Below are 48,830 nucleotides of genomic sequence, written 5' to 3'. Positions count from 1 at the left end.
TTCAGCGGCAATCACCGGTTGGCCTTCGAACAGGAATCCCGGTCCCAGGGGGAAGGCGCGAATCTTGCCGTGCCGGTCCTCCAGGCTGACCACCCGCATGCCACCAATGGTTTCCAGCCGCACCACAGCGCCCACCCAGCCCGATGAGACCTCCTCCAGAACCATGCCGCGGGCCACCGGCAGCGGCTTGGCCTCCGGGGGACGACGACGCTGGTTGAGCTCATCCAGGCTGGCGGGTCCCCAAGACGAATCAGACATGGTGCTCCTGGGTTCGTGTGGTGGAAGAAGGCGTGCCATCTGCTGGCGGCGGGCCGCGGGCACGCGAATCAGCCGCGAGCGTATCAAGCACGGGGCGCCGGTGCTGAGATCTGGCCGGGCCGTTAGAATCGTTGGCACTGTGCCGGTGACAGTGCCAATGGCAACACCAATTGTTCGCAGCTGAGCTCAGGCACCGCCACATCGTGAATCGGTCAGGAGACGGCCGTTGCCAACCGGGGAGGAGGAGACCGTGGACCATCCACGCCGCCAGCAAGTGCTGCAAGCGATTGTGGAGGACTACGTCCACTCCCGTGAACCGGTCGGTTCTCAGGCACTGGTGGAACGCCACCACTTGGGCGTTTCCTCTGCCACCGTGCGCAATGACATGGGTGTGTTGGAGGAGGAGGGGCTGATCATGGCCCCGCACACCAGTGCTGGACGCATTCCCACGGAGAAGGGCTACCGCACCTTCGTGGACCAGATCACCTCCCTGAAGCCCCTGAATTCACCGCAGCGCCGGGCCATCCGCACGTTGCTGGAGGGCGCTGAGGACATCGACGACGTCATGGAGCGTTCCGTTCGACTGCTGGCCCAACTGACGCATCAGGTGGCTGTGGTGCAGTACCCGGTCGCGGCCGTGGTCACCATCCGTCACGTGGAATTGGTGCGTATGGATGAACATCACGTTCTGGTGGTGCTGATCCCTGCGGATGGTCGCGTGTCCCAACGGACGATCACCCTGTCGGCACCCGTGGACGAGCACGTGGTGCTGGATGCCAGGGCCCGCGTTCTGGGGGCCGTGACTGCTCGGGCGGTGGTGGAGGCGGCGTCGTTGTTGGGCACCAGCGCGTTGCAGGCACCCGTGGAGCAGCGGCCGCTGTTGATGGCCGTGGCTGAAGCGCTGCAGGCACTTGCCGCTTCCAGCTCTGGACAGCGCATGGTGATGGCCGGAACAGCCAACCTTGCCCACTCCACCGGTGACTTTGCTCGTACAATCGGGCCGGTGTTGGAAGCCCTGGAGGAACAGGTTGCCCTGCTGAGACTGCTCTCGGAAATGCAGCAGGACGACCGTGGAATCGCTGTGCGGATCGGCGCGGATGACGCCTCCGACCCTCTGGTGGAGACCTCAGTGGTGGCCACCGGGTACGGCCCACAGGAATCAGCCAAGGTGGGTGTCCTGGGCCCCACACGGATGGATTATCCGCACACCATGGCGGCAGTGCGCGCAGTGGCGCGTTACCTGTCCCGGGTGCTGGATGCATGAATTGATCAAGAACACGGAACGGACTAATCGTTGAGCGATCACTACCAGACACTGGGTGTGGCCCGGGATGCCAGCGCTGAGGAAATCAAGCGCGCCTACCGCAAGAAGGCACGCACCCTTCACCCCGACGTCAACCCGTCACCGGAGGCTGCCGAAGAGTTCAAGCGTGTGGCCCATGCCAATGACGTTCTCTCCGATCCTGAGAAGCGCCGGATCTACGACGCCACCGGGGATGAGAACGGTCAAGCCGGTTTCGGCGGAGGATTTGGTGGTGGCTTCGGCGGCGCCGGAGGATTCGGTGGCTTTGGTGACATCTTCGACGCATTCTTCCAGGGTGCCGGCGGCCAGCAGGGCCCCAAGTCCCGGACCAGGCAGGGCCAGGATGCCCTGATCACGGAGCGGATCTCCCTGCAGGAGGCCGTGTTCGGCACGGACAAACGCATCACCGTTGACACGGCGGTCACCTGCCCCACGTGTGAGGGGACCTGCTGCCAGCCGGGCACCCATCCGGAACAGTGCAATGCCTGCGGTGGTGCCGGCCAGGTCCGTCAGCCCATCCGCTCCCCGCTGGGCACCGTGATGACCGTGGCACCCTGCCACAACTGTGACGGATTCGGCAGCGTGATCAAGAGCCCGTGCCAGGAGTGCTACGGGCAGGGTCGCGTCCGGGACAAGCGTCAACTCAACGTCAAGATCCCTGCCGGTGTTCGCACCGGAACCCGTATCCGGCTCTCCGGTCAGGGCGAGGCCGGTACCGCCGGTGGCCCCAACGGCGACCTTTACGTGGAGACCCGGGTTCAGAACGATCCCACGTTCCGGCGCGATGGCGATGACCTCCACATGGTGGTCCGGGTGCCCATGGTGGCTGCCAGCTTGGGCACCACCTTGAAGGTGGACACTTTTGACGGCCCTCAGGAAGTCAGCGTGGCCCCCGGAACCCAATCCGGCCAGACCCGTGTGGTGGACGGTTTGGGCTCAGGCAAGCTCAACAGTCGCGACGGCGCCCGAGGCAACCTGGTGGTGCACCTGGAGATCGAAACGCCCACGGATCTGGATGACCGCCAGCGTGACCTGCTGCGCGAACTGGCACAGTTGCGCGGTGAGTCGGAGCACACCGGGACTGCGGTGAGCACCACGCACGAGCGCGGTCAGGGCGGTGGGTTCTTCTCCCGCCTGCGGGATCGATTCGCAGACCAGTGAGCCTGCCGGTTTTCAAGGCCGAATCCTCGGTGTCGCACCTCCGGACCGGTGAGCAGTACGTTCTCACCGGCCCGGAGGCACGCCACGCTGCCACCGTGCAACGCCTGGGCCCTGGCGAGATGCTGGACGTGGTGGATGGAGACGGCCACCGGCTCACCTGTGGCGTGGTTTCAGCCCAGAAGGATCAGGTGGTCCTCACCGTCGAATCCCTGGAAACCACTGAACATCGAGCCCCGGAAATCACCTTGGTCCAGGCCCTGGCCAAGGGAGACCGGGACCTCCAGGCGGTCGAATCCTGCACCGAGTTGGGCGTGGATCATGTGATTGCGTGGCAGGCTGACCGCTCTGTGGCCCGGTTCCGAGCGGAGCGCAAGGACAAACAGCTGGAGAAGTGGCGTAACACCATCATTACAGCTGCCAAACAGTCCCGGCGCAGCTTGTGGCCGGTGCTCGGTGCTCCCGTGGACACGCGAGCACTGGTGCGCCTGGTTCAAGATTCTCCCCAGACTCAGTGGTTGATCCTGCACGAGCAGGCACAGCGAACACTGACTTCCGTGTTGCGTGGTTCCGATCAAGAGGGTGGGATTTCACCCGGTGGCCAGGTGGGGATCGTGGTTGGCCCTGAAGGTGGCATCAGTGAAGCTGAACTGGATCAGCTGACGGCGGCCGGCGCCCGTCCCGTGCTCCTGGGCCCTGAGGTTTTGCGGTCATCGACTGCCGGCGCTGCTGCGGTGGTGCTGATCAACGCCTTCACGGGGCGTTGGGCCTGAGTCCAAGAGCAAGACCGCGGATCACTCGGGCTCGGCCACCGTCACCACGAAGTCATCGGAGAGCGCTTTGCCATCGGCATCCGTGGCCGTGATGGTCACCCGGTAGGTACCCGCTTCAAGAGTGACCGTGCGTGTGACCTCCACCCCGGACATGGCGGTTTCCGCGCGCGAGTAGTCCTGGTTCACGGCCATGCGTTGGAGCACCTCGGCTTCACCATCGAGTGATTCAACGGTGAGTTCGACGTCGTGAACGGGATCCGTGACGCGGCCCGACACGGTGAGCACCCCAGGTTCCACCTGAAGGCGCTCCGGTTCCAGGCTCACACCCGCAAGAGCGGCGGGATCGGCGGAGAGCTTGTCCGGCAGGGAATAGGACCCAAAAACTTCCTGACCGGATTCACCGTCCACCAGGATCCGCACCTGGGGCAGGTCCCCGCCGGTGACCAGGCCGGAGGACTGTGCGGCCGCCACCGCGGTGTGTACCATCTGCTGGACTGCCAATTCGGCGCGGTCTGCATCCAGGCTCTGGGACACGGCGGTGCTGGGAAGATCCAGGGTGATCACGCCGCGGGAGAACGATGTTCCCAAGGACGTGATCGGGGACCACATGGATCCGTAGTCCGTGTCCGTAGGCTGGGCCTGGGTCATGGCCATGACGGAAGATTCAATGGGATCGGCGGTGGCGGAGGTTCTCACCCGAACCGGTTCCCGGAACAGCCGCTGTGCCTGATCGCCGTTGCCGGTCCAGCAGACGGGCACCACGCTCTGCCAGGCCTGGTCGCCGGTCAGGCGGTCCGAGCGCAGGTCCACGGTTCCGCCGGCGGTGGTGGTGGGGGTCCCGTCAGAATGACTGCACGCCACCACCGTGAGGAAGACTGCCAATCCTGCACCCACAACGGTCTGGGTCACCCTGCGGGGTGTACGAAGTGCGAACACGGCGTCCTCCTTTCATCACGATCCTGGGTGCGCAGCTCAGCCAACTGGACACACAGCGCACCACCGAATCACATGGGCGGGTCACCCGTCACGCCCATGAGGTGCCGCCGGGCGGACCGATACCAAATCGGAATCTCGTGCACCGGCGGTACGCTTGGTCCAGCACCCGATCTAGGAAAGCGAGTTCTGGCCTCACCGCCACAGCCATGCACCATCCCACTTCATCGTCCGTTCGCACCCCCAGCGCCGCCGCGGGGCAGCGATCAAGCCGAGACCGACGCGTGATGACTTTTGCTGACCGGGAGACCATGGTCCGGTGCTTGGGAGAGGCCGACGCCGCACTGACGCAGATCGAGCTGGCCCGTCCCGGCACCAAGCTCTATGCCAAGGACCTCCAAGTTGTCGTTGAGGGCAAGCCGGAGGACACGGACGTCGTCGTGGCTCTGCTGGCCGAGCTGCAGACCCTGGCGCGCAAGGGCACACTGGTGAACCCCCAGGTGATTGCCCAACTGTTGGGGATCTTGGCCCGTGATGCTGCCGCCCGCCCGTCCGCAGCACTCAATCAGGACATTCTCTCTTCACGCGGTCGCACCATTCGGCCCAAGACCGTGAACCAGAAGCTCTACACGGATGCCATTGACCAGAACACGGTGGTGTTCGGCATCGGTCCGGCCGGCACCGGCAAGACCTACCTGGCCATGGCCAAGGCGGTCCAGGCACTGCACGCCAAGGAAGTCTCCCGGATCATCCTCACCCGCCCCGCCGTGGAGGCAGGGGAGCGGCTGGGGTTCCTGCCGGGCACACTCACGGACAAGATTGATCCCTATCTGCGTCCGCTCTACGACGCCCTGCATGACATGTTGGATCCTGAGACCATTCCCAAACTCATGGAAGCCGGAACCATTGAAGTGGCACCGCTGGCTTACATGCGCGGGCGGACTCTCAATGATGCCTTCATCATTCTGGACGAGGCCCAGAACACCACACCTGAGCAGATGAAGATGTTCCTCACCCGTTTGGGATTCGGGTCCAAGATCGTGGTCACCGGTGACATCACCCAGGTGGACCTGCCAGGGGGCACCTCCTCCGGACTGCGGCAGGTGGAGCACATTCTCCGGGGCGTGGAGGACATCGCCTTCCCCACCCTCAGCAGCGACGACGTCGTGCGCCACGAGCTGGTGGGCAAGATCGTGGACGCATACGGGCATTTTGATGCCACCAACCGCCTGCGCGGTGAACGCCGGCAGCGCAAGCAACAGCGGCAAGACGCCGCTGCATCTGTCCAGGAAACTGCGGACGCACGCGCAGCTGCAGGTGCGGGCGGGCAAGACGAGCAGGGCGCCCAGTCATGAACGTGGACATCGACCTCCAATACCAGGTCAATGAGCTGCCGACCCACCAACAGAAGGATGCCGCGGCCTGGGAGGCCTACCGGCCCGAACGCCAACTGGCCTTGGTCCGCCACTGTTTCCGCACCGTGCACCTGGCCGAGTCCGTGGAGCTGTCCATTGCCGTGGTGGATGAGCAGGAGATGGCAAGACTGCACGTGGAGTGGATGGACCTGCCCGGGCCCACGGACGTGATGTCATTCCCCATGGATGAGCTGCGGGCCGGTACCCCAGAACAGCTCACGGAGGGGACCCTCGGCGACATTGTGCTCTGCCCTGCCGTGGCTGCCCGTCAGGCTGAGGCTGCCGGGCATTCCACGGAAGACGAGTATTTCCTCTTGACCGTCCACGGCATCCTGCATCTGTTGGGTCATGACCACGCGCAGGAGGACGAGCGTGAGGTCATGTTCGCCTTGCAACGTGATCTCCTCACCAGTTTTCTGGGCCGTCCAGCCCCCGTGGAAACCACGCACTGACCGGTGCTCCCTGCCATGAACAACACTGATCGTCCTGTGAAAGGAGCCCACGGTGGGCACTGAGTTCTCACCCACTGACGCAGACTTCCGTGCGGGGTTCGCCGTGCTGGTTGGCCGACCCAATGCGGGCAAGTCCACCTTGACCAATGCTTTGGTGGGGGAGAAGGTGGCCATCACCTCCAACCGGCCCCAGACCACGCGCCACACGATCCGCGGGATTGTGCACCGTTCCAACGGACAGCTGGTGCTTGTGGACACCCCGGGTGTTCACCGGCCCCGGACCCTGCTGGGGGAACGCCTCAACGACCTGGTGGCAGAGACCCTCAGTGAGGTCGATGTCCTGGGACTGTGCATTCCGGCCAACGAGAGGATCGGTCCCGGAGACAAGTACGTGGCTGAGCAGCTGGCCCAGACGGGTGGTCGGCCGATCGTGGCGATCGTGACCAAAGCGGACACGGTCAGCCGCCAACAGCTGGCGGAACAACTCATGGCCGTGGAAGCTCTGGGGCGGGAGGTTCTCACGGCCGAGTTCACGGAGACTGAACGACGCAAAGGCATCCGGGCACAGAAGAAGGGTAAGTCCTACTCCCCCCGGGTGGTGCCGACTGATCTGGGGTTCACGGACGTGATTCCGGTCAGTGCCGTGGACGGATTCCAGGTGGAGGCCTTGGGTGCGCTGTTGATCTCCCACATGCCGGTCTCGCCTCCGTTGTACCCGGAGGGTGAACTCACCGATGAACCCGAGCTGACCATGATTGCGGAGCTGGTGCGGGAAGCTGCCCTGGAAGGTGTGCGGGACGAGCTTCCACACTCCTTGGCCGCCGTGTGCGAGGACATGATCGAACGTGAGGGGCGTCCGGAGGACGACCCCATGGTTGACGTCCACGTGTCCCTGTACGTGGAGCGACCGTCCCAGAAGGCCATTGTGATTGGCAAGGGCGGGGCGCGGCTGCGTGAGATCGGAGCGACCTCCCGCAAGCAGATCGAAAAGCTTCTGGGAACCAAGGTCTACCTGGACCTTCACGTCAAGGTGGCCAAGGAATGGCAGCGCGACCCCCGGCAACTCTCTCGACTCGGGTTCTGATCCGCGGGCCGCACCAGGTGAGCCCCGTCATGTCCAAACCGACATGTGACCTGTAATTTGCCCGGAAATGCATGAAAGTGGGCCTCCGGTTACAGCCGCGTGGCCGCGGACGCGTAATCTCTGAGACCGTATCTTGTGGGCGGGAGTCCACCAACCGGCCGTGATCACAATCTGGCCGTCATCACCGTCGGGCCATGATCACCAGGCAGCCCACAACCACTGGAGCCCTATTCGTGAAGCAGAGCACCTCAACCGGTGAGCGCACACCGTGGGCCGACACCCGCCAAGCGGGTCGGCACTGGAGTGCAACCGCGGGCCGGAGCCGAGCCATGCGCTGGGCGCTGATCAGCCTGGCCATGGGTTTGGTGGTGCTGCTGGGCATTGGCGGTCTGGGCATCTATCGCCTCCAGCAGAACTTGAGGACCAGCCCCTTGAACCTCGGGGACGAGCAGACCGTTGATGACGGTCCCATGGACATCCTGATCATGGGCTCGGACACCCGCCGGGGTGTCGGCAACGAACAGTACGGTGAGGTGGAGGAGGGCAACGGTGACGGCCGCACGGACGTCATGATGTTGCTGCAGATCTCAGAGAACCGGGACGACGTCACGGTGGTCTCTTTCCAGCGTGACTTGATTGTGGACATCCCCGAGTGCACAGATCCCACCAATGGTAAGGTCTACGAGGCTGTGGACGATGCCATGCTCAACACCGCTGCGGAGAACGGCGGTCCCGGGTGCACGGTGGCCACCATCAACAAGATGACCGGGTTGAACATTGACCACTTCATGTTGGCCGACTTCAACGCCGTCACGGAGCTTTCCAGCACCGTGGGTGGCGTTGAGGTGTGCGTGAACCAGGCCGTGGATGACCCCAAGTCCGGACTCGACCTGCCCGCCGGCGTGTCCACCATTGAAGGTGCTCAGGCTCTGGCCTTCCTGCGTTCCCGTGCCGCTTTCGGTGACGGTGGTGACGAATCCCGTATCCGTTCCCAGCAGCAGTTCATGGCTTCCTTGGCCCGCAAGGTCAAGGAAGAGGGCACGCTGACCAACCCGGGCAAGTTGTACGAGATTGCTGATGTAATGACCAGCAACCTGCACGTGGACGAGCAGTTGGGCAACATCACTCGGATTGCGAGCATCGCCGGCATGATGTCCGGGGTGGATCTCTCCAACGTGGTGTTCGTGACCGCACCCAGTGAGGTCTACCCGCTGGATCCCAACCGCCTCCAGCTGGACAAGCCGCGTGCGGAGGAGCTTTTCCAGATCCTGCGTGAGGACGGCTCGCTGACGGATCAGCAGGCTGTCACGGGTGAAGCGACGGACACGGCCTCCCCGAACGACTCAGCATCTCCCGCGGACTCGGGGGAGAGCACGCAGCCCGCCGAGCAGAGTTCGGATGATCCGTCCGTGCTGCTGTTCACCCCTGGTGACATCCCCATTGAGGTGGTGGATGCCTCCGAGACCAACGGTCGTGCCAAGGAGCTCATGAAGGTCCTGGAAGACGCCGACTACACCCAGACCACCCAGGGGGAGGACTCCTCCGAGGTCCTGCCTGGAACCCAGATCCTCTACGGCCCGGGCTGGCAGTCAGCAGCCCAGCAGGTGGCTGACGAATTGGGCATTCCGCAGGCGCAGTTGGTGCCAGCCGGTGATCCAGAAACCACCGTGCAGCTGGTGATCGGCCAGGACTTCACGGAGGGAGACCGCATGAGCATGGACAGCGCGGTGCCGGAAGGCCTCTCCGGTCAAACTGCTGAGCAGTTCACCTGCCAGCAGTGAGTTGAATGGGTCACACAACCTCTCAAGTGATAACTTGCCTGTATGCGCACGCGCCGGATGCTTCTGCTTAGGTGCCGCAACGGGTCCTGACATCCACCACAGTGGGCCGGACTCCCGTTGCGGAGTTTGTGATGCCCGGCCCGTCATCCGTGACAGCTGATCACGGGAAGTGATCAGCGTGGAGATCCGACGTACTCCTGAAAAACGCAGGATTCAACGGCCGGTCCCGTCAATACTTCACGGTGACGCCTTTTGGGAACAGGAAAGAAAAGGTCCCCGCCATGGAAAATCGCCAGCAGCCCTCCGGCATGCCGATCCACAAGTACGTCCCTTACCACCAGCAGTTGCCGTTCGAGCTCACGGAGCGCACCTGGCCGGACAAAGTCATCACCCAAGCTCCGCGGTGGTGTGCCGTGGATCTGCGCGATGGCAACCAGGCACTGATTGACCCCATGGACTCCAGCCGCAAGCTGCGGATGTTCGAGCTGCTGGTGGGAATGGGTTACAAGGAGATCGAGGTCGGCTTCCCGTCCGCTTCCCAGACCGATTTCGACTTTGTCCGCCGTCTGATTGAAGAGGACCGCATCCCGGAGGATGTCTCCATCCAGGTGCTCACCCAGTCCCGGGAACATCTGATCGAACGTACTTTTGAGGCGATCGACGGCGCCCCGCAGGCGATCGTGCACCTCTACAACTCCACCTCGGTGCTGCAGCGCAAGGTGGTGTTCCGTGAGGACCAGGACGGCATTGTGGACATTGCGCTGACTGGCGCGCGTCTGTGCATGAAGTACGAGGAGCAGTTGAAGGCCACCCGGGTGACCTACGAGTACTCCCCGGAATCCTTCACCGGCACGGAGGTGGAGTTCGCTGCTCGGATCGCCAACGAGGTGGCTGAGACCTTTGAGATCGGCGGAGACCGGGAGATGATACTGAACCTGCCGGCCACTGTGGAAATGGCCACTCCCAACGTGTACGCGGATTCCATCGAGTGGATGACCCGCAATCTCTACAACCGGGATGCCACCATCCTCTCCCTGCACCCGCACAATGACCGAGGCACGGGTGTTGCGGCAGCCGAGCTGGGCTATTTGGCAGGGGCGGACCGCATTGAGGGTTGTCTGTTCGGCAACGGTGAGCGCACCGGTAACGTTGATCTGGTGACGCTGGGTCTGAACCTGTTGACCCAGGGTGTGGATCCGCAGATCGACTTCTCCAACATTGACGAAATCCGCCGCACCGTGGAGCACTGCAACCAGCTGCCGGTTCCGGAACGTTCTCCCTACGGCGGAGACTTGGTGTTCACCGCCTTCTCCGGCTCCCACCAGGACGCCATCAAGAAGGGCTTTGAAGCCATGGAGGCGCAGGCCCGGGCGGAGGGCAAGTCCACGGAGGAACTCGTATGGGGGGTTCCGTATCTGCCCATCGACCCCAAGGACCTGGGCCGCAGCTACGAGGCCGTGATCCGTGTGAACTCGCAGTCCGGCAAGGGTGGTGTGGCCTACCTGCTCAAGGCCGATCACGGTCTGGACCTGCCGCGTCGCGCGCAGATCGAATTCTCCGGCGTGGTGCAGAAGCACACAGAGACCACCGGAACGGAGGTCAGCGGCGATCATCTGTGGGGGATTTTCCGGGACGAGTACCTGCCCGCTGAAGACGGCGCACACCGTTGGGGCAAGTACCGGGTCAGCACCATCAGCACCACCTCTGAGGCTGACGGTGACACCCGGTTGGACATCGGCCTGGAGATCGACGGTCACCGGGTGGAGCGCACAGCCACTGGCAACGGACCGATCGATGCCATGATTCAGGTGTTCTTGAACGAGGGCATCGACCTGCGTCTGCTGGACTACACGGAGCACACGCTCTCGGCAGCTGCAGATGCCCAAGCGGCCTCCTACGTCGAGCTGGCCGTGGGCGGACGTGTGCTGTGGGGGGCGGGCATTGACTCCTCCACCACCCGGTCCTCCCTGAAGGCCATCGTCTCCGCCGTGAACCGCGCCATTCGCGATTCTCAGCAGAACTGAGCTGCTGCATGGCTGACGGTCAGGAGCACCGCTGATGCCCCGCGCCACATCATTTGCCTCCAAGTCCTACCGGGACACGGGGCTGGTGTTGCGCACTTACCCGCTGGGGGAGGCGGATCGCATCGTGGTGCTCCTGACCCGTGAGCACGGTCAGGTCAGGGCGGTGGCCAAAGGGATCCGTCGCACCTCATCCAAGTTCGGTTCGCGGTTGGAACCCTTCAACGTCTCTGACCTCCAGTTGGTCCACGGACGCAACTTGGACATCGTCTCCCAAGCCGTGGGCCGCAAGGGGTGGGCCACACCGATTGCTGCGGATTACGCCAAGTTCACCGCGGCAGCGGCGGTCGTGGAGGCCGCTGAGAAGATCACGGAGGACGACGACGCCGAATCCGGCCAGCACTACCTCCTGGTGGCCGGTGCATTGTCTGCCATGGCACGCGGGCTGCATGATCCCGCCGCCATCTTGGATTCCTACCTGATGCGGGCCATCTCCGTGGCAGGGTGGGCGCCGTCGTTCACCGTGTGCGCGCGGTGTGGTGAGCCGGGCCCGCACCGGTCCTTCAGCGCTGAACTGGGTGGGGTGGTGTGCGCCAACTGCAGGCCTCCGGGGGCGCTTGCTCCGGATGCCAGCACCTTGGAGTATTTGGAAGCCCTGTTGCACGGCAACTGGGAACACGTGGATGCTGCCCCTGCACGCGTGGCCAGTGCGGCGGCGGCGATTGTGGCCAGTTATGTTCAGTTCCATCTGGAGCGAACCGTGCGGTCACTTGCCCTGGTTGAAAGGAACTGACGGTACATGTCCCGCTTCACGCCACCTCCGGCACATCCTTCCGGGGCCAAGGCACCTGCCATACCCGCCAAATTCGTACCTCAGCACGTGGCAGTGGTCATGGATGGCAACGGACGCTGGGCGAATGAACGTGGCCTGACCCGTAATGAGGGCCACCGGGCGGGGGAGCGTGCCCTGGTGGACGTTGTGGCCGGAGCCATCGAAATGGGCATTCCCTACGTCTCCGCCTACGCCTTCTCCACGGAGAACTGGAAGCGCTCACCCTCAGAGGTCAGTTTCATCATGAACTTCACCGCCGAGGTCATGGAGCGCCAACTGGCCACTTTCCACGACTGGGGCGTTCGGATTCGGTGGGCGGGACGGCGTCCACGCCTGTGGCGCTCAGTGATTGACCGCCTGGAGATCGCCGAGCGGGAAACCCGGGACCACGACGTGGCCACGTTGACCATGTGCGTGAACTACGGGGGGCGGGCAGAAATTGCCGACGCCGCAGCCGCCATTGCGCGTGATGCAGCAGCCGGCAAGATCAACCCCAAGAAGATCGACGAATCCACGGTGCAGGCCTATCTGGATGAACCAGATCTACCGGACGTGGACCTGTTCCTGCGCTCCTCCGGGGAGCAACGGATCTCCAACTTCCTGCTGTGGCAATCGGCCTACGCGGAACTGGTGTTCCAGGACGTCCTGTGGCCAGACGTTGACCGTCGGACGCTGTGGGCAGCAGTGGAGCAGTACGCACGCCGGGATCGTCGTTACGGCGGGGCGGTGGATCAACCCAAAGTTCAGTGATCGCTGACCGGCACGTCAACCAGTGGGCAGTTGCCGCAGCCAGTCCTGCAGGTCCTTGAAGGCCTTCTGCCGAATGGCAGGCGCTGAGCGGTGAACGTCATGCAGGGCGCCGTCGTAGGAAATCACCCGCGGGGTGCGGCTCAGCAAGCCGATGCGACGCCGAATGGCACCCACGTCCAGCACGGTGTCCACCTGATGCATGCGGTTCTCCCACCAAGGAACCAACAGACTGCGTCGGGAGATCTGCAGCAGGACCGGAGCGCCGACGCCCTGTCCGCGGCCTACGAGCTCCAGGATCCGTAGCCGTGCACGTGCCGTGGAGGCCAGCAGGTTGACGGTGATGGGGAAGGACTCCTTGGGGCGCCAGTGGGGATCCACGCTCCAGCTGCCCTCCCGGTCGGCTGAGAGCGTGCGGTGGTAGTTGGTGTTGACCGGTACGGGAATGCGGACTCCGTGCCACCGGGCCGGAACCAGAGGCGCCACTGCTGTGATCAGCCGATCCACCCACGGGTGGCCTTGGGGAGCGATCCACGGTGTGGCCAATGCCAGGCCCGCCACCTCTCCCGGCTCTTCCATCAGCACCAGGGACATGGTGAGCCCACCGGTGGAGTGGGCCACCACCACAAGGTGTTGGGGATCCACCGGTTTACCGTCCTGAAGGATGGCGTGGCGCGCGGCGTCAAAGTCCTCTCGGTATTCGGCGAGGTCAGCTGCCATGCCGGGGATTTCGCCGGTGGCAAGGATCTCCGGGGTGAGGTTGCGGCCGTATCCGTGCAAATCCATCGCATAGAAGTGGAAGCCGACTTCCACCACAGCCTGGGCGAGTTCCGGGTTGGCAAAGTAGTCGGACCAACCGTGAACGTACAGCACGGTGCCGCGGACCGGAGTTGACGGCGGTGTGTTGAACCGCATCAGACTCATGGTGGTGTGCGCGCCCCGGCCGGTCACCGGAATCTGGCACATGCTGAAATCCGGGCCCAGAACGTCCTCGGTCCACTCCATGCCGTCACCACCTCCTGCCGGGTCGCCGTGGGAAAATGCACCCATGCGTTTCTACCCTATGTTCTTCAACGTCGCCTTCTCATGGATGGATCCGGAGCGAGCTCATCACCTGGGATTCCTGGGCATCAAGCTGTGCCGCAAGGTGGGGGTCTCCCGAGTCTTGCGTCGGTTCACCGCGGCTCGTCCGGGTGATGCCCTGGAGGCCATGGGCATCACCTTCCCGTCCCGTTTCGGGTTGGCGGCTGGGTTCGACAAAGGTGCCACCGGCGTGGCCGCTTTGGCTGATCTGGGATTTGGCCACGTGGAGATCGGCACGGTCACGGGGCAAGCGCAACCGGGTAATCCCAAGCCTCGCCTGTTCCGCCTGGTGGTAGACCGTGCCGTGATCAACCGCATGGGTTTCAACAACGACGGCGCAGCCACCGTGGCCGCCCGTGTCCAGCAGGCCAGGGCGGAAATCGAGAAGGGCTGGTCCGGCACGGTCCGTCCCGTGGTGGGTGTCAACATCGGCAAGACCAAGGTGGTGGAGCTTGAAGATGCTGAGGGGGATTATCGAATCTCCACGCGTGCGTTGGCCCCTCATGCGGACTACATGGTGGTCAACGTGTCCTCACCCAACACACCGGGCTTGAGGGAACTACAGGCCGTTGAGTCCCTGAGGCCCATCCTGACCGCAGTGAGGGAGGAGTCCACCGCAGTGACGGGACGTCATGTTCCGTTGCTGGTCAAAATCGCGCCGGACCTGGCCGAGCCGGACATCCACGCCGTGGGGGACCTGGCGCTGGAACTGGGGCTGGACGGAATCGTGGCCACCAACACCACCATCGCCCGTGAGGGGCTCGGCTTGAATACCCCCTCCTCTGAGGTGGAAGCATGCGGCGCGGGGGGACTCTCCGGTGCCCCGCTGCGCATCCGGTCCTTGGAGGTCATTCGCCTGCTGCGCGAACACGTTGGGCCGGAGCTGACCATCATCGGCGTGGGAGGCGTGACCACAGCACGTGACGCCCAGGAGGTTCTGGCGGCAGGCGCCGATCTGGTGCAGGGCTACACGGCGTTCCTGTATGAAGGGCCGTTCTGGGCGGCACGCATGGTCAAGGGGCTGCGTGCTTCCCACTGACACATGAGATCACCGGCAGCTGCTGAGATCACCCACAACGGGGTGTCATCTCAGCCGTTGCCGGTGATCTCACAGGTGGTGAGGATCCGATCAGACCGGACGACGGCCACGGCCCACACGCGGGCGGGGCATACGGGTGGAGCGCCAGTTGATGCTTCGGGTCAGGGCGTAGAAGCCGGTACCGGACTGGACTTCACCGAACTTTTTGCGCACAGCGCGCTTGGCTCCCACCACCAAGAGCACGGAATCCAGGATCACAATGATCAACAGGGCGTAGAACATGGCCATGACCAGTTCCTGCAGCCCGGTGGGGATCAGCATGAAGATCAACGCCAAAATGGCGATCGGCATCAGCAGCTCCGCCATGCAGAACCGGGAATCCACCCAGTCACGGACGAACGCCCGTTGGGCGCCACGGTCACGTTGCGGCAGATACCGCTCGTCCCCTGAGGCCATGCGCTGCTGGACGTGAAGACGCTGTTCGCGGCGGTTCTGGCGATCGGCCACCTTGGCCGCCTTGCGGTCCTTGGGGACCAGAGGTTGGTGACGCGCCGCCTCCTGCTGTCGGCGGCTGGGTGTTGGACGTCCCTTGCCTTGGGTCATTCCCGGACGAGTCACCCCGGATTCCTCCGGTGTGGGATCGTTGACGGGTTGCGGGTCAGCGGTCTCAGTCTTCTTGTTGCGTCCAAACACCCGCCAGAGTTTACCGGAGTCCACACTGCTCCGTGCGCCGCGGAATCGCAGCCAACCTTTGGCCACTCGGTGCGGCTCGTGTTTAAGCTCAAACCATGACCAACATGGATGCGAATTCCCACCAGGAACAGCAGATCGATCTCCAGCAGTTCAGGGAGGTCATCGAGCGCAGGTTTGATGCCGTGCTGAGTGATCTGAAAAATCTGGTCTCCATCCCGGGCATCGCCTGGGACTCCTTTGACCAAGCAGAACTCCAGCGCAGTGCACAAGCAGTGGCCGACCTCCTGGCCGCTGAAGGGTTCGACTCGGTGGAGATCCTGCCCGCTGACGGCAACGCGGCTCACCCTGCCGTCATCGCCCACAAGGCTGCGGCGGATGGAAAACCCACCGTGCTGCTCTACGCCCATCACGACGTTCAGCCTCCCGGGAGCCTGGACTCTTGGAGCTCTGAACCGTTCACCGCCGTTGAACGTGACGGCCGGTTGTACGGGCGAGGGGCTGCTGATGACAAGGCCGGGGTCATGGCGCACATCGGTGCCGTACGCGTGTTGCGTGAGGTCATGGGGGAGGACCACGGGCTGGGCATCACGGTGTTCATCGAGGGAGAGGAGGAAGCCGGCTCTCCGCATTTTGCCGAGTTCCTGCAGCGTCACCGTGAGCGACTGGCAGCCAATGCCATTGTGATCGCCGATTCAGCCAACTGGGAGGTGGGTGCTCCCACTCTGACCACCGGCCTGCGCGGCGTGGTGGGGGCCGAAGTCACCGTGCGCGCGCTGAAGCATGCCCTGCACTCCGGTGGTTACGGCGGCCCCATCCTGGACGGCCCCACGTTGCTGGCTCGTTTGATCGCCACGCTGCACGACGACGACGGCGCGGTTGCCGTGACCGGTCTGAAACACGCGGCAGAACCTGCCATCGATTACCCGGAAGAACAGTTCCGGGCGGATGCCGGTTTGCTGGACTGTGTCGAGCTGGCTGGGCGTGGAAGCATCACGTCTCGATTGTGGGCGCAGCCTGCGATTTCCGTGACGGGCATTGACGCCACCGCCGTGGATGTGGCTTCTAACACCATTTCACCGTCTGCCCGAGCCAAGGTGTCGTTGAGGATCGCGCCGGGGGAGGACCCCGCCGTCGCCGCTGAAAGTCTGAAGAAGCACTTGATCCACAATGCTCCGTTCGGAGCTGAAGTTCAGGTTGAGATTGATGAACAGGGTCCTCCGTTCAGCACCAACACCGATTCGGATGCGGCTCAAGACATGTTGTGGGCTCTTGGCCAAGCCTGGGACCGAGAGCCGTTGGAGGCAGGTATGGGTGGTTCCATCCCGTTTGCCGCTTTGCTCCAAGAGGCCTACCCGGAGGCCACCATTCTGATCACCGGAGTGGAAGATCCGGACACTCGGGCGCACGGAATCGATGAGTCCTTGCACGTGGAGGACTTCCGGCAGGTGATCCTGGCCGAGGCCCTGTGGCTGGCGCGGTGCGCCGGGGGTCGGGCGTAGCCTGAAGGAAGTGCATGGTCCTGCGGTCAGTGGTGCAGGAGGCCTGCCTCCGCATCGCCGAGCACGGGAATGAAGATCCTGCTCGCGTGGTTCGAGCATGCAGAAGGTCTGGGGTCGCAAGCAGGCGACCACGAAAGGAGAGCAACTCATGAGCGTCACCGCTGAAAACGCCACCACCCAAGAGCTGCCCACCCACGGCGTCAACTTGACTGACGTGGCGGCACAGAAGGTCAACTCCTTGCTGGAGCAGGAAGGGCGCACGGACCTGCGCCTGCGCGTGGCAGTCCAGCCGGGCGGTTGTTCCGGTCTGATCTACCAGCTCTACTTTGACGAGCGCGTTCTGGACGGGGATGCCGTCAAGGACTTCGACGGCGTGGAAGTGATCGTGGACAAGATGTCCGTGCCGTACCTGGAAGGTTCCACCATCGACTTCGAGGACACCATCCAGAAGCAGGGCTTCTCCATTGACAACCCCAACGCGCAGGGCTCCTGTGCCTGCGGGGATTCCTTTCGCTGACGGTCTTTGGGCCTCCCACGTTCCCGGGTGCGGCAAAAGTTGCCACCAGTTTCTGACTCCTGACGGCACCGACCCAGCGTGACCGCTGGTGCTGGAATCCCACACCTGGAGGCCGAGCGGAACCCGAAAACCCCGCATACCCCAATGGGTATGCGGGGTTTTTCAGGTCTGGGTGTTTGTTCCGTCGGGCACATCACCTCCGAGTCATACCGGCACGCGGACACACTGACTGACACAGTGTCAGCACAGCGGGATCACAGGGGGTAAGCTCGGTCAGGAAACAGCATGCCCAGAACTGGAGCAGTCCCATATCTCCGTACCGGGCGCACCACCAAAAAGAGGAAGGGCCGTCTGTGAGTTCGCACTCCCGAACCGACAGCCGTAGCACCAGGGCTTTGAAGCTATCCGGCCTCGGGGCCGTTGCCGTTCTGGCTCTCACGGGCTGTACGCAAGAAGTCCGCAACGGCTGGATGCCCATTGGCGACTCCGCTCCCACGGACAACGCGCAGAGCATTTTGAACTTGTGGATCGGCTCCTGGGTTGCGGCTCTGGCTGTGGGTCTGGTGGCCTGGGGCCTCATGCTCTGGTGCATGATCGCTTACCGACGCCGCAAGAATGAGGTCGGCTACCCCCGCCAGGTGGCGTACCACCTGCCCTTGGAGATCTTCTACACGATCGTGCCGATCGCTTTGATCGTCTCTCTGTTCTTCTACTCGGAGCGTGCCCTGGCGCAGATCATCCCCAGGTACGACAACCCGGACACCACAATTCAGATTGTGGGCAAGCAGTGGGCGTGGGACTTCAACTACGTTGACGACGACGTCTACTACTCCGGTACGCAGGCCCACCTGAACACCGACGGCTCCGAGGGCGTTGAGGAAACTCTGCCGACCCTGTACCTGCCGGTGGACAGTGACATCGAGATCGAGGTCGCCTCCCGAGACGTCATCCACTCCTTCTGGGTTCCGGCCTTCCTGGAGAAGATCGACATGATCCCGAACCGCACCAACTACATGAGCATCCACACGGAGCGTGAGGGCACGTTCCAGGGCAAGTGCGCTGAGCTGTGCGGTGAGTACCACTCAGAGATGCTGTTCAACGTTGAGGTCGTCTCCCAGGAGGAGTACGACAACCAGATGCAGCAGCTGCGCGACCAGGGCAACACCGGCCAGCTCGGTCTCGAGTACGGCCGTAACGTCAACCTTGACGAAAGCGGTCCGATCCAGCGTGACAACCCTATTGGCTCCAGCTACGACGACGAAAACTAAGAGGGGCTGAAGATGACTACTCTCGAGTACTCAGCCGATGACACCCGGACAGTGGCACCCGCAGTGGTGCCGCGCTCCAAGGGCAAGATCATCGTTGATTGGTTGACGTCAACCGATCACAAGACCATCGGGTACATGTACCTGATCTCAGCCTTCGTGTTCTTCTGCGTTGGTGGTGTCATGGCGCTGTTGATCCGCGCCGAGTTGTTTGCTCCGGGCATGCAGATCCTGGAGACCAAGGAGCAGTACAACCAGCTGTTCACCATGCACGGCACCATCATGCTGCTGATGTTCGGCACCCCGTTCTTCGTTGGCCTGGCCAACGTGATTGTGCCGCTGCAGATCGGTGCACCTGACGTCGCCTTCCCGCGTCTGAACGCTTTGGCCTTCTGGTTCTTCCTGTTCGGCTCCCTGGTGGCCATGGCCGGCTTCCTGTCCCCGCAGGGTGCGGCATCCTTCGGTTGGTTCGCCTATGCGCCGCTGAACTCCACCACGTTCTCCCCGGGAGTTGGTGGTGACCTATGGGTCTTCGGCCTGGCATTGCAGGGCTTCGGCACCATCATGGGTGGCGTGAACTTCATCACCACCATCCTGTGCATGCGTGCACCTGGTATGACCATGTGGCGTATGCCGGTGTTCGTGTGGACCACGCTGGTCACCGGCCTGTTGATCATCATGATCTTCCCTCCGCTGGCAGCCGCGCTGTTCGCACTGGGCATGGACCGCCGATTGGGTGGACACATCTTTGATGCAGAAGCTGGTGGCGCCATCCTGTGGCAGCACCTGTTCTGGTTCTTCGGACACCCTGAGGTCTACGTTCTGGCCTTGCCGTTCTTCGGCATCATCTCGGAGATCCTGCCGGTGTTCTCCCGCAAGCCGCTGTTCGGCTACAAGGGTCTGGTGTTCGCCACCATCGCCATCGCCGCATTGTCCGTGACCGTGTGGGCTCACCACATGTACGTGACCGGCTCCGTGCTGTTGGGCTTCTTCTCCTTCATGACCATGATGATCGCGGTCCCCACGGGCGTGAAGTTCTTCAACTGGATCGGCACCATGTGGCAGGGTTCGTTGACCTTTGAGACCCCCATGCTGTGGGTCCTGGGCTTCATGTTCACCTTCCTGTTCGGTGGCGTGACCGGCGTGATCCTGGCAACCCCGCCGCTGGACTTCCACGTGTCGGACACGTATTTCGTGGTGGCCCACTTCCACTACGTGCTCTTCGGCACCCTGGTGTTCGGCATGTTCGCCGCTTTGTACTTCTGGTGGCCCAAGTTCACCGGCAAGATGCTCAACGAGCGCATCGGCAAGGTCCACTTCTGGATCCTGTTCGTCGGCTTCCACATGACCTTCCTGATCCAGCACTGGCTCGGTGTCATCGGCATGCCGCGTCGTTACGCGGACTACATGCCGGAGGACGGCTTTGCGTGGATGAACGAAGTCTCCACCATCGGCGCCATGCTGTTGGCCGTGTCCATGATCCCCTGGTTCTGGAACGTCTACACCACGCACAAGAACGCTCCCAAGGTTGAGGTTGACGACCCCTGGGGCTTCGGTGGATCGCTCGAGTGGGCAACCTCCTGCCCGCCCCCGCGCCACAACTTTGTGTCCCTGCCCCGCATCCGTTCGGAGCGCCCGGCACTTGACCTGCACCACCCTGAGCTGGCCAAGGCCTCACCTCAGCAGTCCATGACCACCCACGCAGGCATGAAGGGTTGATCCACGTATGAAGGCAACTATCTACTCCCTGTGGATCGTCGGCATCTTCGTCATGGGTGCTGGGATCGTCTACGGCTTTGTGACCAACTTCAACGAATGGGCCGGTTTCCCGGCACTGCTGGCCACCGCCGCCATGTGCTTCATGTTGGCCGTGTACTTCATGCTGGTGCTGCGCTCCACCAAGGCCCTGCTGCCGGAGGACGACCTGGAGGGCGAAATCGCCCAGGCAGCCGGTGACTACGGACACTTCTCCCCGTGGTCATGGTGGCCGCTGCTGATCGGTGGCGCCTGCACCATCCTGGTGTTGGGTCTGGCCATCGACTGGTGGATCGTGGGTCTGGCTGTTCCGGTCGCCATTGTGGGTGTCCTGGGGCTGGTGTACGAGTACAGCACCGGCGAGCACGCACACTGACCTGATGGCCAGTCATCTGATGGGCTGACCGGAAATCCCCGCGCACGGCACAGTGCGCGGGGATTTCTCATGTCCATGCCTGGTTCGTGTGACGCACCTCCAGTTCCGGTGTGGTCCCGCCCATATGCCGGGGCCGGGCCTGGGGCATATTTTGTCGGACAACACATCTACGCCAACAGCATGACTCATGCACTCTGGCGGTTGGACAACGACGTCTTAGCGAGGAAACCCACCATGACCAAGCCCCTGTTCTACGCCTTCCTGATCCTGGGTGCCGCCTTGTTGGTGATCGGCATGTGGACCGTGGCAACTGCCGGGCCCCCTCTGCTGGGTTGGGTGGTGCTGGCCGGCGGCTTGATCATGCTGTGCGCACCCGCCGTTTCTTGGGGGTCTGCTGCGGCCGATAAGCTGGAGCAGTGAAAACTTTCGAGCAACTGTTCGCCGAAATCTCCCAGAAGGCCGCGGACCGGCCGGAGGGATCCTCCACCGTGGCTGAACTGGACCGTGGTGTCCATGGCATCGGCAAAAAAGTGGTTGAAGAGGCCGCCGAGGTCTGGATGGCCTGTGAGTACGAAACCTCCGATGAAGCTGCTGAGGAGATTTCCCAGCTGCTCTACCACCTGCAGGTCATGATGGTTGCCAAAGGACTCACCCTGGAAGACGTCTACCGGCATCTGTGACCCACTGGACAGGGCCTGCCCAAGCGCACCAGTGGTATCCCTGGCCCCGGTCGAATCGAGCTGCCCAACCGCGTCCATGACCGTGTGAGTTCCCTGGTGGAGACACCAACCGATCCAAGAACAGGAATCTGAATGCTGCGCGTTGCCATCCCCAACAAGGGAGCACTGTCCGAAGCCTCGACCACCATGCTGCGTGAGGCGGGTTACCGCCAGCGCAGGGATTCCCGGGAGTTGGTTCTGGTGGATCCGGAGAACAACGTGGAGTTCTTCTACCTCCGGCCCCGGGACATTGCCGTGTACGTGGGCGGTGACGTTTTGGACGTGGGCATCACAGGCCGTGACCTGCTGCTGGATTCCGCAGCTCCGGCCGATGAAGATTTGGCACTGGACTTTGCCCGTTCCACCTTCCGGTTTGCCGGACCCGCGGGGGAGTTCTCATCCCTGCAGGATCTGCAGGGCAAGCGGATCGCCACCAGCTACACCGAATTGCTGCGCACCTACCTTGCCCAGCAGAGTGTTCAGGCCGAGGTGGTGCGTCTGGACGGTGCCGTGGAGTCCTCCATCCGTTTGGGCGTGGCGGATGCCATTGCCGATGTGGTGGAGACCGGCAACACCTTGCGCGCAGCAGGACTTGAGGTATTTGCAGAGCCCATCATGACATCGGAAGCCTTGCTGATCCGGTCCCGCCATGAGATCGAACCCGAGGGCTTGGCGGTGCTGCGTCGTCGTCTGCAGGGTGTTCTGGTGGCCCGCCAGTACGTGATGATCGACTACGACGTTGCGGAGGAGAACCTGGAGGCCACCACCGCCATCACACCGGGAATGCAGGGCCCCACCATCTCCCCGCTGGGCCACGGCAATTCACTGGCCGTGCGCGCTATGGTGCGCCGCGCTGACACCAACAAGGTCATGGACGCGCTTTACGCCGCAGGTGCCCGGGCCATTCTGGTTTCCCCCATTCACGCGGCCCGTATCTGATCCGCCGCCTCAACCCATGCGCTGCGGGCGCCACGCCGCTCACAGCGTCCCTGTGACAAAGGAACCGCCTCCGTGACCGTAGCCGTACGTGTGATTCCCTGCCTTGACGTCGATGCCGGCCGCGTGGTCAAGGGTGTCAACTTTGAGAACCTGCGCGATGCCGGAGATCCGGTGGAACTCGCGGAGCGCTACAACCGCGCTGGTGCAGATGAGCTGACGTTCTTGGACGTCACCGCATCTTCCGGGGCCCGGGCCACCATGTTCGACGTCGTCGCCCGGACCGCGGAGCAAGTGTTCATCCCGCTGACGGTGGGTGGTGGCGTGCGGACCGTGGACGACGTCGACCGCCTGCTGCGCTGTGGTGCGGACAAGGCCTCCATCAACACCGCCGCGATTGCCAGACCAGAAGTGATCAATGAGATCACCCAGCGGTTCGGTAACCAGGTTCTGGTGCTCTCCTGCGACGCCAAACGCACGGGTAACACGGTCTCCGGTTTTGAGGTGACCACTCACGGAGGCAGACAGTTGACCGGGGTGGACGCAGTGGATTGGGCGGCTGAGGCGGAGCGCCGCGGTGTGGGGGAGATTCTGCTGAACTCCATGGACGCCGATGGCACGCGCAATGGTTTTGACGTGGAGATGATTCGTGAGGTGCGAGCTGCCACCACGGTGCCGCTGATCGCCTCAGGCGGCGCGGGGGAGCCTGCACACTTCCCACCGGCCGTGGCTGCCGGTGCTGATGCGGTGCTGGCCGCATCCGTGTTCCACTTCGGCCCCGTCAACGCCATTGCTGAGGTCAAGGCTGCTCTGAGGGCTGAAGGTCACCCGGTTCGTTGAGGACGTGGCAACGTGTGAGCCCCATCCACTTCGTGAGTTCTGCTCGCGCCTGCCTATAGTGTCCGGTGATGTCTGAATCAACGCAGGAAGCCTCCCCACTGGAACCCTCACTGGCAGAGCGTCTCGAACGGGACGATCACGGCCTGGTGGCCGCCATCATCCAAGACCATGAGACCGATGACGTACTCATGTTGGGCTGGATGGATGATGAGGCTCTGCACCGCACCCTGACCTCTGGGCGCGTGACATTCTGGTCACGGTCCCGGCAAGAGTACTGGCGCAAAGGGGACACCTCCGGGCACCGCCAGTACGTGAAGTCCGTTGCCCTGGACTGCGACGGCGACGCCCTCCTGATCCGAGTGGAGCAGATTGGCGCCGCCTGCCACCGCAACACCCGGACCTGTTTTGACGGCGGAGAACTACCCGCAGTAGTTGGCACCGTCTGAGGCCCTGCCTCCTCACCCTTTTGTTGTTCACCGTCACCAGGAGCAGACATGGAGACTCTGGGTCTCATCACACCGTCCCTTGAAGAGTTCAAGGAACACGCCCGGCACCACCGCGTGATCCCCGTACGCACCACCGTGCTGGCGGATTCCCTGACTCCCATCGGTCTGTACCGCAGCCTGGTGCTCCGGTCCGATGGAACGGCGCCGGCGGGCACCTTCTTGCTGGAATCCGCTGCTCAAGGAATGTGGTCCCGCTGGTCCTGGGTGGGCGTCAGCTCCCGTGCCACGTTAACCAGCAATGACGGTCAGGCTCACTGGCTGGGGACACCCCCGGTGGGAGTGCCAACCTCTGGCTCTCCCGTGGAGGCCTTGCGTCAGACCATGCGGGAGTTGCAGACCCAGAGGTTCTCAGACGTACCACCACTGACTTCCGGCATGGTCGGATTCGTGGGATGGGAAGCTGTGCGCCACTGGGAGCACCTGCCCAACCCGCCGCAGGACGACCTTCGGATTCCAGAGTTGGCCATGAACCTGGTGGCGGACATGGCAGTCCATGACAACCAGGCCGGGACCGTCACCTTGGTGGCCAACGCCATCAACGTGGATGGCACGGACGAGCGTGTGGAGGAGGCCTATCTGGACTCCGTCTCCCGCGTGGAGGCCATGCTGGAGAACCTGTCCCAAGCCACGGCCCAGGTCAGCGTCACGGATCAGGCCACCACGACGGATCAGGCCACCCTGACGGGCCAGGCCACCACGATGGGACAGGGCGGCGGGAAGGATCAGACCCGTGGACCGGGGCCAGATTCTGGTGAGTCGACCCAGCGGCCGGATCTGGAATCGATTGTGGAACAGTCTTGGGACCGTGAGATCTTCATCGACTCCATCGGTGAGGCCAAGCAGGCCATCGTGGACGGAGAGATCTTCCAGGTGGTGATTTCCAGGCGGTTCGAAACAGACTGCACCGCAGCCCCCCTGGACGTCTACCGCTCCCTGCGTCGCATCAACCCCAGCCCGTACATGTACCTCTACGCCTTTGAGGACGTCCAAGGCCGGGACTATCACGTGGTGGGATCTTCCCCTGAGGCCTTGGTGACGGTCACCGACCGTGAAGTGGTGACCCACCCCATCGCCGGCTCCCGCCCCCGGGGCGCAACTCCGGCTGAGGACCTGGTGATGGAGAAGGATCTGCTGGCGGATGACAAGGAGCGCGCCGAGCATCTGATGTTGGTGGACCTCTCCCGCAATGACCTCTCCAAGGTGTGTGTGCCCGGCACGGTGGATATCACGGAGTTCATGGAGGTGGAGCGCTTCAGCCACATCATGCACCTGTGTTCCAACGTGGTGGGCCAGATGCGCCCCGGCACGGAGACCTACGACGTTCTGGCGGCCACGTTCCCCGCCGGCACGTTGTCCGGTGCCCCCAAGCCGCGGGCATTGCAGCTGCTTGACCGTTATGAACCGCGCCGTCGCTCCATTTACGGCGGGGTGGTGGGTTACATGGACTTTGCCGGAGACATGGACATGGCCATCGCCATCCGGACCGCCCTGTTGGTGGATGGCAAGGCCTACGTCCAGGCAGGTGGTGGAATCGTGGCCGATTCGGTGCCGGAAACCGAGGCCACCGAATCGCTGAACAAGGCCACAGCACCCTTGCGCGCTGCATTGGGTGCCCGCACCTTGCGCTCGGTGGGCGGCATGGAGAATACGACGACGGCCCCGGGCCAGGACCAGCAACACAACCAGGGACAAGACCAGGACCCGCCGCGATGAAAGCTCTGCGTTCCAAAAGCACGCTGATCCTGACCGGATTGGTGATTGCCGCTGCCTTGTTCGGTGCAGCCTCCATGGTGTGGTTCAACGTCACGGTGCCCAACCCGGTCCAGGACATCCAGGTGAGTGTGCGGGGCACGGAAGCCAGCCCGGCTGTGCCCGCGTTGTCCCTGGTGGCGGCTGCGGCCTTTCTGGCCTTGAGCATCGCGGGGCGGGTGCTGCGCTGGGTAGTGGCCGTTGTCATCCCACTGGCAGCTGCCGGGGTGTTGTTCTCCGTGATTTCTGCTGTCAGTGACCCGCAGCGGGCCACGGAGACTGCCGTGGGGGACAGTGCCGGGGTGGTCGGCACGGAGGTGGTTCCGGACCAGAGCTTGTGGCCCTGGGTGGCCCTTGTCCTGGCAGTCCTGCTGTTGCTGATCGGCCTCTGGAGCCTGCTGGTGCTTCCCCGGTGGAGTGCCGGCGGCGCCACCAAGTACCGCCGTGAACGGGAGACCACCGCTCAGCCGACGTCAGCTGCAAGCGGCGTGCATGACCCTGATGCGGCTCGTCGCGACGGGATCGATGCCTGGGATGCCTTCTCCGACGGTGAGGATCCCACAGGCAGATGACCTCCCTGTGGGTGCGTTGACTACGTCACGGCGCGCCCGCAATGGCACAATGGCATGAGCAACTGCGCGTGATTGCACCACAGACCCTCCGGGCGCACGGGGCGCTCACTGAAAACGGTTGCCAGCCGCTGCTGGAACCACTGATCCACGGGAGATCGAACAGATGTCTAACCAGAATGAAATCGTGCTGGACCACACGGGCTACGTGGGCCACGGCAACACGCCCGCTGCCTGGGCCTGCATTGCCATTCTGACGGTGGGTGTGTTGCTGGCCGTCGTCGGATTCACCATTGAGGTCATGATCCTGCTGTGGGTCGGCATCGCCCTGTGCGGTGTGGGCCTGGTGGTTGGTTTTGTCATGAAGCGCATGGGCATGGGCTACGAAGGTGAAGCCGCCCGTGCTGCAGAAAACGGTGGCCACGGCCACTGACCCTTGATGTCTGCGTGACGACCAGTCCCTGATCTCTTGGGGACTGGTCGTTCGTATCGAGTGGGAGCTTGTGGGCGAACTCTACGACTTCCACCACCCTGCTGACCGGCCGGCCAAGCACACAGAATTGAGACCACCATGACCCAACAGCACGCATTCCCTGCCGAACAGCGCACCGGCACCGTGCTTGACCAGATCATCGACGGCGTGCGGGAGGATCTGGCCGAACGCAAGAAGCTGGTCTGCCTGGATGATCTCAAGCAGAAGGTGACCACCGTTGCGGCCCCGCGTGACGCGGTGGCGGCACTGCGTGGTCCCCACCCCGACTCCCTGGAAGTGATCGCGGAAGTCAAACGGTCCTCTCCGTCCAAGGGAGAGCTGGCCACCATAGCTGATCCCGCCGTTCTGGCTGCAGCCTACGAAAGGGGCGGGGCCGCCGTCGTCTCTGTGTTGACGGAAGCACGCCGCTTCAACGGTTCCCTGCAGGATCTGGACGCCGTGCGGGCTGCCGTGAGCATCCCCGTGCTGCGCAAGGACTTCACGGTGGACGAGTACCAGATCTGGGAGGCTCGTGCCCACGGCGCTGACCTGGTCCTGTTGATTGTTGCGGCAATGGATGATGACACTCTGCAGCGATTCCTGGAACTCACACGCTCACTGGGCATGGAAGCCCTGGTGGAAGCGCACACTGCTGAGGAAATTGAGCGCGCCAAGAACGTAGGTGCACGGATCGTGGGTGTGAACACCCGCAATTTGAAGACGCTCGAGGTCGATCCCGATCTGTTTGGGCGCCTGGCACAGTTGTTGCCACAGGACGCTGTGACCGTTGCCGAGTCCGGTGTGACCTCACCCGACCACGTTGAGCTCTACGCAAGCCACGGGGCGGATGCCGTGCTCACCGGTGAGGCCCTGGTGCGTGCCGGGGATCCCATGGGAACTGTCAGCGTGTTCCGCTCCGTGGGTGCCGCTGCCCGGGCTGCCTTGCGCAGTGAAGGCGAAGCCGCCGCGCAGGGCCACAAGTGGGCCAATGCCCCAGGCCCGTACTTTGGTGACTTTGGCGGGCGCTGGATGCCGGAGTCCCTGATTGCCGCTCTGGATCAGGTGGAGGAGACCTTTGAGAAGTCCCGCGCGGATGAGGAGTTCCTGGAGGACTTCCGCCGCCTGAGCCGTGATTACGCCAACCGGCCCTCGCTGCTCACGGAGGCCGAGAGGTTCTCTGAAGCTGCCGGCTGCCGGGTGTTGCTCAAGCGCGAAGACCTCAACCACACCGGATCCCACAAGATCAACAACGTTCTGGGTCAGGCACTGCTGGCCAAGCGCATGGGCAAGACCCGATTGATCGCAGAAACCGGTGCCGGTCAGCACGGTGTGGCCACGGCAACGGCCGCCGCGCTGATGGGCATGGAATGCGTGGTGTACATGGGCGCGGAGGACACGGAACGGCAAGGGCTCAACGTGGCCCGCATGGAGCTGCTGGGCGCGCAGGTGGTGGCTGTGCAGAACGGCTCACGAACCTTGAAGGACGCCATCAACGAGGCCCTGCGGGACTGGGTGGCCTCCGTGGACACCACCCACTACCTGCTGGGCACCGCTGCCGGTCCGCATCCGTTCCCCGCCATGGTGCGGTGGTTCCACCAGGCCATCGGTGAGGAGGCCCGGGCGCAGTGTTTGGCCCAGGTGGGTCGATTGCCGGATGCGGTGGCAGCCTGTGTGGGTGGTGGCTCCAACGCCATTGGGATCTTCCATGGGTTCCTGGATGACGAGGACGTGGCACTGTGGGGCTTTGAAGCCGGCGGCGACGGCATAGACACCCCGCGCCATGCCGCCACCATTTCCCTGGGCCGCCCGGGAGTTCTGCACGGTGCTAAGACGTTTCTGATGCAGGACGAAGACGGCCAGACGATTGAATCGCATTCCGTCTCCGCCGGGTTGGACTACCCGGCGGTGGGTCCGGAACACGCCTACCTCAGTGCTGCCGGACGCGCAACGTATCAAGCCATCACGGACACCGAGGCCATGGACGCCTTCCGCCTGCTGTGCCGCACCGAAGGCATCATTCCCGCCATTGAGTCCTCCCACGCCCTGGCCGGCGCCCTCAAGCTGGGGCAGAACTGGTCCCAGGAACTGGGGGAGGCCGCACGGGAGAAGGTAGTGGTGGTATGCCTCTCCGGACGCGGGGACAAGGATGTTGCCACGGCAGCCAAGTGGTTCGGTCTGGTGGATCAGGACCATGAAGAGATCGGGCAGGAGGCCCACTGATGACCGTCATCCAGCCCACGGACCTGGCCTCACGCATCATCCCGGAAGAGGCCCTGGTGCCGCGCGAATCCCGCCTGGCTGATCGCATCCAGCAGTGCAAGGCTGAAGGCCGCCCCGCCCTGATCGGCTACCTGCCGGCCGGATTCCCCACCGTGGAGGAATCCATTGAGGCGGCTGTTGAGCTGGGCACCAACGGTGCGGACATCATTGAGATCGGCATTCCCTACTCGGATCCTGTGATGGACGGTGCCGTGATTCAGCACGCCACCACCACGGCATTGGGCAATGGTTTCCGGGTGGCGGACGTGTTCACCGTGGTGCAGGCCATCGTCACTCGCACCAACGCCGTGCCGATCGTGATGACCTACTGGAACCCCGTGATGCAGCGCGGCGTGGACCGGTTCGCCCAAGAACTGGCCGAGGCCGGTGGAGCGGGCATCATCACCCCTGATCTGATCCCGGATGAGGCTGCCGACTGGTTTGCCGCCTCGGTGAAGTACGGCTTGGACCGGATCTTCCTGGTTGCACCCTCCAGTACCCGTGAACGCATGGAGATGACTGTTCAGGCTTCCAGCGGGTTCATCTACGCGGTCTCAGTCATGGGTGTCACCGGTGCGCGTGATTCGGTTTCGGATGCGGCCCGCAGTGTGGTGGAGCGAACCCGTGCCGCAGGTGGGACCAACGTGTGTGTGGGTCTGGGTGTCTCCAAGCGCGCGCACGTAGAGGAGATCGGTGCCTATGCCGACGGCGTGATCGTGGGCACCGCCCTGGTCAAGGCCCTGGCCGACGGCGGCCCTCGCGCCGTGGGCGAGCTGGCTGCTGAGCTCGCCGGGCGCAACTGAAACGGAATCTGTGAGCATGCCTGTCCTTCCCCAGTCCATTCCCTCTCCCACCTGGTCCAGCTTTGACCTGGGACCCTTGACCATTCACGCCTATGCGCTGTGCATCATGGCCGGAATGGTGGCGGCCGTGCTCATCACCCGACGCCGGTGGGAGAAGCGCGGACTGGATCCGGACATCGTTCTGGATGCCGCGTTGTTGGCCATCCCCATGGGCATTGTGGGGGCACGGCTCTACCACGTGGCCATCACGGACCCCACGTACTACTTCGGCTCCTGGGATGGTTTCCGGGAAATCCCCATGCTGTGGCACGGCGGTCTGGGCATCATGGGGGCCGTGGCCTTCGGGGCCCTGGCGGTGTGGATCATCTGCCGCCGCAACAACGTGCCCTTTGCCAAATTCGCCGACTGTGTGGCACCGGGTTTGTTGGTGGCCCAGGCCATTGGTCGCTGGGGAAACTGGTTCAACCAGGAACTCTTTGGCTCACCCACCACGTTGCCCTGGGGGCTGGAGATCTCCACCACCTCTGGCAACTTCCCGGCCGGTACCCCTGCCGACACTTTGTTCCACCCCACGTTCCTCTACGAATCCCTGTGGAACCTGCTGGGGGCAGCAGTTCTGATCTGGCTCAGCAATTCGGTGCGCACGGCTCACAGGGTCGATGGCGGCCGGCTCTTTGCCCTGTATCTGATCTGGTACGGGTTGGGTCGATTGATGATCGAACTGTTCTTGCGGATCGATCCCTCCTTCATGCTGTGGGGTCTGCGCATTCACGTTTACACGGCGGCAGGCATCGTTGTGTTGGGTCTGTTGCTTTTCCTCTGGTTGCAGCGGCGGATTAGGGCCAGAAGCCATGCCGGCCAGGACGACGTCGCACGTGTGTGACCTTCAGATGTCGTCCGTGTAACAAGCGCGCAACGTCGTCGTCGTAGTGTGTGTGCGATTGGATTGGAGGCTGAGCTTCACGCCGTCGCACCGGGCCCCGGGGGCACCACGTTCTGCCGATGCCCCGCCCCACGCCGGTGATTCCGGCCTTCAACGTTCCACCCAGTGAGGAGAGTCTTCATGACGCAGCCCGATTCCGGACAGCAGCCGCAGACCGCATCCGCGGACGAGCAGGACACCACGCTGCCCCAGGAGACGGTGGAATCCCCGTTCCGTCAGTTCTCCACCGCTCCGGAGGAGCAGGGACTTTACAAGCCGCAGGAGGAGAAGGACGCCTGCGGTCTGGCCGTGATTGCCACCCTGACGGGGGAGGCCACCCACGAGATCGTGGAGAAGGCTCTGATTGCACTGCGCGCCCTGGAGCACCGCGGTGCGGTGGGCGGGGACGAAGGTACCGGGGACGGTGCCGGAATCCTGCTGCAGATCCCGGACGGATTCTTCCGGGAGGTCCTGGACTTCGAGCTGCCGGCCTTTGGTTCCTACGCGGTGGGTTCCGCGTTCCTGCCCACGGACTCCCAGGGCACCAAGAAGGCTGAGAAGATCAAGGCGGGCATGGCCAAGATCGCGGAAGCTGAAGGTTTGGAGGTCCTGGGCTGGCGTGATGTTCCCATCGAGGCCTCGGCCGTGGGGTCCGCAGCGCGTTCCGTGATGCCGTACTTTGCCCAGATGTTCGTACGGGAAGCACCGGATGCGGATGAGGCCTTCACCGGGCACATCCCGGTCTATGACCTCTCCGGTGAGGCCGCCCAGCGGCAACTGGACCAGAAGGCCTTCCGTCTGCGCAAGCGCAGCCAGAACCGGTTGGGTGTGTACTTCCCGTCCTTCTCCTCCTCCACCATTGTTTACAAGGGCATGTTGACCACGGCCCAGCTGGAGCCGTTCTACCCGGATCTCTCCGATGAACGTTTTGCCACCAAGTTGGCCGTGGTCCACTCCCGGTTCTCCACCAACACGTTCCCCTCCTGGCCGTTGGCTCAGCCCATGCGTATCCTGGCGCACAACGGTGAGATCAACACGGTCAAGGGCAACCGGAACTGGATGCGGGCACGTCAGTCCCAACTGAAGTCCCCGCTGTTGGGCCGCAACCCGGAGGAACTGTTCCCCATCTGCTCGGAAGGGGCTTCTGACTCCCAGTCACTGGATGAGGTGGCTGAGCTTCTGATGCTTTCGGGCCGGCCCATCACCCAGGCCATGATGATGATGATTCCGGAAGCGTGGGAGAACCACGAGACCATGGATCCGGACCGCAAGGCCTTTTACGAATACCACTCCACCTTGATGGAACCGTGGGACGGACCAGCTGCCGTGGCCTTCACGGACGGCCGCCGTGTGGGCTCCGTGCTGGACCGCAACGGTCTGCGCCCGGGCCGCTTCTGGGAAACCCAGGACGGTTTGGTGGTTTTCGCCTCCGAGGTGGGCGTGGTGGATCTCTCCGATCGCACCATTGTGCGCAAGGGCCGCGTGTCTCCGGGCACCATGTTCCTGGTGGACACCGTGGAGGGCCGGATCATCGAGGACCAGGAACTCAAGCGGGAGGTGGCCACCCTCAAGCCGTGGCGGGAGTGGACCGAAGGCAACTTGGTGCGCTTTGAGGACCTTCCCCAGCGTGAGCACATGGTGCACCCACGCCGCTCGATCGAACTGCGGCAGAAGACCTTTGGGTACACGCATGAGGAACTGCGCAAGATCGTGGGCCCCATGGCCCTTGCCGGCGCTGAGCCCATCTACGCCATGGGCACGGACACCCCCGTGGCGGTCCTGGCTGACCGCCCGCACCTGCTGTTTGACTACTTTGTCCAGTCCTTTGCACAGGTGACCAACCCGCCGCTGGATGCCATCCGGGAGGAACTGGTCACCAGTCTCAAGGGGGCACTGGGGCCCATGGGCAACCTGCTGACCACCAAGCGGGTGCGCACCCACCAGATCGGTCTGGACTTCCCGGTGATCAACAACGATCAACTGGATCAGATCCTGCACCTGGACGATGACGAGGACATGCCGATCGCCCTGAAGGTCCGCGGCCTCTACCGCCCAGAAGGTGGTGGCCCCGGGCTGCGTGCCCGGATCTCTGAGATCTGCGAAAAGGTCTCGGCCGCCGTGAACCGCGGCGTGGAGTTCATTGTGATCTCCGACCGTGACTCCAACGGCCAATGGGCACCCATTCCTTCCCTGCTGCTGACCAGCGCCATCCACCACCACCTGCTGCGTTCGGCCACCCGCACCCGCTGCTCCCTGGTGGTGGAGGCCGGTGATGTCCGCGAGGTCCACCACGTGGCGTTGTTGGTGGGTTACGGCGCGTCCGCCGTGAACCCCTACCTGGCCATGGAATCTGCCGAGGAGTTGGTGCGCACCGGTCAGATCGCCGGTGTCACCGAGGAACAGGCGGTGGCCAACCTGATCAAGGCCCTGGGCAAGGGTGTGCAGAAGATCATGTCCAAGATGGGCATCTCCACAGTCTCCTCCTACTGCGGTGCCCAAACCTTTGAGGCACTGGGGCTCTCCCGTGACGTGATCGACGACTTCTTTGCGGGCACCCCCTCCCAGATCGACGGCGTGGGCCTTGATGTGATCGCGGAGGAAGCCGCTGCACGGCACCGTCGCGGCTACCCGGCGGACGGGGTCAAGGAGCCCTACATCGGGTTGGAGACCGGTGGCGAGTACGACTGGCGGCGGGACGGTGCACCGCACCTGTTCAGCCCGGAGACCGTGTTCCGCCTGCAGCACGCCACCCGAACGGGCCGCTATGACATCTTCAAGTCCTACACACGCCTGGTGGATGACCAGTCGCAGGAGCTCAAGACCATCCGTGGTCTGTTGAGCTTTGATCCCAACCGCTCACCGATCTCCATTGACGACGTCGAACCCGTGGAAGCGATCCTCAAGCGGTTCTCCACCGGTGCCATGTCCTACGGCTCCATTTCCAAGGAAGCCCACGAGACGCTGGCGATTGCCATGAACCAGATCGGCGGCAAGTCCAACACCGGCGAGGGTGGTGAGGACGTCGACCGCCTCATGGATCCCGCACGGCGTTCGGCCATCAAGCAGGTGGCTTCCGGTCGCTTTGGTGTGACCAGCCTGTATCTGACCAACGCTGAGGACATCCAGATCAAGATGGCCCAGGGCGCCAAGCCCGGTGAGGGCGGTCAGCTGATGGCGCAGAAGGTCTACCCCTGGGTGGCCCGTACGCGTCACTCCACCCCGGGAGTTTCGCTGATCTCCCCGCCGCCGCACCACGACATCTATTCGATCGAGGACTTGGCGCAGCTGATCTACGACCTCAAACGCGCCAACCCCGGGGCCCGGGTGCACGTGAAGTTGGTCTCCGAAATCGGGATCGGCACCGTGGCCAGTGGCGTGACCAAGGCCCGTGCCGACGTCGTTCTGGTCTCCGGTCACGACGGCGGAACGGGTGCTGCACCGCTGAACTCGCTCAAGCACGCCGGTCTGCCGTGGGAACTGGGCCTTGCCGAGACCCAGCAGACGTTGATGCTCAACAACCTGCGGGATCGGGTGGTGGTCCAGGCCGACGGTCAGATGAAGACCGGACGTGACGTGGTGATCGCAGCGTTGCTGGGCGCCGAGGAGTTCGGCTTTGCCACCGCCCCGTTGGTGGTGGAGGGCTGCATCATGATGCGCAAGTGCCACCTGGACACCTGCCCCGTGGGTGTGGCCACCCAGAACCCGGTCTTGCGCGAGCGCTTCACGGGCAAGGCAGAACACGTGGTCAACTTCTTCCGCTTCATCGCGGAGGAAGTGCGCGAACTGCTGGCGCAGCTGGGCTTCCGGACCTTGGAGGAGGCCATCGGCCATGCCGAGGTGTTGCGCACGGAGAAGGCCATTGACCACTGGAAGGCCAACGGCCTGGACCTGACCCCCATCCTGCACTCGGCGGTGCTGGAGCAGCCTGGACGCGCGGTGCGTTCCGGCAAGGGCCAGAACCATGAACTGGACCAGCACTTTGACGTGCAGTTGATCCAGGAAGCAGCCCCTGCCCTGACCAACCGGGAACCCGTGGCGCTGCAGCACACCATCATCAACACGGACCGTGCCGTGGGCACCATGCTGGGTCACCAGGTCACCAAGACCTTTCAAACCGATGACCTGGCCGATGACACCATCACCGTGGCGCTGACCGGTCAGGCCGGTCAGTCCCTGGGTGCCTTCATGCCCAAGGGCATCACCATCCGCTTGGAGGGGGATGCCAACGACTACTCCGGCAAGGGCCTTTCCGGTGGACGCATCATCGTGCGCCCCGAGCGTGACGCCGGCTTTGCCGCCGAGGAGAACGTGGTGGCAGGCAACGTGATCGGCTACGGCGCCACCAGTGGGGAACTCTTCCTACGCGGACGTGTGGGGGAGCGCTTCCTGGTCCGCAACTCCGGTGCCACCGCCGTGGTGGAAGGCATCGGCGACCACGGGTGTGAGTACATGACCGGTGGTCTGGCACTGATCATCGGCCCCACCGGCCGTAACTTTGGTGCCGGCATGTCCGGTGGTGTGGCCTACGTCCTGGACCTGGCGGAGACCTCCGTGAACCTGCAGTCCCGTAGCTCCGGTGAACTGCAGCTGGGGGAGTTGGATGCAGGCGACGTCGACACCGTGCGCACGCTGCTGCAGCGTCACGTGGAGGAAACCGGATCCACCCACGCACAGGCGTTGCTGGAGAACTTCGAGGACACGGTGGGTCGACTGACCAAGGTGTTGCCCCGCGACTACTCCGCAGTGTTGGGCATCCGAGCAGAAGCACAAGCCGCCGGCATGGACCCGGACGGCACAGAAACCTGGAACAAGATCCTGGAGGTGACCACCCGTGGCTGACCCGCGCGGATTCCTCAAGTACACCGAACGTCAGGACCGTCCCAAGCGGCCCGTGCCGGTACGCATCATGGACTTCAACGAGGTCCAGACGGCTCCGGATTCAGCAACCCTGAAGAAACAGGCATCACGCTGCATGGACTGTGGTGTGGCGTTCTGCCATCAGGGCTGCCCCCTGGGCAACCTGATTCCAGAATGGAATGACCTGGTGTGGCGCGGCCACAGCCGTGAAGCCGTGGCGCGCATGCACGCCACCAACAACTTCCCGGAGTTCACGGGCCGTGTGTGCCCGGCCCCCTGCGAGTCGGCCTGCGTGCTCGGCATCAACCAGCCTGCGGTGACCATCAAGCAGGTGGAGTACGCGATCGGTGAGATGGCCTTTGACGAGGGCATTGTGGAGCCGTTCATCCCGGACCGCCTGGTGAGCCAGACCGTGGCCGTGGTGGGCTCCGGGCCCGCCGGGCTTGCCGCTGCCCAACAGCTCACGCAGGCCGGATTCACGGTGGCGGTCTACGAACGTGACGACCGCATTGGTGGTCTGCTGCGTTACGGCATCCCCGACTTCAAGTTGGAGAAGGAGATCCTGGACCGCCGCCTGGACGTCATGCGCGCAGAGGGAACCCGCTTCCGCACCGGTGTGGAGATCGGCAAGGACATCACGTGGGACCAGCTGCGGCGTCGGTACGACGCCGTGATCGTGGCAACCGGAGCCCTGGAGGCCCGCGAACTCGGGGTTCCCGGACGTGAACTCAACGGCGTGCACCACGCCATGGAGTACCTGACCCAGGCCAACCGTGTGGCGGCCGGGGACGAGGTCCCCAACCAGATCCGGGCCGATGGCAAGCACGTGGTGGTCCTGGGCGGCGGTGACACCGGTTCTGACTGCATCGGCACCGCCAACCGTCAGAACGCAGCATCCGTGACCAACATTGCCATCGGGTTCGAGTTGCCGGCGGAGCGCCCGGATGACCAGCCGTGGCCCATGACCCCGCGTGTCTTGGACGTGTCCTCGTCACACGAGGAAGGCGTGGACCGAGTCTATCTGTCCTCCACCGTGGAGATCCTGGGGGAGAACGGTCGGGTCACCGGACTGAAGGTGGCTGAGACCGAGTACCTGCATGACGGCAGGCGCGTGCCCAAGGAAGGCACCGAACGCGTGGTGCCCGCAGACATGGTGCTGTTGGCGTTGGGTTTCACCGGTAACGAATCCGATGAACTCGTGGAGCAGATCCACACCGATCTGGACAAGCGCGGCAACGTGGCACGTGATGACACCTACATGACCACCGTTGACGGAGTGTTCGCCTGCGGCGACGCCGGCCGTGGCGCATCCCTGGTGGTCTGGGCCATCGCTGAGGGGCGCGCGTGTGCATCAGCGGTGGAGAAGTTCCTCACGGGCAGCACCAGACTGCCCTTCCCAGTGGCCCCCAGCACGCAGGCCATCAACCTGCGGTGAAACCGACGGCGGCGGGCAAAGCAACGCAACCCGCCGCCGTCGTTGCCCTGCCCCTGCCCCAAGGCGAGTAGGGTAGGACGTGAAGCAGGCCGGACACGGCCTGAACGCCCTGGCAGTGACGCCGCGTCGGCCCTTGTATCCCGCGCACGTTACGGGTCGATGCGCAAGTTGCCCTGATGGGCCCATCCGTATTCGACCGAAAGGCATTCCTCATGAGACGAGCCAAGATCGTTGCCACGATTGGACCGGCTATTTCGTCCTACGAGAAGCTCACGGAAGCAATTCAGGCGGGACTGAACGTCGCTCGCCTGAACATGAGCCACGACACCCACGAAACTCACCTGATACAGTACGAAAACCTGCGTCGGGCTGCTGCTGACCTGGACAAGAACGTGGCCATCCTGGCTGACCTCCAGGGCCCCAAGATCCGCCTGACCACCTTTGTGGACGGACCCCACTTCCTGGAGGTCGGGGACGTCTTCACCATCACCAGCCGTGAGGTGGAAGGCACCAAGGAGATCTGCGGAACCACCTTCAAGGGCCTGCCGCAGGACGTCCGCGTGGGCGATGAACTGCTGATCGACGACGGCAAGGTGCGCGTGCGTGCCACCGCCGTGACCGACACCGATGTGACCACCGTGGTGGAAATCCCCGGCAAGGTCTCCAACAACAAGGGCATCAACCTGCCCGGCGTGGCCGTGAACGTGCCGGCCCTGTCCGACAAGGACGAGGAAGATCTGCGGTGGGCACTGCAGACCGGTGTTGACCTGATCGCCCTGTCCTTTGTTCGCACCGGAGACGACATCTCCCGCGTCCACGAGATCATGGACGAGGAAGGCATCCGCCTGCCGGTGATCGCCAAGATCGAAAAGCCCCAGGCCGTGGAGAACCTCCACGAGATCATCGACTCCTTTGACGGGATCATGGTGGCCCGCGGTGACCTTGGCGTGGAGCTGCCCCTGGAAGAAGTTCCCGTGGTGCAGAAGCGCGCCATCGAGTTGGCCCGTCGCTGGGCCAAGCCGGTGATCGTGGCCACGCAGGTGTTGGAAACCATGATGGACAACCCGCGCCCCACGCGTGCCGAGGCCTCTGACTGCGCCAACGCCGTGCTGGACGGTGCTGACGCTGTGATGCTCTCCGGTGAGACATCCATCGGCAAGTACCCGATCGAGGCTCTGCAGACCATGGCCAGGATCATCGAGGCCACGGAACGTCACGGTTCCGAGCGCATCGGTGGCCTGCTGTCCGAACCGCGTACCCGCGGTGGCGCCATCACCCGTGCCGCTGTGACCATCGCCCGGCAGCTGGACATTGGCTACATCACAACCTTCACGCAGTCCGGTGACTCCGCTCGGCGTCTGTGCCGTCTGCGCCCCTCGCAGCCCATCCTGGCCTTCACACCGGATCAGAAGGTCAGCGCCTTCTGCGCACTGCTGTGGGGTGTGGAGCCCGTCCAGGCCGAGGCTGTGGACCACACCGATGAGATGACCAAGCAGGTGGACCGCTACATGTACCGCACCGGCCGCGCCGGTTCCGGGGACCTGGTGGTCATCTGTGCAGGCTCGCCCCCAGGCGTGGCCGGTTCCACCAACCTGGTCAAGGTCCACCGGATCGGTGACCAGCAGGATGCCGGTGCCGTGGCTGAGGACACCCCGGAGTACCACGAGAGCGTGGGTCCGTGGAGTGCCGACCGCTGATCCGTCAGTGACGTTGTGACTTGTTGCCCCGCGGGTTCTTGGGAACCGGCGGGGCAACGTCATGACTGGGGCCGAGCGGGAGAGCAACTTTCCCTGTCACCATCCAGATCGTCGTACAGTGCCACGGAAACGGTGCGGGTCCGCGGTAGTGACCGCGTACTCGTTCAACGGGGAAGCAATGGCGTGGGAACGATGCAGCCGGGTGCGGGCCGAACGGAGGCGACCGGTACGCCGTCACGGTTCACGGACGTGCACGCGCATTTTGTGCCGCAGGCCTATCGCCAGGCGCTGCTGGAGCAAGGCATCAACTTTCCCGATGGCTCACCCATTCCGGAATGGTCCGCGGCCGGGCACGTGGAGGCGCTGGATGAACTGGGGATCACCACGGCCATGCTCTCTGCCTCCCGCCCCGGCGTGGAGGTGGATGGCCGCCCCGAGTACTGGGCGCGGTTGCTCAACGAATCCGGTGCCGACGCGCGGACGGAGCATCCGGGCGCTTCGGGCTCCTGGCTGCCTTGCCACTTCCGGAGATCGACGCATCCTTGCGAGAGATCGCCCACGCTTTGGATGACCGGAACGCGGACGGTTTTGCCCTGCTGACCCACGTCCAGGGGGTGTATCTGGGGGATGCCCGTCTTGATCCCGTGATGGAGGAACTGAACCGGCGTGAGGCCGTGGTGTTTGTGCACCCCACCTCACCGGCCGGTTGCGCCCACGTGGACATGGGGCGGCCCGCGCCGCTGGTGGAGTACCTGTTCGACACCAAGCGCGCCGTCATCAACCTGGTTCTCACCGCAACGCTGTCCAGGTACCCGGCCATCCGGTGAATCGTCCCGCACAACGGGGCGGTGTTGGCAGACGTGGCGGACCGCGACCACCTGTTCCAACAGTACGTGCTGCATGCACCATCCGAACTGGATGTCCAGCAGGCGCTGAAGGGACTGTTCTACGAAGTCGGGTCTTCGGCGCCCTTCCCCAAGGCCGCCGCCGCGGTAAGGACCCTGACCACGGATGACCACATTCTGCTGGGCACGGATCTGCCGTATGCGCCACCGGCAGCCGTCCGAGCAAACATCCATCGAATCCGCGGCGGTGAGTACCTGGAAGAACCGAGCCTGACGCAGCTGTGCCACGGCACGGCGGACACCCTGTTCCCGCGGCTGCACCCGTGAAACGGATCACTCGGGATGACCGCGTGGGGCGGGTTTGCCGTGACACGCAGTCAACGGGGGAAGATCTCTCCCTGGATACCGTTGCGCCCCGGGGCTAACTTTCCAGATCATAACCGAAAACTCACTGGGTGATTTCCTCCGAGCTCGGCGCGCCCGCCTGCGGACAACTGAGCTCGGAATCGTCGCCCCCACCCAACGACGCCGAGTGCCCGGCTTGCGCCGCGAAGAAGTGGCACAGATGGCGGCCATCAGCACGGACTACTACACGCGGCTGGAACAGGGCCGGATCCAGCCCTCGGCCGCCGTGCTGACTTCCGTGGCCGATGCCCTGCAGCTCGATGCCGCCACCACCGATTACGTATGCACAATTGCCGGACTCACAGCGCAGGCACCCGCAGCCACGCCGCCCGTTCACGACGCACAACAGTTGGCCTTGGTGCAGTCCTTCATCGACGACCTGCACATGACGCCTGTTTTCGTCGTGGGGCCCAGGACGGAGATCCTGGCGTGGAATGACCTGGCCGCAGCCATGATCACGGACTTTGCCGTCATCCCCGAATCTCAGCGCTACTTCATTCGCCTGCTCATCACGGATCCGGCCATGCGTGGGCTGTACGCGGACTGGGAGGAGGTCACGCGAATCTCCGTGGAGCAACTGCGCGCCTTGAACGCAACAACACCGGATGACCCCGAGCTGTGCCATCTGGTGCAGGAGCTCAGGGCCATCGACCCGGAGTTCGCGTCCTGGTGGAATGCTCACGCCGTTGAGCCGCGAACATCGGGGATGAAGGTCCTCCGTCATCCCGTGGTGGGGGAACTGCACCTCGACTGGATGGCGCTGACGTGGAACACCGTTCCCGACTGGCAATTGATCGCCTGGAAGTCTCCCGCGGAAACACCCACCCACCAACGGCTACAGCTGTTGGCACAACACAGCAAGGAGCTGAGAAAATGTCGAAGGCACTTCCTCCCGTGGCACTGGGAACCTGGTCCTGGGGCGCAGGTTCTGCCGGCGGTGACTAGATCTTTGGCAACAACCTGGACACCGCAGATCTGGAACCGGTGCTCGATGCCGCCATGGCCGCGGGTCTCCGTCTCTGGGATACCGCCCAGGTCTACGGCGGCGGGAGTTCCGAGCAGATCCTGGGAAGACTGGCCTCCCGGTATCCGCGTGATGAACTCATCCTCTCCACCGAGTTCACCCCGCAGATCGCACCCGGGTCACAGAATTCGGTCCGGGACCTGCTGGAGGGCTCCCTGGAGAATCTGCACACGGATTCGGTGGACATCTACTGGATCCACAACCCCTCCGACGTCGAACGCTGGACACCGTTCCTGGTGGAACTGGTGCAGACCGGCAAGGTCGGCCGCATCGGTGTCTCCAACCACAATCTGGAGCAACTCCAGCGGGCCCAGGAAATCCTGGCACCCAGCGGGGTGCGGATCACTGCCGTCCAGAACCACTACAGCCTGTTGTACCGGTCATCGGAAGACGCCGGGATTGTGGAGTACTGCGCACAGGAGGGGATCGACTTCTTCGCCTACATGGTGCTGGAACAAGGCGCACTGTCCGGGAAGTACGACGCCGAACACCCCATGCCCGCTGATTCCCAGAGGGGCAGGACGTACAACCCGATCCTGCCCAAGCTCACCCCCGTGTTGGCGGAACTGTCCGCCATCAGCCAGGACCATCAGGCCACGGTGCCTCAGGTCGCCATGGCCTGGGCCATCACCAAGGGCACCATTCCCATCATCGGCGTCACCAAGGCGGAACAGGTCAACGATGCAGCACAGGCTGCAGCCCTTGAGCTCAGCCCCACGGAAATGTCCCGCCTGGAGGACGTGGCAGCCGCCAGCGGAGCGCAGACCCGCGGTGGCTGGGAAGCCCCCATGGTCTGAGACCGCCTCCCGACCCCACCTGACCATCGCCTCCGACCGTGGACCTGACAGCAGCCACCGCTTGCTTCTGAGGCGGATCACACCGAAGGGACCTTCCAGATGGCTGACTCCGCGTCCACATCGGTGCCCGGCACCAAACATCACGGTCCGCACCGCGCCGTGGACACCAGCCAACTCTTCTTCGACCTGGTGTTCGTTTTCGCCATCACGGAAGTCTCCGGACTGATCCGTGAGCAACCCGATGCGCAGGGGTGCTGCGGGCCGCCATCCTGCTGGCCATGATGTATTGGTTCTGGGTGCTGAGCACCATCCAGACCAGCTTCCGTCAGATGAGCACGGCGGGCAACCGCTTGGTGATCTTCGGGTTGACCTTCACCGCGTTGCTGATGGCCTTGGCTATCCCCGCCGCTTTCGAGGAACGCGGTCTGCTGTTCGCCGGGGCCTATTGGTCCGGGCGTGCGCTGGTGTTCGTCACCCTGGCCCGGCGTACGCCCGCCGTGAGGCCCGTGTACGCGGTGAGTCTTCTGCTAACGGGACCTCTGCTGGTGGCCGGAGCCCTGCTGGAATCGCCCTACCGGGAGGTGCTCTGGGCGGCAGCGGCCCTGGCCGAAATCCTGGCACCGCGGGTGAACCACCGCAGGATGCGCACCCTGGTCTACGACCTCGAACACATCGTGGAGCGCTTCGGTCTGCTGGTGATCATCGCCCTGGGGGAGACCATCATCTCCACCGGAGAACCGCTGGCGGAGACCATGAGATTCAGCCTTCCGGAGATCATCACCTTCACGGCGGCGTTCGTGTTGACGATCTCCCTGTGGTGGTTGTACTTCGACCACTCCGCAACGTATCTGGGCAGGCACCTGGAATCCGCACCCGTGACCTTCGAGGCGGTTCGGGGCGCCTTGACCTACACCCAGTTCTGGATCGTGGGCGGGGTCATCGCCGTGGCCGTCGGGGTCCATGAATCCCTGTTGGAGCCATTGAAACCGCTGCCGGTGGTGGTGGGACTGCTCATGTTGGGAGGAACCACGGCGTTCTACGCGGTGTTCACACACCTGCGCTTCACCGTCACGGGGCGGCTGCACCGGTCCAGGATCCTGGGCGTTCTGGGCTGCCTGGTGCTGGCCGTGGGGCTTCCGTGGCTTCCGGCGGCCGGAGTCATGGTGGGGTTGGCCGTGCTGACCGTTGCCACCAATGTGTGGGAGCGTCTGCACCCGGCCAGCGCCGGGGCACCGAGTGGCGCTGACTGGTACCTGGACGAGCACTAGGACATGGTTCTGACAAGACCCCTGGCGTGGCCGGTGACCGGCCCTGCCAGGGGTCTTGATTCTTGTGCCCAAGGTGGGACTTGAACCCACACTCCGAAGAACCGCATTTTGAGTGCGGCGCGTCTGCCAATTCCGCCACTTGGGCCAGGCACGCGAAAAAGTGTACCCCACATCCGGTTGTACGCTGGACAGTGAGCACGTAGCCCATCACCAGACGCTTTCAAGGAGCACCGGCAGTGAGCCAGAACAGCAGTCAGCCCGAGCAGTCCGCCCAGGGAACGGGTCAGTCAGTGGACGTGACCGAGGCCGAAGCCATGAAGGGAGCCGGTGCCCCGGAATCCTTCAGCACGCGCAAGCGTGTGCTGGTGGCTGAGGACGAATCCCTGATCCGCATGGACGTGGTGGAAATGCTGGAGGGTGAGGGCTACCAGGTGGTGGGGGAGGCCGACAACGGCCAGCGCGCTATTGACCTGGCTCGCGAGCTTGAGCCGGACCTCGTCCTGATGGACGTCAAGATGCCGGTTCTGGACGGCATCACCGCCGCCGAGCAGATCGCCTCCGACCGCATTGCCCCGGTGGTGCTGCTGACGGCCTTCAGCCAGAAGGAGCTCATTGAGCGGGCGCGGGAAGCCGGGGCCATGGCCTATGTGGTCAAGCCCTACACGGCAGCTGACCTGATCCCGGCCATCGAGATCGCCCTGTCCCGCTTTGAGGAGATCGTTTCCCTGGAGGACGAGGTCTCTGAGATGAAGGATCAGTTCGAGACCCGCAAGATGGTGGAGCGGGCCAAGTCCTTGCTCATCACCAAGATGGGTCTGAGCGAGCCCGAGGCCTTCCGCTGGATTCAGAAAACTTCCATGGACCGGCGTCTGTCCATGCGGGAAGTGGCGGAAGCCATCCTGAATCAGGTCGCCTGACATCTTGCGGTTCGGGTGGTCTCCGGTCACGGTGTCGGTGACCACCCCTAAGATGGGTCCGTGAGCGATCAGAGCCAGCCCAAGCCCGCCGTCGTCGTGATCGGTTCCAAGACCGAGAATCCCCAGGAAGTGCAGTTGCCGGTGCCCGTGTCCCGGCCGGAGCGCAAACTGTTGTTGATTGACGGCCATTCGCTGGCCTTCCGCGCCTTTTTCGCCCTGTCCCGTGCGGCTGAGTACGGCAACGGTCCGGCCTTTGTCACGGAATCCGGGGAGCACACGGAGGCGGTGTACGGCTTCCTGAACACCATGACCAAGCTGATGCGTGAGCAGAAGCCCACTCACCTGGTGGTTTCGTTCGACCTTGAGGGTCCCACTTTGCGTTCCCAGGAATACGGTGAGTACAAGGGCGGCAGGGATGAGACCCCTGAGGCCTTCCACGGTCAGGTGCCCCGCATTCAGGCTGTGTTGGAGGCACTGGGGGTTCCGGTGGTGACCAAAGAGGGTTACGAGGCCGACGACGTCCTGGCCACCCTGGCCCGTCGTGGTGCCGCTGCCGATTTTGAGGTCCTGGTGTTCTCCGGTGACCGGGATGCTTTCCAGATGGTGGATGACCACGTGACTGTGGTGTACCCGGGCCGCACGCCGTCTGATCTGAAGATGATGGATGCCGCAGCCGTCATGGAGAAGTACAAGGTCCCTCCGCAGTACTACCCGGATCTGGCAGCGCTCACCGGCGAGCAGGCGGACAATTTGCCCGGTGTTCCCGGTGTGGGTCCGGGCTTTGCCGCCAAGTGGATCGAGGCCTACGGAGACGTTGAATCCGTACTGGAGCACGCGGAGAAGATCACCGGCAAAAAAGGTGAGGCGCTGCGGGAGAACGTGGAGCTGGTGCGCCGCAACCGCAAACTCAACCGGTTGGAAACGGGTCTGGACCTGAAGATCGAACTGGACCAGGCCGAACTGCCGACGCCTAATCAAGACGCCGTCAACGCGTTGTTCGATGACCTTGACTTCGGCTCCGGGCTGCGCGGCCGTGTGTTCGAGGCCTTCGCAGGCCCTGAGGCCGGTCCCGCGACGGCTGTCTCCGGTCTTGAGGTGGCAGAAACCGTTGAATCTGCCCAGCAACTTTCCGCCTGGCTTGATGCCGCGGCCGGACGGGAGACCGCGGTACGGCCCCTGCGCCACGACGACGACGCCCCGCAGCCAGGTGGCCGGGAAGTCACCGAACTCTTGTTGGCGCGTGGCAGTGCTGAAGAGCATCCGGCCACGGCTGTCCACCTGGATCTGATGGACGCGGATTCCCAGCTGGAGCAAGTTCTGGCCGACTGGCTGGCTGATGCCGAGCACACCAAGGTGGTCTGGGGTTTTAAGGATCTGTGGAAGTCTCTGCACCTGCGGGGGCTGGAGCTTGAAGGCGTGGTGGATGACATCGCGTTGTCCGCCTATCTGATTGAACCCGCCCGCCGCAGCTACGAGCTGGAAGCGCTGCTGGCAGATCACCTGGACCTGCAGGTTGCCCCGTTGGGGGATGCCGGCGCGCAGGCCAAGGATGACCAGTTGGCACTGGATGTTGCGGGGGAGAGCGCCGATGGCCCCAGGACCTCTGCTGAGGTTGCTCTCCGTGAGGCAGAACTGGCCGTGGCCTCCCTGCAGTTGTCTGGGTTCCTGCGCGGGAAGCTGGAGAATGATGGGCAGACGGCTCTGCTGACCGGCATGGACCTTCCGCTGGCCAAGATCCTGGGGCAGATGGAACTGACCGGCGTGGCCGTGGACCGGCAACGCGTGGATGCCTTGATCAAGAGCCTGGAGGGCCCCATCCAGCAGGCTTGGGACGCCGCGCAGGCCCTGGTGCCTCGCGAGGAGGGTGAGCCGGAGATCAAGCTGGGTTCCACCAAGCAGTTGCAGACGGTGCTGTTCGAGACCTTGGAGCTGCCGCCCACCAAGAAGATCAAGACCGGCTACACCACCTCCGCAGCCGCCCTGGAGGAACTGTTGACCAAGGTGGACCCGGAGTCTCCGGGTGCCCAGTTCCTGTTGGCTCTGCGCCGGTGGCGTGACACCACCAAGCTCAAGCAGATCGTCCAGGGGCTGCGCTCAGCCATCAAGGACGATGACCGCATTCACACGGACTACCAGCAGACCGTGGCTGCCACCGGCCGGTTGTCCTCCACGGATCCCAACCTGCAGAACATTCCGGTGCGCTCGGAGGAGGGCCGCCAAATTCGCGGTGCCTTTGTGGTGGGAACGGATGGTCAGGACCAGTTCCAGGCCTTGGTGACCGCCGACTACTCGCAGATCGAAATGCGGGTGATGGGACACCTCTCCAAGGACGAAGGCCTGATTGAAGCCTTCCGGGACGGCGAGGACCTCCACCGTTACGTGGGTTCCAAGGTTTTTGGCGTGGAACCGGAAGACGTCACGGCCCAGATGCGCTCCAAGGTCAAGGCCATGAGCTACGGCCTGGTGTACGGCTTGAGCTCCTACGGACTCTCCCAGCAGTTGAACATCTCCGTGGACGAGGCCCGGACCATGATGTCCGATTACTTCAAGCGGTTCGGCGGCGTGCGCGACTTCCTGCGCGGTGTGGTGGATGTGGCACGGGAGAACGGATACACGGAGACCATCGACGGTCGTCGTCGTTATTTGCCGGATTTGACCAGTGACAACCGCCAGCTGCGGCAGGCCGCCGAGCGCATGGCACTGAACGCGCCCATCCAAGGGTCAGCTGCGGACATCATCAAGAAGGCCATGATCCTGGTGGACCGTGAGTTCCAGGGCCAGGGATTGCGTTCCCGGGTGCTCATGCAGGTCCACGACGAACTCGTGGTGGAGGCTGCCACCGGTGAGGTGGAGAAGGTCAGTGAGATCCTGCGTACGCAAATGGGCTCGGCCATTGAGCTCTCCGTGCCGCTGGAAGTGAACGTGGGCGTGGGGCCGGATTGGAACGCGGCCGCCCACTGAGTTCACCGTGGGTTGGACCCACCGTGTTCTGGCTGACACACGCCCGGATGGTATTGATTCAGGCTCCCTGCGGGGCCTAAACTAGCCGAGTGTGTGTTCTGCGCGCACTGTCCACAGACGTCGAAGCCCCAGCGGTTCCCGCCCTTGGACGCTTCACTGACCATAATCAATTCATCGGAGTCCCTACTACATGACCACCACCACCCCGCAGGTTGCCGTCAACGACATCGGCTCGGAGGAAGACTTCCTCGCAGCCGTCGATGCGACCATCAAGTACTTCAACGACGGCGATCTGGTGGAAGGCACTGTTGTCAAGGTTGACCGTGACGAGGTCCTCCTCGACATCGGCTACAAGACCGAAGGTGTCATCCCGTCCCGCGAGCTGTCCATCAAGCACGACATCGACCCCGATGAGGTCGTGACCGTGGGCGATGAGGTCGAAGCCCTGGTCCTCACCAAGGAGGACAAGGAAGGCCGTCTGATCCTCTCCAAGAAGCGTGCTCAGTACGAACGCGCCTGGGGCGACATCGAGAAGGTCAAGGAAGAAGACGGCGTTGTCACCGGTACCGTCATTGAGGTTGTCAAGGGTGGTCTGATCATCGACATCGGGCTGCGCGGCTTCCTCCCCGCATCCTTGGTTGAGATGCGCCGCGTCCGCGACCTGGCCCCCTACATCGGCCAGAAGCTGGAAGCAAAGATCATCGAGCTGGACAAGAACCGCAACAACGTGGTCCTGTCCCGCCGTGCATGGCTCGAGCAGACCCAGTCCGAGGTCCGCTCCGACTTCCTCAACAAGCTGGAGAAGGGCCAGGTCCGTTCCGGCCATGTCTCCTCCATCGTCAACTTTGGTGCCTTTGTGGACCTGGGCGGCGTTGACGGCCTGGTGCACGTCTCCGAGCTGTCCTGGAAGCACATCGACCACCCGGGTGAGGTTGTTGAGGTCGGCCAGGAAGTCAAGGTCGAGGTGCTGGACGTGGACATGGACCGCGAGCGTGTCTCCCTGTCGCTGAAGGCCACCCAGGAAGATCCCTGGCAGCTGTTCGCCCGCACCCACGCCCTGGGCCAGGTTGTGCCCGGCAAGGTCACCAAGCTAGTTCCGTTCGGTGCGTTCGTTCGCGTCGAGGACGGCATCGAGGGCCTGGTGCACATCTCCGAGCTGGCTCAGCGCCACGTGGATCTGGCAGACCAGGTTGTTGGCGTCAACGAGGACCTGTTCGTCAAGGTCATCGACATCGATCTGGACCGTCGTCGGATCTCCCTGTCCCTGAAGCAGGCGAACGAAGGTGTTGACCCCGAGTCCACCGAGTTCGATCCCGCTCAGTACGGCATGGCTGCCGAGTACGACGAAGAGGGCAACTACAAGTACCCCGAGGGCTTCGATCCCGAGACCAACGAGTGGATCGAAGGTTTCGAGGAGCAGCGCGCCGCTTGGGAGCAGCAGTACGCCGATGCCCAGACCCGTTGGGAAGCTCACAAGGAGCAGGTGCGCCGTCACCTGAACGAGGACGCCGAGGCCGCTGTGGCCGGCGCCGGTGTGGCAACCGCTGCCGCCCCGACCTCCTACTCCTCCGAGGCTCCGGCCGAGGACGAGGGCACCTTGGCTTCCGACGAAGCTCTGGCCGCCCTGCGCGAGAAGCTGACCGGCAACTGATCTTCTGATCAACCGGACTCGAAGGCTCCGTCACTCCTGGTGAATGACGGGGCCTTCCCCTTGTCAGCTCGGGCTCTGCGCGCGACTCTCCCGTCTCGTGCCGAGTGAACACTTTCCTCGCCCTTGTCCGCCGAATAGGCCGTTTGATCGCCCCTGACACGCTCAGCGGCGATCAAACGGCCTATTCGGCGGGGGAGGAGGGGAGGTCCACCCA

General features: G+C 63.7%; 43 protein-coding genes, 1 tRNA gene and 1 pseudogene. 40 read left to right on the top strand and 5 right to left on the bottom strand.

Annotated elements, in window-relative coordinates; all coding sequences use genetic code 11:
- Positions 1 to 258, bottom strand: a 258-nt coding sequence (locus L979_RS07290) for a DUF3097 family protein (protein ID WP_047690994.1), incomplete at its 3' end; no start/stop codon positions are given.
- A gap of 250 nt (positions 259 to 508) precedes the next feature.
- Here L979_RS07290 and hrcA point away from each other — a divergent pair.
- From hrcA to L979_RS07275, 3 genes are read left to right on the top strand one after another with little or no spacing between them, the layout of a single operon-like run.
- The gene (gene hrcA, locus L979_RS07285) at positions 509 to 1,522 is read left to right on the top strand and encodes a heat-inducible transcriptional repressor HrcA (protein ID WP_047691019.1); all 1,014 of its coding nucleotides are present in this window, start codon (positions 509 to 511) and stop codon (positions 1,520 to 1,522) included.
- 30 nt (positions 1,523 to 1,552) lie between these two features.
- Positions 1,553 to 2,722, top strand: a complete 1,170-nt coding sequence (dnaJ, locus tag L979_RS07280; RefSeq protein ID WP_047690992.1) for a molecular chaperone DnaJ — start codon at positions 1,553 to 1,555, stop codon at positions 2,720 to 2,722.
- Complete coding sequence (locus tag L979_RS07275) at positions 2,719 to 3,492, top strand: 16S rRNA (uracil(1498)-N(3))-methyltransferase (RefSeq protein ID WP_047690989.1); 774 nt, start codon at positions 2,719 to 2,721, stop codon at positions 3,490 to 3,492. Before dnaJ ends, L979_RS07275 begins: the two co-directional genes overlap by 4 nt.
- A 21-nt stretch (positions 3,493 to 3,513) precedes the next feature.
- On the opposite strand, the gene L979_RS14570 is transcribed toward L979_RS07275, so the two are convergent.
- Positions 3,514 to 4,401: a GerMN domain-containing protein gene (locus tag L979_RS14570; RefSeq protein WP_052209638.1), complete on the bottom strand. Its 888-nt coding sequence runs from the start codon at positions 4,399 to 4,401 to the stop codon at positions 3,514 to 3,516.
- 311 nt (positions 4,402 to 4,712) lie between these two features.
- Between L979_RS14570 and L979_RS07265 the strand changes: the two genes are divergently transcribed.
- The 7 genes from L979_RS07265 to L979_RS07235 all read left to right on the top strand — a co-directional run bounded on the left by L979_RS07265 (position 4,713) and on the right by L979_RS07235 (position 12,760).
- On the top strand, positions 4,713 to 5,780 hold the full coding sequence (locus L979_RS07265) for a PhoH family protein (protein WP_052209637.1): 1,068 nt from the start codon (positions 4,713 to 4,715) through the stop codon (positions 5,778 to 5,780).
- Positions 5,777 to 6,292 (top strand): rRNA maturation RNase YbeY, encoded by a 516-nt coding sequence (gene ybeY / locus L979_RS07260; RefSeq protein ID WP_047690987.1) that lies wholly within the window; start codon positions 5,777 to 5,779, stop codon positions 6,290 to 6,292. Before L979_RS07265 ends, ybeY begins: the two co-directional genes overlap by 4 nt.
- 52 nt (positions 6,293 to 6,344) lie before the next feature.
- Positions 6,345 to 7,376 (top strand): GTPase Era, encoded by a 1,032-nt coding sequence (locus tag L979_RS07255; RefSeq protein ID WP_047690984.1) that lies wholly within the window; start codon positions 6,345 to 6,347, stop codon positions 7,374 to 7,376.
- A gap of 233 nt (positions 7,377 to 7,609) precedes the next feature.
- A complete protein-coding gene (locus L979_RS07250) occupies positions 7,610 to 9,157 on the top strand; it encodes an LCP family protein (protein WP_047690981.1) in 1,548 nt (515 codons plus the stop codon).
- Positions 9,158 to 9,438: 281 nt separating this feature from the next.
- Positions 9,439 to 11,181 (top strand): 2-isopropylmalate synthase, encoded by a 1,743-nt coding sequence (leuA, locus tag L979_RS07245; protein WP_047690978.1) that lies wholly within the window; start codon positions 9,439 to 9,441, stop codon positions 11,179 to 11,181.
- 34 nt (positions 11,182 to 11,215) lie between these two features.
- Positions 11,216 to 11,971: a DNA repair protein RecO gene (gene recO / locus L979_RS07240; RefSeq protein ID WP_047690975.1), complete on the top strand. Its 756-nt coding sequence runs from the start codon at positions 11,216 to 11,218 to the stop codon at positions 11,969 to 11,971.
- A gap of 6 nt (positions 11,972 to 11,977) precedes the next feature.
- Positions 11,978 to 12,760 carry an isoprenyl transferase gene (locus L979_RS07235; RefSeq protein ID WP_047690972.1) on the top strand — a complete coding sequence of 261 codons (783 nt, stop codon included), beginning with the start codon at positions 11,978 to 11,980 and terminating at the stop codon, positions 12,758 to 12,760.
- Positions 12,761 to 12,775: 15 nt separating this feature from the next.
- Here L979_RS07235 and L979_RS07230 read toward each other — a convergent pair whose 3' ends face one another.
- Entirely contained in the window at positions 12,776 to 13,762 is a 987-nt protein-coding gene (locus L979_RS07230) for an alpha/beta hydrolase (RefSeq protein ID WP_197052096.1), read from the bottom strand.
- Between the two features lie 43 nt (positions 13,763 to 13,805).
- On the opposite strand from L979_RS07230, the gene L979_RS07225 reads away from it, so the two are divergent.
- The gene (locus tag L979_RS07225; RefSeq protein ID WP_047690970.1) at positions 13,806 to 14,879 is read left to right on the top strand and encodes a quinone-dependent dihydroorotate dehydrogenase; all 1,074 of its coding nucleotides are present in this window, start codon (positions 13,806 to 13,808) and stop codon (positions 14,877 to 14,879) included.
- A 90-nt stretch (positions 14,880 to 14,969) separates the two neighbouring features.
- On the opposite strand, the gene L979_RS07220 is transcribed toward L979_RS07225, so the two are convergent.
- Positions 14,970 to 15,572 (bottom strand): DUF3043 domain-containing protein, encoded by a 603-nt coding sequence (locus L979_RS07220; protein WP_047691009.1) that lies wholly within the window; start codon positions 15,570 to 15,572, stop codon positions 14,970 to 14,972.
- A gap of 95 nt (positions 15,573 to 15,667) precedes the next feature.
- On the opposite strand from L979_RS07220, the gene L979_RS07215 reads away from it, so the two are divergent.
- From L979_RS07215 to L979_RS07100, 26 genes and pseudogenes are all read left to right on the top strand, one after another.
- Complete coding sequence (locus tag L979_RS07215) at positions 15,668 to 17,071, top strand: dipeptidase (protein WP_052209635.1); 1,404 nt, start codon at positions 15,668 to 15,670, stop codon at positions 17,069 to 17,071.
- A 148-nt stretch (positions 17,072 to 17,219) separates the two neighbouring features.
- On the top strand, positions 17,220 to 17,588 hold the full coding sequence (locus L979_RS07210) for an iron-sulfur cluster assembly accessory protein (protein WP_047690966.1): 369 nt from the start codon (positions 17,220 to 17,222) through the stop codon (positions 17,586 to 17,588).
- 353 nt (positions 17,589 to 17,941) lie between these two features.
- Positions 17,942 to 18,856, top strand: a complete 915-nt coding sequence (coxB, locus tag L979_RS07205; protein WP_047690964.1) for a cytochrome c oxidase subunit II — start codon at positions 17,942 to 17,944, stop codon at positions 18,854 to 18,856.
- Positions 18,857 to 18,868: 12 nt separating this feature from the next.
- Positions 18,869 to 20,572 (top strand): cytochrome c oxidase subunit I, encoded by a 1,704-nt coding sequence (gene ctaD / locus L979_RS07200; protein ID WP_047690961.1) that lies wholly within the window; start codon positions 18,869 to 18,871, stop codon positions 20,570 to 20,572.
- 7 nt (positions 20,573 to 20,579) lie between these two features.
- Complete coding sequence (locus L979_RS07195; RefSeq protein ID WP_047690959.1) at positions 20,580 to 20,984, top strand: cytochrome c oxidase subunit 4; 405 nt, start codon at positions 20,580 to 20,582, stop codon at positions 20,982 to 20,984.
- A gap of 234 nt (positions 20,985 to 21,218) precedes the next feature.
- Complete coding sequence (locus tag L979_RS07190) at positions 21,219 to 21,404, top strand: hypothetical protein (protein WP_047690956.1); 186 nt, start codon at positions 21,219 to 21,221, stop codon at positions 21,402 to 21,404.
- Entirely contained in the window at positions 21,401 to 21,664 is a 264-nt protein-coding gene (locus L979_RS07185) for a phosphoribosyl-ATP diphosphatase (protein WP_047690954.1), read from the top strand. The genes L979_RS07190 and L979_RS07185 overlap by 4 nt, the downstream gene beginning before the upstream one ends.
- 132 nt (positions 21,665 to 21,796) lie before the next feature.
- Positions 21,797 to 22,642, top strand: a complete 846-nt coding sequence (hisG, locus tag L979_RS07180) for an ATP phosphoribosyltransferase (protein WP_047690951.1) — start codon at positions 21,797 to 21,799, stop codon at positions 22,640 to 22,642.
- A gap of 72 nt (positions 22,643 to 22,714) precedes the next feature.
- Positions 22,715 to 23,479 (top strand): imidazole glycerol phosphate synthase subunit HisF, encoded by a 765-nt coding sequence (hisF, locus tag L979_RS07175; protein ID WP_047690949.1) that lies wholly within the window; start codon positions 22,715 to 22,717, stop codon positions 23,477 to 23,479.
- A gap of 68 nt (positions 23,480 to 23,547) precedes the next feature.
- The gene (gene hisI / locus L979_RS07170) at positions 23,548 to 23,925 is read left to right on the top strand and encodes a phosphoribosyl-AMP cyclohydrolase (protein ID WP_052209634.1); all 378 of its coding nucleotides are present in this window, start codon (positions 23,548 to 23,550) and stop codon (positions 23,923 to 23,925) included.
- Between the two features lie 48 nt (positions 23,926 to 23,973).
- Entirely contained in the window at positions 23,974 to 25,698 is a 1,725-nt protein-coding gene (locus L979_RS07165; RefSeq protein ID WP_081993979.1) for a chorismate-binding protein, read from the top strand.
- On the top strand, positions 25,695 to 26,306 hold the full coding sequence (locus L979_RS07160) for a Trp biosynthesis-associated membrane protein (RefSeq protein WP_052209633.1): 612 nt from the start codon (positions 25,695 to 25,697) through the stop codon (positions 26,304 to 26,306). Before L979_RS07165 ends, L979_RS07160 begins: the two co-directional genes overlap by 4 nt.
- 163 nt (positions 26,307 to 26,469) lie before the next feature.
- A complete protein-coding gene (locus L979_RS07155; protein ID WP_052209641.1) occupies positions 26,470 to 26,736 on the top strand; it encodes an HGxxPAAW family protein in 267 nt (88 codons plus the stop codon).
- A 138-nt stretch (positions 26,737 to 26,874) separates the two neighbouring features.
- Positions 26,875 to 28,995, top strand: coding sequence for a tryptophan synthase subunit beta (gene trpB / locus L979_RS17080; RefSeq protein ID WP_052209632.1), 2,121 nt, complete (start codon positions 26,875 to 26,877; stop codon positions 28,993 to 28,995).
- Positions 28,995 to 29,837 carry a tryptophan synthase subunit alpha gene (trpA, locus tag L979_RS07145; RefSeq protein WP_081993977.1) on the top strand — a complete coding sequence of 281 codons (843 nt, stop codon included), beginning with the start codon at positions 28,995 to 28,997 and terminating at the stop codon, positions 29,835 to 29,837. Before trpB ends, trpA begins: the two co-directional genes overlap by 1 nt.
- 16 nt (positions 29,838 to 29,853) lie before the next feature.
- A complete protein-coding gene (gene lgt, locus L979_RS07140) occupies positions 29,854 to 30,720 on the top strand; it encodes a prolipoprotein diacylglyceryl transferase (protein ID WP_047690945.1) in 867 nt (288 codons plus the stop codon).
- A gap of 180 nt (positions 30,721 to 30,900) precedes the next feature.
- Positions 30,901 to 35,598: a glutamate synthase large subunit gene (gene gltB / locus L979_RS07135; protein WP_047690942.1), complete on the top strand. Its 4,698-nt coding sequence runs from the start codon at positions 30,901 to 30,903 to the stop codon at positions 35,596 to 35,598.
- Positions 35,591 to 37,051 carry a glutamate synthase subunit beta gene (locus L979_RS07130; protein ID WP_047690940.1) on the top strand — a complete coding sequence of 487 codons (1,461 nt, stop codon included), beginning with the start codon at positions 35,591 to 35,593 and terminating at the stop codon, positions 37,049 to 37,051. The genes gltB and L979_RS07130 overlap by 8 nt, the downstream gene beginning before the upstream one ends.
- Positions 37,052 to 37,263: 212 nt before the next feature.
- Complete coding sequence (pyk, locus tag L979_RS07125) at positions 37,264 to 38,748, top strand: pyruvate kinase (protein ID WP_047690937.1); 1,485 nt, start codon at positions 37,264 to 37,266, stop codon at positions 38,746 to 38,748.
- Between the two features lie 183 nt (positions 38,749 to 38,931).
- Positions 38,932 to 39,348: a hypothetical protein gene (locus tag L979_RS16265; RefSeq protein WP_197052097.1), complete on the top strand. Its 417-nt coding sequence runs from the start codon at positions 38,932 to 38,934 to the stop codon at positions 39,346 to 39,348.
- A complete protein-coding gene (locus L979_RS14565; protein ID WP_052209631.1) occupies positions 39,264 to 39,575 on the top strand; it encodes an amidohydrolase family protein in 312 nt (103 codons plus the stop codon). Before L979_RS16265 ends, L979_RS14565 begins: the two co-directional genes overlap by 85 nt.
- A 21-nt stretch (positions 39,576 to 39,596) precedes the next feature.
- Positions 39,597 to 39,920 (top strand): hypothetical protein, encoded by a 324-nt coding sequence (locus tag L979_RS14560; RefSeq protein WP_052209630.1) that lies wholly within the window; start codon positions 39,597 to 39,599, stop codon positions 39,918 to 39,920.
- A 106-nt stretch (positions 39,921 to 40,026) separates the two neighbouring features.
- Positions 40,027 to 40,833 (top strand): annotated as a pseudogene (locus L979_RS15030) (helix-turn-helix domain-containing protein); the annotation flags it as partial.
- 110 nt (positions 40,834 to 40,943) lie between these two features.
- On the top strand, positions 40,944 to 41,819 hold the full coding sequence (locus L979_RS07110) for an aldo/keto reductase (protein ID WP_369792980.1): 876 nt from the start codon (positions 40,944 to 40,946) through the stop codon (positions 41,817 to 41,819).
- Between the two features lie 99 nt (positions 41,820 to 41,918).
- Positions 41,919 to 42,101: a hypothetical protein gene (locus L979_RS07105; protein WP_047690931.1), complete on the top strand. Its 183-nt coding sequence runs from the start codon at positions 41,919 to 41,921 to the stop codon at positions 42,099 to 42,101.
- Positions 42,098 to 43,087 carry a low temperature requirement protein A gene (locus tag L979_RS07100; RefSeq protein ID WP_156125474.1) on the top strand — a complete coding sequence of 330 codons (990 nt, stop codon included), beginning with the start codon at positions 42,098 to 42,100 and terminating at the stop codon, positions 43,085 to 43,087. The genes L979_RS07105 and L979_RS07100 overlap by 4 nt, the downstream gene beginning before the upstream one ends.
- Positions 43,088 to 43,152: 65 nt before the next feature.
- Here the strand turns inward: L979_RS07100 and L979_RS07095 are convergent.
- Positions 43,153 to 43,232: transfer RNA gene (locus L979_RS07095), tRNA-Leu, on the bottom strand.
- A gap of 169 nt (positions 43,233 to 43,401) precedes the next feature.
- Here L979_RS07095 and L979_RS07090 point away from each other — a divergent pair.
- From L979_RS07090 to rpsA, 3 genes are all read left to right on the top strand, one after another.
- Positions 43,402 to 44,004 (top strand): ANTAR domain-containing response regulator, encoded by a 603-nt coding sequence (locus tag L979_RS07090; protein WP_052209639.1) that lies wholly within the window; start codon positions 43,402 to 43,404, stop codon positions 44,002 to 44,004.
- Between the two features lie 60 nt (positions 44,005 to 44,064).
- Positions 44,065 to 46,965 (top strand): DNA polymerase I, encoded by a 2,901-nt coding sequence (gene polA, locus L979_RS07085; RefSeq protein WP_047690924.1) that lies wholly within the window; start codon positions 44,065 to 44,067, stop codon positions 46,963 to 46,965.
- A gap of 190 nt (positions 46,966 to 47,155) precedes the next feature.
- Positions 47,156 to 48,616, top strand: a complete 1,461-nt coding sequence (gene rpsA, locus L979_RS07080; protein ID WP_047690922.1) for a 30S ribosomal protein S1 — start codon at positions 47,156 to 47,158, stop codon at positions 48,614 to 48,616.
- The last annotated feature ends 214 nt before the right edge of the window (positions 48,617 to 48,830 follow it).

Origin of the sequence: Kocuria sp. ZOR0020 (genome assembly GCF_000800955.1) — a bacterium.
GTDB lineage: Bacteria > Actinomycetota > Actinomycetes > Actinomycetales > Micrococcaceae > Kocuria > Kocuria subflava.
The sequence above is the reverse complement of the archived record's forward strand: the minus strand, read 5'-3'. Positions and strand labels throughout refer to the sequence as shown.

Bases quoted from the DNA above. Each gene is read 5' to 3' on its own strand.
- L979_RS07105 (WP_047690931.1), top strand. From the start codon at position 41,919: ATGGCTGACTCCGCGTCCACATCGGTGCCCGGCACCAAACATCACGGT.
- L979_RS07230 (WP_197052096.1), bottom strand. From the start codon at position 13,762: ATGGAGTGGACCGAGGACGTTCTGGGCCCGGATTTCAGCATGTGCCAG.
- L979_RS07160 (WP_052209633.1), top strand. From the start codon at position 25,695: ATGAAAGCTCTGCGTTCCAAAAGCACGCTGATCCTGACCGGATTGGTG.
- L979_RS07155 (WP_052209641.1), top strand. From the start codon at position 26,470: ATGTCTAACCAGAATGAAATCGTGCTGGACCACACGGGCTACGTGGGC.
- hisI (WP_052209634.1), top strand. From the start codon at position 23,548: ATGTCTGAATCAACGCAGGAAGCCTCCCCACTGGAACCCTCACTGGCA.
- L979_RS07215 (WP_052209635.1), top strand. From the start codon at position 15,668: ATGACCAACATGGATGCGAATTCCCACCAGGAACAGCAGATCGATCTC.
- L979_RS07100 (WP_156125474.1), top strand. From the start codon at position 42,098: ATGATGTATTGGTTCTGGGTGCTGAGCACCATCCAGACCAGCTTCCGT.
- pyk (WP_047690937.1), top strand. From the start codon at position 37,264: ATGAGACGAGCCAAGATCGTTGCCACGATTGGACCGGCTATTTCGTCC.
- rpsA (WP_047690922.1), top strand. From the start codon at position 47,156: ATGACCACCACCACCCCGCAGGTTGCCGTCAACGACATCGGCTCGGAG.
- leuA (WP_047690978.1), top strand. From the start codon at position 9,439: ATGGAAAATCGCCAGCAGCCCTCCGGCATGCCGATCCACAAGTACGTC.
- L979_RS07235 (WP_047690972.1), top strand. From the start codon at position 11,978: ATGTCCCGCTTCACGCCACCTCCGGCACATCCTTCCGGGGCCAAGGCA.
- L979_RS07225 (WP_047690970.1), top strand. From the start codon at position 13,806: ATGCGTTTCTACCCTATGTTCTTCAACGTCGCCTTCTCATGGATGGAT.
- L979_RS07165 (WP_081993979.1), top strand. From the start codon at position 23,974: ATGGAGACTCTGGGTCTCATCACACCGTCCCTTGAAGAGTTCAAGGAA.
- ctaD (WP_047690961.1), top strand. From the start codon at position 18,869: ATGACTACTCTCGAGTACTCAGCCGATGACACCCGGACAGTGGCACCC.
- gltB (WP_047690942.1), top strand. From the start codon at position 30,901: ATGACGCAGCCCGATTCCGGACAGCAGCCGCAGACCGCATCCGCGGAC.
- ybeY (WP_047690987.1), top strand. From the start codon at position 5,777: ATGAACGTGGACATCGACCTCCAATACCAGGTCAATGAGCTGCCGACC.
- lgt (WP_047690945.1), top strand. From the start codon at position 29,854: ATGCCTGTCCTTCCCCAGTCCATTCCCTCTCCCACCTGGTCCAGCTTT.
- hisG (WP_047690951.1), top strand. From the start codon at position 21,797: ATGCTGCGCGTTGCCATCCCCAACAAGGGAGCACTGTCCGAAGCCTCG.
- L979_RS07210 (WP_047690966.1), top strand. From the start codon at position 17,220: ATGAGCGTCACCGCTGAAAACGCCACCACCCAAGAGCTGCCCACCCAC.
- recO (WP_047690975.1), top strand. From the start codon at position 11,216: ATGCCCCGCGCCACATCATTTGCCTCCAAGTCCTACCGGGACACGGGG.
- L979_RS07195 (WP_047690959.1), top strand. From the start codon at position 20,580: ATGAAGGCAACTATCTACTCCCTGTGGATCGTCGGCATCTTCGTCATG.
- L979_RS07190 (WP_047690956.1), top strand. From the start codon at position 21,219: ATGACCAAGCCCCTGTTCTACGCCTTCCTGATCCTGGGTGCCGCCTTG.
- L979_RS07265 (WP_052209637.1), top strand. From the start codon at position 4,713: ATGACTTTTGCTGACCGGGAGACCATGGTCCGGTGCTTGGGAGAGGCC.
- trpB (WP_052209632.1), top strand. From the start codon at position 26,875: ATGACCCAACAGCACGCATTCCCTGCCGAACAGCGCACCGGCACCGTG.
- L979_RS07090 (WP_052209639.1), top strand. From the start codon at position 43,402: ATGAAGGGAGCCGGTGCCCCGGAATCCTTCAGCACGCGCAAGCGTGTG.
- trpA (WP_081993977.1), top strand. From the start codon at position 28,995: ATGACCGTCATCCAGCCCACGGACCTGGCCTCACGCATCATCCCGGAA.